Source organism: Pseudomonas sp. Pseusp21 (genome assembly GCF_059492145.1).
The window spans coordinates 5134568-5192238 of record NZ_CP168520.1 but is presented as its reverse complement, the minus strand read 5'-3'; the positions used below and the strand labels follow the sequence as shown (position 1 = coordinate 5192238).

The following is a 57671-nucleotide window of genomic DNA, read 5'->3' as shown; positions in this document are numbered from 1 at the left end:
GGCGCCTGGCCCGGGAGATGGGCGGCTGGCAGGTGATCTGCTGGGCGCTGGTGCTGTCCACGCCGTTGCTGATCGGCCCGGTGCTCTATCTGGCTTTCCAGCATCAGGGCGCGGTGTCGGCGAAAACCTGGTGGGCCTTCGGCTACGTCGCGCTGTTTTCGCAGTTCCTGGGTTTCTTCGCCTGGTACGCCGGGCTGGCCATGGGGGGCATTGCCCGGGTCAGTCAGATCCAGTTGTTGCAGATCTTCTTCACCATCGCGTTTTCCGCGCTGTTCTTTGGGGAACACGTGGAGCCGATCACCTGGTTGTTCGCCTGCGGGGTGATCGCGACGGTGATGCTCGGGCGCAAGACCGCGGTGCGCCCGGCTCAACCGGGCACATTACCGGCCGGGGTTCAGCTCAAGCCTTGAGCTTCAGCAGGCCGTCAGCGAGCAGCAGGGTTTCGAGGCAGTGCTCGCTGATCTGGTAGAACGCCTTCAACTCCTGAATCTTCACCAGCAACTGAGTCGGGTCCACCGGCTCGGCGCGCTTCACGGCGAGGATCATCTTGTTCTTGTTGGTGTGGTCCAGGGAGATGAACTCGAACACCTTGGTCTCGTAACCGCAGGCTTCGAGGAACAGCGCGCGCAAGCTGTCGGTAACCATTTCCGCCTGCTGGCCCAGGTGCAAGCCGTATTGCAGCATCGGCTTGAGCAGCGCCGGGCTCTGGATCTGCAAGCGGATCTGTTTGTGGCAGCACGGCGAACACATGATGATCGATGCGCCGGAGCGGATGCCGGTGTGGATCGCGTAGTCGGTGGCGATGTCGCAGGCATGCAGGGCGATCATCACGTCCAGCTCGCTCGGCGCCACGCTGCGCACATCACCGCATTTGAACACCAGCCCCGGGTGTTCGAGTTTCTGCGCGGCGCTGTTGCACAGGTTGACCATTTCTTCACGCAACTCGACGCCGGTGACTTCGCCTTCGGCCTTCAGGGTGTTGCGCAAATAGTCATGAATGGCGAACGTCAGATACCCCTTGCCCGAACCGAAATCCGCCACCCGCACCGGTTTGTCCAGGGCCAGCGGCGACGAGGTCAGCGCGTGGCTGAAGACTTCGATGAACTTGTTGATCTGCTTCCACTTGCGCGACATCGCCGGGATCAGCTCATGCTGGGCGTTGGTCACGCCCAGATCCTTGAGGAACGGTCGGTTCAGATCGAGGAAGCGGTTTTTCTCGCGGTTGTGTTCGGCGGAAGGCACTTCACGCAATTGCTGAGGTTTGCTCATGAACAGCGAGCTCTTGCCCTTTTTGCTGTATTCGAGCTGGGCTTCGTCAGTCAGCGCCAGCAAATGCGCATTTTTGAACGCCGCCGGCAGCAGCCCGGCAATCGTCGCCACGGCTTCATCGAGCGGCAGGTTCTTGGTGATGTCGCGGGTCTTGTAGCGGTAAACGAACGACAGGCACGGCTGCGCCTTGACCGTCACCGGTTTGATGATGATCCGCTGCAGATCCGCTTCTTCGCCGACATACTTGGCCAGCACCAGTTTGATGAAACCATTCAGTTCGAGGCTGGTTTGCAGTAGCTCGATGAACCGGGTGTGGTGATCGGGCGCCGGTTTGGCGGATGCGGAGGGAGCGGTAACGGACATGGGAAAAAGCGGCCTCGGACGGGCAAATCGGGAATGGGCGCTAGTTTAGGGGGGATGGCGTTCGAGGGCACGGCTAATTTCCCGAACGGCTTATCCCAACACCACCAACCGATTCGGCAACTCATTCCTGACCTGCGTCACCGGCACATGCACCTTCAGCAACTCGCCGCACGCCTCGATACAAGTGACGAAGCCCTGCAACGTCTGCCCCTGCCTTACCTGCTCGGTAAACGCCGCGACAATCGAGTCCCAGCTCTTGTTATCCAGCTTTTTGGAAATCCCTTCATCCACCAGAATTTCCACGTACCGCTCCGCCTCGCAGACAAAAATCAGCATGCCGGTGCTGCCCACCGTGTGATGCAGGTTCTGTTCGAGAAACTGCCGACGTGCCAGGTTCGAGGCGCGCCAGTGCCGGACATGGCGCGGGATCAGATGGGTAGTGACCTTGGGCAGGCGAAACACCAGGCACAGCACGACAAAACTGACCCACTGCACCAGCAACAGGCTGTGCATCGTCAGCCAGCCGGTCAGGTAATGCACGATCCCCGGCACCACCAGCGCCAGCAGGCTCGCCCAAAGCAACGGGATATACGCGTAGTCGTCGGCGCGGGCCGCGAGCACCGTCACCAGTTCGGCGTCGGTCTCGCGCTCGACCCGGGCGATAGCCTCGGCGACCTTGCGTTGTTCGTGTTCAGTCAGTAATGCCATGTCGTGAAGTGCCTGCTCATTATTGTTATCACCAGCCGCCGGAGGAACCGCCCCCGCCGAAACTGCCACCGCCGCCGCTGAAGCCCCCGCCTCCACCGCCGCCGCCAAAACCACCGCCACCGAAGCCGCCCCCTCCTCCGGAGCCGCCCCGGCCGGCGGGAAGGATACCGAGCATCTGGCAGACAAAAACAGTCAGGATGAACAACATCACCAGAAATACGAACAACGCCGGGTGGCGCGAGACGAAATCATCGGCGGGATCGCCAGCCGATTCATACACCGTGGACGGTTCGTCCAGCGGATTGCCGCCCAGCACTACCAGCATCGCCGCCACGCCGTCGCTGATGCCCTTGCTGAAATTGCCGGCCTTGAACGACGGCGTGATTACCTGATGGATGATCACCGAGCTCTGGGCGTCGGTCAGCCGGTCCTCCAGCCCGTAGCCGACTTCGATGCGCAATTTGCGCTCGTCCCGGGCGATGATCAACAGGGCGCCGTTGTTCTTGTCCTTCTGGCCGATGCCCCAATGCCGGCCGAGTTCGACGCCATAGTCCTCAATGGTGGCGCCTTGCAGATTCGGTAACGTCACCACCACCAACTGTTCGCCGGTCGCCTGCTCGTGGGCCTGCAACTGCTGGCTCAGTTGCGTGCGCACCGACGGCTCGATCATCTGCGCCTCGTCCACCACCCGCCCGGTCAGCGCCGGAAAGGTCAACTCGGCCCGGGCGCTGACGGCAAACAGCCACAGCATCAGCACCAGGCCCATCTTCAACACACGCATGGGCATCCCCGGCTCAGAACTTCACTTCCGGGGCCTTGTCCGCGCCGGGGCTGGTGGCTTCGAAGGTCTCGCGTATCGGCAAATTGCTGTACATCACGCTGTGCCACAGACGACCGGGAAAGGTGCGGATCTCGGTGTTGTATTTCTGCACCGCCAGAATGAAATCCCGTCGGGCTACGGCGATGCGGTTTTCCGTACCCTCGAGTTGCGATTGCAGGGCGAGGAAGTTCTGGTTGGCTTTCAGGTCCGGATAGCGTTCGGACACCACCATCAACCGGCTCAAGGCACCGGTCAGTTGATCCTGGGCCTGCTGGAACTGCTTGAGTTTTTCCGGATTGTCGAGAGTGCTGGCATCGACCTGGATCGACGTCGCCTTGGCCCGCGCCTCGATAACTGCCGTCAGGGTTGCTTCCTCGTGTTTGGCATAGCCCTTCACGGTTTCTACCAGATTGGGGATCAGGTCGGCGCGCCGCTGGTACTGGTTCTGCACCTGGCCCCAGGCGGCCTTGGCCTGTTCGTCGAGGGTCGGAATGTTGTTGATGCCGCAAGCGGTCAACAACGTGGCCAGCACCAGCAAGGTGGCGACCTGCAAACGCGAGCGGTAGACAGGACTGACATTCATCGGACGGGTGCTCCCTTGCACATTTCATGAATAATGAATCGCGAAACATTCTCAGCCGACGGTTGGGGCATAATCGCCCCCGCCACTGGATTGCAGCGGGCCGATGGGCTAAAAAGAGGCCCTGCGCGATCACGTCGCCGAAACGTTCGACGTACATTCGGCTGTCGTTTTCTGAATCAGCACCCGAACAACAATAGTCGCTCCCTACATTTTGGCTGGCCGGTGTTGTAACGCCGTTTAGGCCCTTGAGAAAACTATTCATGAAGAAGCTGTGTTTGCTGGGCCTGTTCGTCAGCCTGGCCAGTCATCAAGTACTGGCCGCCACGACCCCGGTCCCCCTGGAAAACAAGGATGCGTTCATCAGTAATCTGATGAAACAGATGACCCTCGACGAGAAAATCGGCCAGTTGCGCCTGATCAGCATCGGCCCGGAAATGCCCCGCGAGCTGATCCGCAAAGAGATCGCCGCCGGCAACATCGGCGGCACCTTCAACTCGATCACCCGCCCGGAAAACCGTCCGATGCAGGATGCTGCCATGCGCAGCCGGCTGAAGATTCCGATGTTTTTCGCGTACGACGTGATCCACGGTCACCGTACGATTTTCCCGATTCCGCTGGCCCTGGCGTCGAGCTGGGACATGGACGCCATCGGCCAGTCCGGGCGCGTTGCCGCCAAGGAAGCCGCCGCCGACAGCCTCGACATCACCTTCGCGCCAATGGTCGACATCTCCCGCGACCCGCGCTGGGGCCGCAGCTCCGAAGGTTTCGGTGAAGACACCTACCTGACCTCACGCATCGCCAAAGTCATGGTCAAGGCCTATCAGGGCGAGACCCCGAGCGCGGCCGACAGCATCATGGCCAGCGTCAAGCACTTCGCCCTGTACGGCGCGGTCGAGGGCGGTCGCGACTACAACACCGTCGACATGAGCCCGGTGAAGATGTACCAGGACTATCTGCCACCGTACCGCGCAGCCATCGACGCTGGCGCCGGCGGCGTGATGGTGGCGTTGAACTCGATCAACGGCATCCCGGCCACCGCCAACACCTGGCTGATGAACGACTTGCTGCGCAAGGACTGGGGCTTCAAGGGCCTGGCGGTCAGCGACCACGGCGCGATCTTCGAACTGATCAAGCACGGCGTAGCCCGCGACGGTCGTGAAGCGGCGAAGCTGGCGATCAAGGCCGGCATCGACATGAGCATGAACGACACCTTATACGGCAAAGAGCTGCCGGGGCTGCTCAAGTCCGGCGAGATCGAACAGCAAGACATCGACAACGCCGTGCGTGAAGTCCTCGCCGCCAAGTACGACATGGGCCTGTTCAAGGACCCGTACCTGCGCATCGGCAAGGCTGAAGACGATCCGGCCGACACCTACGCCGAAAGTCGCCTGCACCGCGCCGACGCCCGTGAAGTGGCGCGTCGCAGCCTGGTGCTGCTGAAAAACCAGAACGAAACCCTGCCGCTGAAGAAAACCGCCAAAGTTGCGCTGGTCGGCCCGCTGGCCAAGGCTCCGATCGACATGATGGGCAGTTGGGCGGCCGCCGGTCGTCCGGCGCAATCGGTGACCCTGTTCGACGGCATGAGCAATGTGATCGGCGACAAGGCGAACCTGATCTACGCCCGTGGCGCCAACATCACCAGCGACAAGAAGGTTCTCGACTACCTGAACTTCCTCAACTTCGACGCCCCGGAAGTGGTCGATGACCCGCGTCCGGCCAACGTGTTGATCGACGAAGCGGTGAAAGCCGCCAAGGATGCTGACGTGGTGGTTGCGGCCGTGGGCGAGTCCCGTGGCATGTCCCACGAATCGTCGAGCCGCACCGACCTGAACATCCCGGAAAACCAGCGCGAGCTGATCCGTGCCCTGAAAGCCACCGGCAAGCCGTTGGTGCTGGTGCTGATGAACGGCCGTCCGCTGACCATCCTCGAGGAGAAGGAACAGGCCGACGCGATTCTGGAAACCTGGTTCAGCGGCACCGAGGGCGGCAACGCCATCGCCGACGTGCTGTTCGGCGACTACAACCCGTCGGGCAAACTGCCGGTGACCTTCCCGCGTTCCGTGGGCCAGATCCCGACCTACTACAACCACCTGAGCATTGGCCGGCCGTTCACGCCGGGCAAACCGGGCAACTACACCTCGCAGTATTTCGATGACACCACCGGGCCCCTGTTCCCGTTCGGTTATGGCCTGAGCTACACCAACTTCAGCCTCAGCGACATGGCGCTGTCCTCGACCACCCTGAACGCCACCGGCAAGCTCGACGCCAGTGTCATGGTCAAGAACACCGGCAAACGTGACGGCGAAACCGTGGTGCAGCTGTATATCCAGGACGTCACCGGGTCGATGATCCGTCCGGTCAAGGAACTGAAGAACTTCCAGAAAATCATGCTCAAGGCCGGCGAGCAGAAAGTCGTGCACTTCACCATCACCGAAGATGACCTGAAGTTCTACAACGCCCAGCTCAAGTACGCGGCCGAGCCTGGCAAGTTCAACGTGCAGATCGGCCTGGATTCCCAGGACGTGACGCAGCAGAGCTTTGAACTGCTGTAATTAGCCAAGCGCTGCAAAACCTGTAACCGATCGTTCCCACGCTCCGCGTGGGAATGCCTCAATGGACGCTCTGCGTCCGCTTTGGGACGCGGAGCGTCCCGGGCTGCATTCCCACGCGGACGGTTCGACGCCTCGACGTGGGAACGATCAATCGGGGACAGCGACTAGCCGCGTCTGTCGAGCAAGTTGACCACCACCCGATCTACCCAACCCCACACCCGCTGCTTCACCCGCCGCCACAGTGGCCGTTTCCGCCATTCCTCCAGGCTCACCTGCTGACTCAGGCCGAAGTCCTTCTCGAAACTCGCCGCCACCGCTGCCGTCAGTGACGGGTCCAGCGCTTCCAGATTCGCCTCAAGATTGAAGCGCAGATTCCAGTGATCGAAATTGCACGAGCCGATGCTGACCCAGTCGTCCACCAGCACCATTTTCAGGTGCAGGAAACACGGCTGGTACTCGTAGATTTTCACCCCGGCCTTGAGCAGGCGCGGGTAGTAACGGTGCCCCGCATAACGCACCGACGGATGATCGGTACGCGGCCCGGTCAGCAGCAGACGTACATCGAGGCCACGGGCGGCAGCCTTACGCAGGGAGCGGCGGATTTTCCAGGTCGGCAGAAAGTACGGTGTGGCCAGCCAGATCCGCTGCTGGCCGCTGTTCAGCGCGCGGAACAGCGATTGCAGAATGTCGCGATGCTGGCGGGCGTCGGCGTAGGCCACGCGGCCCATGCCCTCGCCCGTGTCCGGCACGCGGGGCAACCGTGGCAGGCCGAAATGCGCGTTGGGCCGCCAGGCCCGGCGATGGCGGTTGGCGATCCATTGACGGTCGAACAGCAGTTGCCAGTCGAGCACCAGCGGGCCGGTGATCTGCACCATGACCTCGTGCCATTCGCTGGTGTCGTGGCCCGGCGTCCAGAACTCGTCGGTGACCCCGGTGCCACCGACCACCGCCAGACGCTGGTCGACCAACAACAGCTTGCGGTGATCGCGATAGAAATTGCCGACCCAGCGCCGCCAGTTCAGCCGATTGTAAAAACGCAGCTCGACCCCGGCCCCGGTCAGCCGCCGGCGCAGCGTGAGAGTGAACGCGAGGCTGCCGTAATCATCGAACAGGCAACGCACCCGCACGCCCCGCTCCGCCGCCAGTACCAGCGCCTGCACGATGGTTTCGGCACAGGCGCCGGCTTCCACCAGATACAGCTCCAGCTCGATCTGCTCGCGGGCACGGGCAATTTCGTCGAGCATGCGCGGGAAGAATTGCGGGCCGTCGATCAACAGCTCGAAGCGGTTGCCATCACGCCACGGAAACACCGCGCCGCGCATGTCAGCGCGCCGTGAAGATCAGCACCGCACCCACCGGCACCGACAGACTGATGGCCGACAGGCCGGCCAGGTTGCGCAGGCTTTCCAGGCCCGGCAGCAGATCGAAATCCTCGGCGCTGATCACCAGCGGCTCCAGGGTCACCACTTGAAAGCGTCGGTCATCGAGGCGCGTGGCGAGCAGTTCGGCGGGGTATTCATGCTGTTTGCCGTGCAGATTGACGGTCAGCGGCAGGCGCAATTCAAGCTGCGCGCCGGGGGCCAGATCGTTGATCGGGCGCAGGTCGATCTGGGTGGTGATGGTCGCTTCGGGGAATTGTTCGATCTGGAACAACTCCTTGCGCATGCGCTCGTCGCGCAGCGGGATGCCGCTGTTGATCGAGTCCAGCTCGACCTCGACCACGGCGCGCCCGTCGGGATCGACCTTGCCGTGCAGCACCAGAAAGCGCTGCACTTCAGAAATATTGGCGTTTTTCGTGCTGACGAACGACAGCCGCGACGACTCGCCGTCCAGATACCAATTGGCCTGGGCCGGCAGCACAGCGGCGCCCAGCAGCAGGCCGGCGAAGGCGTTGCACAGAGAACGGTTGAACATTGAAAACTCGTGGGGCCGATAAACGTGCACGAACCTTAACTGGCCTTGGCGTTATTGCAAACTGTCAGTCTGTGCAAACACTCAGGCCAATGCCTGCTGCACCTCGCCGATAGTCGACGCGAGGCTGTTGAGGTGCAGGCTCAGCACCCGTTCCACCGGCGCCTGATCCATTGGCCAGTGCAGCGCCATACTGCCGACCAGCCGCCCTTGCGCACGAATCGGCAACGCCACCGCGCGAATCAGGAACGGCAGGCGCACCGGGTATTCCCAATAACCTTCAGTGCGCTGGCCGAAACCCTGATGCAAGGCTTGTTCGGTGGCCTGCAATACACCGTCATCCGCCAATTGTTCGCGCTCGGCCAGACGTTTCACGTCCTGGCTGTCGAGTTCGCCGAGGCACGCGCGGCCCATGGCCGAATGAAACAGGCTGGCGTGATGGCCGACGATCTGGCAGTTCGTTGGATAGCGCTTGCGCAACACCTGCGGGATCGCACTTTCCATCACTTCAACCCGTTCGCCGTCGAAGCACGACAGATCCGCCACCAGCCCGGTGCGCTCGCTGAGCTCCAGCAGCATCGGCGCGGCGCTTTCCACCAGGTGGCGTTTGAAACGTTGCTGACGATCACCGAACAGCCGTTTGGCGCACAACCGGTAGCGGCGGTCGCTGAGGCCGCGATAGATCCAGCCCTGCTCCTGCAAGGTCGCGAGCATCCGCGACACCGTGGCCTTGGGCAGGGTTGTCAGGTAGTGCAACTCTTCCAGCCCCAACGCCTGATGCTCGCCAAGCAACTCGACGATGGCCAGCGCCCGTTCGACCGAGCGCACGCTACCGGTGTCTGCCTTGCTGCCCATGTGTTCGACCTCCATGGATACGGATGAAAGATCACTTCGTGCAGCAAGATGCGGGCCGCTCAGGCGGATTGCAGGCATGCCGGCGGTCGCCGTTCGACCCAACGGGTCAGTTGTTCATGAGCGTAGGCCAGTTGCAGCACCGCCCGATCCGCCTGGGCCGGGCCGATGATTTGCAGGCCCATCGGCAACCCGGCCGGGTTGAAACCGACCGGCACGCTGATGCTCGGCAGCCCCGCCAGCGTCGGGCCGATCACCACCTCCATCCAGCGGTGATAGGTGTCCATGGTCTGCCCGCCGACGACTCGCGGCCACGCTTGCTGTGCATCAAAAGGGAACACTTGGGCGGTGGGCAGCAGCAGGAAATCGTAACGCTCGAACAACTCGCTCAACGCGCGATACCACTCGCTGCGCGCGACCGACGCCTGATAGACCTCGGCAGCGGTCAGACGCAGACCGCCCTCGATTTCCCATTGCGCTTCGGGTTTGAGCAATGACCGTTTTTGCGGATCGGCATACGCCGCGCCGAGGCTGCCCTGCACCAGAAAATGCCGGTGGGTGAGCCAGGTCTGCCACAGGCGCTCCATGGAAAAGTCCGGCTGGCAGGCCTCGACCTGACAGCCCAGCGCACTGAAATCCGCCAGCGCCGACTCGCACAGGCTCAACACGCCATCGTCCATCGGCAGATAGCCGTTGTAATCGCCGAGCCAGCCGAGGCGCAGGCCGTTGCAGTCCTGTTGCAGATCCAGGCTGAAGTCCCGTGGTTCATCGGCCAGCGATAGCGGCACGCGCGGATCGTAGCCGGCCTGGGTCGAGAGCAATCGCGCGACGTCGGTGACCGTGCGCCCCATCGGCCCTTCGGTGGCCAGTTGCTGGACGAACACTTCCGGCATCGGCCCATGGGGCACACGCCCTTGGGACGGGCGGAAGCCGAACACGTTGTTGAACGCCGCCGGGTTACGCAGCGAGCCCATCATGTCACTGCCGTCGGCCACCGGCAGCAGGCGCAGGGCCAGTGCCACCGCTGCCCCGCCGCTGCTGCCGCCGGCGATCAGGCCCGGATCGTAGGCGTTGGTGGTGGTGCCGAACACGCTGTTGTAGGTCTGCGAACCGAGGCCGAACTCCGGAACGTTACTCTTGCCGATGATGATCGCGCCGCAGTCGCGAACCCGCGCCACACTGATCGCATCGTGCTGCGGCACTTGCTCGGCGAACAGCGGCGAGCCGAGAGTAGTGCGCAACCCGGCAGTGGCCGCCAGGTCCTTGATCGCCTGGGGCATGCCGTGCATCCAGCCTCGGGACTCGCCGCGATCCAGTTGCCGGTCACACTCATCGGCCTCGCTTAACAACACGTCCTGAGGGCGCAGCGAGACCAGCGCGTTGACCGCCGGATTGAAACGGTCGATGTGCGTCAGATACGCCTGCATCACCTCGCGGCACGACACCTTGCGGGCATGGATCGCCCGGGACAGCGCATCGGCGTCGAGGGCGACAATCGGATCAATGGCCAACGGACTCACGGCTTCACTCCCAGGTTGAGCGCAACGGATTTCTTCGCGCGTGGAGCCTCCTGCAAACAGTAAGTCCCGAGCAGGGTCAGCAGGCAAGCGAACAAGACATAGAACGACGGCGCCACCGGGGTGTTCAGAACTTTACTCAGCCAGGTGACGATCAGCGGCGCAAAACCACCGAACACCATCACCGCCACGTTGTAGGCCACCGACACGCCGGTGGAGCGCACCTCAATCGGAAACTGCTCGGCCAGCGCCGTCGGAGCCGGGCCGAAGAACCCGCCAATCGCCGCGCACAGCAGCAGTTGCATCACCAGCAAGCGCTCGATCGAAGGCGCCGCCGCCACCCACACATACAGCGGATAGACCATGACGAAAAACGCCAAAGTGAAAGCCATCAGCACCGGCCGCCGACCGAGGCGATCCGACAGCGCGCCGGACAATGGAATCACCACGGTCATCAACCCCACCGCCAGCATCTGCACCAGCAACACCTGATCCAACGGCAGGCCGAGGTTCTTGTGGGCGAAGGTCGGCATGTTCACCAGCACTACGTAAAACGATACCGTCGCCCCGCACGCCAGGCCCATCGACACCAGCAGGCTGCGGCGATGTTCGCGCAACACCTGCCACAGACCTGGCGCTGCGCCTTTGGCTTTCTTGCGTGCTTCGAGAAACTCTTCCGGTTCTTCCATGTGCTTGCGAATCCACAAGCCCACCGGGCCGATCAACAGGCCGAGCACGAACGGAATCCGCCAGCCCCAACTGTCCAGCGCTTCTGGGGAAAACAGGTGCGTGACCAGCGCCACCATCGCCGCGCCGCTGAACACCGCCAGGCATTGCCCGACCAGTTGCCACGAGCCGTACAAACCCTTGCGATGGGCCGGTGCGCTCTCCACCAGAAACGCCGTGGCGCTCGCATATTCACCGCCCGTGGCAAAGCCCTGAAGCATTCGCGCCACCACGATCAGCAGCGGCGCGCCCATGCCAATGGCGGCGTAGTTCGGCGCGAACGCGATCAGGGCGATGGACACGGTCATCAGGCGGATGATCATCTGCATCGCGGCTTTGCGCCCTTTGCGGTCGGAGTAGATGCCGAGCAGGATGCCGCCCACCGGGCGCATGAAAAAGCCGACGCCGAAGGTCGCCAGCGCCATCAGCAGCGAGGCGTAGTCGTCGGACGGGAAAAACTGCCGGGCGATGATGCTCGCCAGAAAGCCATAAACGATGAAGTCGTACCATTCCAGGGCGTTGCCGATGACGGCGGCGACCACTTGCCGGGTGCGCGAAACGCCTGCGTTCGAAGTCTGCATGGGGATTCTCCAGAAGCTGTGGGTTGACCACGCAGGCACATGCGCACCTGCGTTCCAGCGGCAGCAAAAAGTGAAGAAATCAGGCCGGCTTGAGCCAGCTCTCGGTGAGCGCGCCCCAATACGCCGCGCCGGTCAGCAGAATGTCATCGTTAAAATCGTACGCCGGGTTATGCACCATCGGCCGCGCCACGCCGTTGCCGATGAACAGGTACGCGCCGGGGCAGCGCTGGAGCATCCAGGCGAAGTCTTCGCTGCCCATCAGTTTCGGAGTGTTGCCATCGACGGCATCGGCGCCCACCAGTTCGACGCCGACCTGACGAGCGAACTCGGTTTCGGCGGCGTGGTTGACCAGCACCGGGTAGGCCGGACGGTGTTCGATGGTCGAGGTGCAGCCGAAGCTTTCGGCCTGGGACTCGATGATCGAGCGCACGCGGTCCAGTGTCTGAACGCGGACTTCGGCGTTCAGTGCACGCAGGCTCAGGCGCAGGATCGCCTGTTGCGGAATCACGTTCGCCGCTTCGCCGGCCTGCAATGCGCCGACCGTTACCACCGCCGCCTGCTGCGCATCGATATTGCGCGCGACCACGGTTTGCAAAGCCATCACCACACTGGCTGCGGCCACCAACGGATCCACCGCCAGATGCGGCATCGAACCGTGGCCGCCGACGCCTTCGATGGTCACGGTGAGCAAGTCCTGCGAAGCCATCATCGGCCCTTCGCGAAAGCCCAGATGCCCCGCCGGCAGGCCCGGCATGTTGTGCATGCCGAACAGCGCATCGCACGGGAAGCGTTCGAGCAGGCCATCGGCGAGCATCGCTTCGGCCCCGCCCTGGCCTTCTTCGGCGGGCTGGAAAATCAGCGTCAGGGTGCCGTCGAACTGGCGGGTCGCCGCCAGATAACGCGCCGCACCGAGCAACATCGCGGTGTGCCCGTCGTGGCCGCAGGCGTGCATGCAGCCTTGATGCCGGCTGCTGTAGGCGACGCCGGTGTTCTCGATGATCGGCAGCGCATCCATGTCGGCCCGCAGCCCGAGCTTGCGTGTGCTGCTGCCGTTGCGCAGCACGCCGACCACGCCGGTCTTGCCGACCCCGGTGTGAACTTCATAGCCCCACTCTTCGAGCGAACGGGCGACCAGCGCCGAGGTGCGGCTTTCTTCGAAACCGAGTTCAGGGTGGGCGTGAATGTCCTGGCGGGTGGCGTGCAGGTCGCTGGCCACATCGTTGAGCCAGGCAAGAATGTGCTGATGTCGGGGCATGACGGTTCTCCTCGCGCGGGTGTTCCCGGTCTTTTTGTTCGGTGTTGTTTCACGACACGTGAACGGCAGGTCGTGCTCACCGCCAGATAAACGCGAGACACGCGAGAGGACAATCGAATGTGGTTCCACAGGGTGGAACGGGATCAGGGTTGCAGGCGACAGCCCTGGCGTTCGCCTTGCCATTGGGCGCTGTTGCTGCGTCCCAGGCCGCTGGCGGTGACGATCTTTTGTGTGCGGTCATCGGTCAGTTCACTGGGCAGCCACTGCTTCACGTAGCCCCGGCAATATTCGGCGTCGTTGTTCATCACGTAGCGGCACGAACAATATTCCTTGGCGGTGTAGGCGCTGATGATGTCCGGGAAGGCCCACAGGTTTTCGCGCTCGTGCCAGCCCCAGCCCAGCAGCACGATTAACAGAACCAGCAGAACACGTCTGAACAGTTTCATGGCCGCACCGCCCCGAGCACGCGCTTGAGCAATTCGTTGTGGCGATAGCTGCCGTCGCGGTCATCGGCGTAGCGCACGATCACCAGTTTTTCGCTCGGAATCACGTACAGCGCCTGGCCCCAGTGGCCGAGGGCGGCGAAGGTGTCGGGCGGTGCGTCGGGCCATGGCGTCGGCGCGCCGTCTGCCGGGCGATTGAGCCACCACTGGCCGCCGGGCACGGCTTCATCCTGATGGGCCTTGTAGCCGGCGAAGGGTTGGCGGTTGAAGGCGACCCAGTCTTTGGGCAGCAACTGCCGGTCGTTCCAGCGTCCGTCCCGTTCCATCAGCAGGCCGATTCGCGCCAGATCCCGGGCGGTCATATAAGCGTAGGAAGAGGCGACGAAGGTGCCGGTGGCGTCGGTTTCCCACGTGGCATGGCGGATGCCCAAGGGATCGAAAAGCGCTGTCCACGGATAGTCGGGATAACGCTGTGGGCCGACGATGGTTTTCAGCGCCGCCGCCAACAGATTGCTGTCGCCGCTGGAATAGCGGAACACCTGCCCCGCTGGCGCGTAGCGGTCGTGATCGGCGGTGAAGGCAGCCATGTCGCGGTGGCCACGGGTGTAGAGCATGGCCACCACCGAGGATTTCAGTGGGGCGTACTCGTAGTCTTCCTGCCATTCGATGCCCGAGGCCCAGTGCAGCAGATCCTTGATCGTGATGGCCGGGTGTTTTTCCAGCGTCGGGTAGAACTTCGCGACGGGATCATCGAGCTTGAACAGGCCTTCGCCGTACGCCACGCCGAGCACCGTGGCCATCAGGCTTTTGCTGATCGACCAGGTCAGGTGCGGGGTGTCGGCGGTGGTCGCGGCGGCGTAGCGTTCGTAGATGAGCTGACCGTCGCGGATCACCAGCAAGGCGTCGGTGCGGATGCCTTGGCGGGTGTTGTCATCGCGGGTCGGGAAGGCATAGGCCTCCAGTGCATCGACGGCTGGACCGGTGAGTTTCGCGCCGGTCGGCCATTGCTTGCCCGGCCATTGTTCGGCCTGAACCGTGAAGCTGATCAGCAGCAGAAACAGGGACAGGCCTTTGAACATGGTGAGGGCTCTGGGGATGAACCTGAGAAGACTAGCCGGCGTTCATGACAGATGTGTTTTGGTTTGCCGCCAACGCCTTGGCCAGACGCTTGGCCCGCGCGCCTGCCGCCAGTTGCATGACTGATTGATCGCGCTGCCACATCGCCGCCCATTCGGGATTGCCGTCGCGCAGTGCCTGATCAACCTCCGGTTTGAGCCCGTCGAACTGCGCAAACAATCCGCCGAGCAACACATGCCCCGCCGGATTGTTCGGCGGCTGCCGACTGACTTCCGCACATCCGGCCAACAGCGCCAGCAAGCGCAATTGCAGCGGCTGCGGCCAGCCGCTGTCCTGACCGACGCCGCACAACCACGCGGTCATTGCACTCAACACGTAAACGTCTTCAAGGGTGCGGAACGGTTTGACGTAAGCATCCCAACCGTCCCCGGCGAGCAACTCGCACAACGCATCGTCGAGATGCAGACGACCATGGCTGATGTCCGGCATCAACGGCAGCGCCGGGAGTTTTTCCACCCGCACGCCGGGTTCGCCGGGGTACACCACCGCCAGGCTCAGGCGCGGTGATTCGCCGGGTTGTTCACTGCGCGCGGCGATCAGCAGCCAGTCGGCCGCATCGCCGGCGGTGACGAAATCCTTTTGCCCGGTGAGGCGCAGATCCGTGAGCCGGGTCTGCATGTCCGCCGGGCGCAGGCTGCGCTGCTCGGTCGCGCACATCGCACCGAGGCTCGGCGGCGCGCTCGGCCAGAGCATGCGCAGCGCCGCCTGATAACCCACCAGAAACGCCAGCCCCGGCGTCGCCATCCGCCGCCCTCCCGCCACCGCCAGTTCGAACGGCGTCACGCTGCCCAGTTGCTGCAGCAACGTGGCGAAGTCCTCCGCCAGATCGGCAACGGCGGGCAGGCGTTCGCGGCATTCCAGCAGGGTCGACCAGGTCATCAGAGGCTCCTCGTGGGCTGTCATATAAGCATCACCAAACATTCATGGCGATGACACCGGGGCTACATAGCCTGACTTTGCACAACACGGCTGCATAAAGAAAGTCGATCGGCTGCAACCCATGACGGGTTCAAGGCCCGTACGGAGATTCACATGACTCAGATCGCCCGCATCAGCGACACCGGCAATGAACGCCGCCTGCAAGCCGAACGCCTGATCGGCGCCGAGGCCTTGCAGCAAGCCCAGGCCTTGCGCTTCAACGTGTTCAGCGGCGAGTTCAACGCCAAGCTGAACGGCGCGGAGCTGGGTCTGGACATGGATGACTATGATGTTCACTGCAGCCACATCGGCGTGCGTGACCTGAACACCGGCCGCCTGGTGGCGACCACCCGTTTGCTCGATCACACCGCCGCCAGCAGCCTGGGCAAGTTCTACAGCGAAGAAGAATTCAGCCTGCACGGCCTCGCCGGTCTGCAAGGCCCGATCCTGGAAATCGGCCGCACCTGCGTCGACCCGGCCTACCGCAACGGCGGCACCATCGCCGTGCTGTGGGGCGAACTGGCCGAAGTCCTGAATCAGGGCGGCTACAGCTACCTGATGGGTTGCGCGAGCATCCCGATGCAGGACGGCGGTGTACAGGCCCACGCGATCATGCAGCGCCTGCGCGAACGCTATCTGTGCACCGAACACCTGCGCGCCGAACCGAAGAATCCACTGCCGAGCCTCGACATTCCGTCGAACGTGATCGCCGAAATGCCGCCGCTGCTCAAGGCCTACATGCGCCTGGGCGCGAAGATCTGCGGCGAGCCGTGCTGGGACGAAGATTTCCAGGTCGCCGACGTGTTCATCCTGCTCAAGCGCGACGAACTCTGCCCGCGCTACGCCAAGCACTTCAAGGCGGCCGTGTAATGAGCCGGCTGCGGGTGTACGCGCGGATCGCGCGAGTGCTGCTGGTGGTGACGCTGGGCCTGAGCATGGCCGGTGTCTTCGGGGTGTTCGAGCGTTTGGGTCTGGCCCATTCGATGGAGCGTCGGCAGCGCTGGTCGCGGTTTTTCATGGCGCGTCTGAGCAATGCCCTGCCCTTTCGCGTGACCGTGCATGGCGAGCTGCCGAAGCAGCCGATGCTGTGGGTCAGCAACCATGTGTCGTGGACCGACATTCCGCTGCTCGGCATGCTTACGCCGCTGTCGTTTCTGTCCAAGGCCGAAGTACGCACCTGGCCGGTGGCCGGTTGGCTCGCGGCGAAGGCCGGCAGCCTGTTCATCCGTCGCGGATCGGGCGACAGCCAGTTGATCCGCAAGCAGATGACCCGTCACCTGCAAACCGATCATCCGCTGCTGATGTTCCCGGAAGGCACCACCACCGATGGCCGTTCGCTGCGCACCTTTCATGGTCGCCTGTTGTCGGCGGCGATTGATTCCGAGGTGATGCTGCAACCAGTGGCGATCCGTTACCTGCGCGACGGCAAGATCGATTCGCTGGCGCCGTTCATTGGTGACGATGATCTGCTGTCGCACCTGATGCGCCTGTTCAGCAACGACTGCGGCGATGTCGAGATTCATCTGCTCAAGCCGATTGCCTGCCACGGTCGGGAGCGCGCGGCATTGGCGTACGAGGCCCAGCAAGCGGTGCAGAAAGCCTTGTTCGGTGATGTGCTCAAACCGGTCGAAGCACAACATGCCCGGGATCTGATAGCGGCCTGATCGGCAACGTCTATCTACAGCTGCCGGCCGGCAAAGTCCTGCAGCTGTGGGTAGAACAAACGAAAGTCCTCGCTCAACGGCTCATACAACCGCCGCAACTCCTCCATCGCCCCCGCCAGCTCTTCGGGTCGGGTCAGGCGCCGGGAGATTCCACGCAACACCTGCTCCAGCACTTCGAACTCCTGATACGAGCCCAACCAGTCATTGGCGACCATGTGCGGGGCGATCTTCGCCAGGCGCTCGGGCAATTGCCGCTCGCTGGACAGCACGCGGTAAACGTCGGTGGTGAATTGGCCCAACGGACGGTCGGCGTACTGCGTCCAGTCGCGGGCCAGGCAATGATCGAAAAACACGTCGAGGACGATGCCCGCGTAACGGCGGCGAGTCGTGGAAAACCGCGCCAGTGAAGCGTCCACCAATGGATGGCGATCAGTGAACACGTCGATCTGTCGATGCAGGGCAATCGCCGCTTCGATCTCCGGCTCGAACTGCCCTTGCAGCCGCCCTTTGACGAAATCGCCATACAGACTGCCGAGCAGTTGACCGGGGCGCTGGCCACCGAGGTGTAAATGTGCGAGATAGTTCATGGGCGCAGCTTAGCACCGCGCCCGCAATTGTTTACACCTCACATATCGTTATAACCCGATATACCGATTTATGCGGTCATCAGATCAAATTCATATTGGTGTATCGCGAAGTACCGATATAAAGTTCGCCTCATCGCGATATAGCGCTACACACATCACGAGCACCCAGCCATGAACATTGACCTCGACGAAATAATAAAAGCCCTGGCACACCCAGTACGGCGAGACATCCTCAACTGGCTGAAAGACCCGAAAGCCCAGTTTCCGGAACAGATCCACAACCACGAGTACGGCATCTGCGCCGGGCAGATCGATCAACGCTGCGGCCTGTCGCAATCGACCGTTTCCGCCCACCTGGCCACCCTGCAACGGGCCGGGCTGATCAGCAGCCAGAAAGCCGGCCAGTGGCACTTTTTCAAACGCAACGAGGACGTGATCCAGGCGTTCCTCAGCACCCTCAGCAAAGAGCTCTGACCCTTAACGTCAGCCAGCCAAAAGGATTAAACGATGCCCCTCTCGCTACTCATACTCGCCTTGAGCGCCTTCGCCATCGGCACCACCGAGTTCGTCATCATGGGCCTGCTGCCCAATGTGGCGGCTGACCTCGGCGTGTCGATTCCCGGTGCCGGCTGGCTGGTGACCGGCTACGCCCTGGGCGTGGCGATTGGTGCACCGTTCATGGCAATGGCCACTGCAAAACTGCCGCGCAAGGCTGCACTGGTAACGCTGATGGGCATCTTCATTATCGGCAACCTGCTCTGCGCCATCGCCACTGATTACAACGTGCTGATGTTCGCCCGAGTGGTTACCGCCCTCTGCCACGGTGCGTTCTTCGGCATCGGCTCGGTGGTGGCGGCCAACCTGGTGGCACCGAACAAGCGCGCCTCGGCCGTGGCCCTGATGTTCACCGGCCTGACCCTGGCCAACGTGCTGGGTGTACCGCTGGGCACCGCCCTCGGTCAGGAAGCCGGCTGGCGCTCAACCTTCTGGGCAGTGACCGTGATCGGGGTGATCGCGCTGATCGGCCTGATCCGCTTCCTGCCGGCCAAGCGTGACGAAGAAAAACTCGACATGCGTGCCGAACTGGCCGCCCTCAAGGGCGCCGGCATCTGGCTGTCGCTGAGCATGACCGCGCTGTTCGCCGCCTCGGTATTCACCCTGTTCACTTACGTCGCTCCATTGCTGGGCGATGTCACCGGCGTCTCGCCCCGTGGCGTGACCTGGACCCTGATGCTCATCGGCCTGGGCCTGACCGTCGGCAACATCATCGGCGGCAAACTGGCCGACAAGGGCCTCGCCGCGACGCTGATCGGCGTGTTCATCGCCATGGCCGTGACCTCCACCGTCCTGACCTGGACCAGCATCGCCCTGATCCCCACCGAAATCACCCTGTTCCTCTGGGCTACCGCGTGTTTCGCCGCCGTGCCGGCTCTGCAAGTGAACGTCGTGACCTACGGCCAGGCCGCACCGAACCTGGTGTCGACCCTGAACATCGGCGCCTTCAACGTCGGCAACGCCCTCGGTGCCTGGGTCGGCGGCAGCGTCATCGCCCACGGCTACGGCCTGACCAGCGTGCCTCTCGCCGCTGCAGCGCTTGCGGTTCTCGCGCTGCTGGTGACCCTGATCACATTCCGCCAGAACGGCAATCCCGAGCTGGCCACCGCTAACTGATTCACTCACTTACCTCACGAGGGTTGTATCTCATGGCAACAATTTTCGATCCGATCAAACTGGGCGACCTCGAGCTGTCCAACCGCATCATCATGGCGCCGCTGACCCGCTGCCGCGCCGACGAAGGCCGCGTACCGAACGCGCTGATGGCCGAGTATTACGTACAACGCGCCTCGGCCGGCCTGATCCTCAGCGAAGCCACTTCGGTGACCCCGATGGGCGTCGGCTACCCGGACACCCCGGGCATCTGGTCCAACGACCAAGTGCGCGGCTGGACCAACGTGACCAAGGCCGTTCACGCCGCCGGCGGCAAGATCGTCCTGCAACTGTGGCACGTCGGCCGGATCTCCCACCCGTCGTACCTGAACGGCGAAACGCCGGTTGCACCGAGCGCCATCCAGCCTAAAGGCCACGTCAGCCTGGTTCGCCCGCTGGCCGACTATCCAACCCCGCGCGCACTGGAAAACGCTGAAATCGCCGACATCGTCGACGCCTACCGCGTCGGTGCAGAAAACGCCAAGGCCGCCGGTTTCGACGGCGTGGAAATCCACGGCGCCAACGGCTACCTGCTCGACCAGTTCCTGCAAAGCAGCACCAACCAGCGCACCGACCACTACGGCGGCTCCCTGGAAAACCGTGCACGCCTGCTGCTGGAAGTGACCGACGCGGCCATCGAAGTCTGGGGCGCCGGCCGTGTCGGCGTGCACCTGGCTCCGCGCGCCGACTCCCATGACATGGGCGACGACAACCTGGCGGAAACCTTCACCTACGTCGCTCGCGAACTGGGCAAGCGTGGCATCGCGTTCATCTGCTCCCGCGAGAAAGAAGGCGCCGACAGCCTCGGCCCACAACTGAAGGAAGCCTTCGGCGGCGCCTACATTGCCAACGAGCGCTTCACCAAGGACAGCGCCAACGCGTGGCTGGCCGAGGGCAAGGCTGACGCCGTGGCATTCGGCATCCCGTTTATTGCCAACCCGGATCTGCCGGCCCGTCTGAAGGCCGATGCTCCGCTGAACGAACCGCGTCCAGAACTGTTCTACGGCAAGGGCCCGGTCGGCTACATCGACTACCCAACGTTGTAATCACTACGCCTTGCAATGTAAAAGCCCCGGACTCGCAAGAGCCGGGGCTTTTTGTTTATCAGGGGGGCGACTACTTGCGAAATAAACCATTACATAGATCGCATGCACTTCGACCTTGGCACTGTTATTTTCGCACCCTCCAACTAAACAAAAAGAGAAACCGTCATGAATGACACAACAAACGACACCATTTCAAAAGACGAAAACAATCATGAAGAAACTCAAATCAAAACATTTGAAAACACTACTCTAACCTCCATTCTGTCAAGCTCAACTTACTTGATCAGCCCAGTCGCCGCCAGTATATTAGGCACTGTGCTTTCCAACATCACCGACGACGAACACACCAAGACTACTACTCACTTAGAACTTGAAAACGAATTTCAAACCGTTATCAAAAAAGCTCAACAACAGGAAGAAAAAACCTGGAATACGATTAAACACGAAGGCAACAACAGTATTCTAATCAATATTTACAATGGAACTTCGGAAACATTTTCACTCACTCAATGCAGCTGGGATACCAGTGGACTCCAAGGAGAGGATCTGGTCATCCACCCTTGGCAATACATGCAGTTCATACTACGCAGTAAGCCTCCAGCGCTTTCTGGTGGGGCGAAACGGCGAAGATCAACTCCCGTCGGACATGCGTTTACTTACTCCGGTGAAAAGCAAGCCTTTCATTTCACAACCTCAGTAAAGTTAACGGCTCCCTATGAACCGTTCGCCTTTGACACGAAAATAATCCCCAACCGCGAACATAACGTTCGTTCTATTGGTAAAGAACCACTCACCGTCAAATCTCATATAACCCGGCACCAGTCCGCTCGTCCTTATAGCTATGCCATAGTGATCAACTTAGGTTAAGCACGACCGCCCGTATAACCAATTATTGGGCTGTTGTGAACCGAGATTACTTAGTTCGCAACCATTCAAGTAAAAAGATCCCTTTGATCGTAAAGCGGTATGCACTCAAGGATGCTCCACGGTCGGCCACATCGACTACCGATAGCATTCGTCAATTACAGAAATACGAAAAAAGCCCTGGGCTCTTAATAGTCGGGGCTTTTTGTTTATCGTAGGTCTGACGCAGCTCCAATAGGGGGTCACGTCAGGATTGATTGTCTGGCACTTACCCTCTCTCACATTCCAGACACAAAATTCCTACAAAATACTGAGCTAGCAATCTGTCAATCAAGTGAACGTGCGTATATAAAAACAGCCCATTACCGCACCGTGCGTGAAGCACCGTTCATTTTCAACATCACGGTTGACACCCACGGACCAATAACGAATTTTGTTTCATTTGCGCAGGCTGGGGCTCCAGCGCAGCATGTCCAGCCCGGTATCGACCCAACGCTCCGCCTCGGCGTACAGATCGAAGCTGTCCGGCGCCAGGAGCCATCCATAAAGGAGGCCGTCGATATAGGCGTGAATGCTGATGGCTGCCCGGGCGGTGTCGAGGTCCGCCGGCAACTGTCCACGATTGACCGCATTACTCAATGTCAGCGCGATCCGCACATTGCAATCGAGGCTGGCGGTCCGGCGCTGCTGACGCAGATCGCACATTTCATCGGTGAACTCGCACTTATGAAACAGAATTTCGTTGATACGCCGGGTCTTCGGATCCAGTGCAACTTTATGAAACAAATGAATCAGCAATTGGCGCATGCAGCCCAGTGGATCAGGTTCGTCCTCGCTTTCGCTGGCCTTGGCCAGTTCGTCCAGCGGCTCATGCAGAGTATCGAGCATGGCTTGCAACAGATCGGCCTTGTTGCTGAAGTGCCAGTAGATGGCACCTCGCGTCACCCCCGCCAGGGTTGCGATATCCGACAACGTCGTGCGCGCCACGCCCCGCTCATAGAAGGCTTTCTCGGCCGCTTCGAGAATCTGGCTGCGCGTTTCCTGAGCTTCCTCTTTGGTACGACGGACCATGGCAGTAAAACCTCAAACAGGATGTTTCAGGGATGGCTGAATATCCGCTGAATAAAAAAGGGTCGATCTCTCGCGGATCGGCTCCCCGGCCTACAATTTCAGACCTTGCGACGACTTTTGTAACAGGATGGATACGACGCCAAGGTGTTTACAAACAACCATGAACGTAAGTATATTCATTAGCAAGCTACTTATCCACCCGGTAACCCTTTTTTACCCTTCCACACTTCTTGTGCGCTTTTCGCGCGCCTGACCCGAGGATCTTCATGCAATTCAAGCCAGCTGTTACCGCTCTGGTCACTGCCGTCGCCCTGGCATCGCTGCTCAGCGGATGTAAAAAGGAAGAGGCGGCTCCCGCCGCACCACCTCCTCAGGTCGGCGTCGTCACCCTGCAACCACAAGCCTTTACCCTGACTTCCGAACTGCCGGGCCGCACCAGCGCGTTCCGAATCGCCGAAGTTCGTCCACAGGTAAACGGCATCATTCTCAAGCGTCTGTTCAAGGAAGGCGGCGATGTCAAAGCCGGCCAACAGCTGTATCAGATCGATCCGTCGGTCTATGAAGCGACCCTGAAAAGCGCCGAAGCCAACCTGCGTTCGACCAAGTCGATCTCCGACCGCTACAAGCAACTGGTCGACGAGCAGGCCGTCAGCCGTCAGGAATACGACACCGCCGTAGCCAACCGCCTGCAATCGGAAGCGTCGTTGCAAAGCGCGCAGATCAACGTGCGTTACACCAAGGTCTACGCACCGATCTCCGGTCGCATCGGCCGTTCTTCGGTGACCGAAGGCGCGCTGGTCAGCAGCGGCCAGACCGATGCGATGGCCGTGATCCAGCAACTGGACCCGATCTACGTCGACGTCACCCAGTCCTCGGTGGAACTACTGGAACTGCGCCGCGAACTGGAAAGCGGTCGTCTGCAGAAGGCCGGCGACAACGCCGCTGCGGTCAAGCTGACCCTCGAAGACGGCAGCCAGTACAAACTCGACGGTAAGCTTGAATTCTCCGAAGTGTCGGTCGACCAGACCACCGGTTCCGTGACCCTGCGCGCCGTGTTCCCGAACCCCGACCACACTTTGCTGCCGGGCATGTTCGTCCACGCGCAGTTGCAGGCCGGTGTGAACAGCGCCGCGATCCTCGCGCCGCAGCAAGGCGTGACCCGCGACCTCAAGGGCACCCCGACTGCGCTGGTCGTCGGTCCGGACAACAAGGTCGAGCTGCGTCAGCTCAAGGCCAGCCGCACCGTCGGCAGCCAGTGGCTGATCGAAGACGGCCTGAAGGCCGGAGATCGTCTGATCACCGAAGGGCTGCAATTCGTCAAACCGGGTGTTGAGGTCAAACCGACCGAAGCGACCAACGTCGGCAAAAAGAACCCGGCCCCCGCTCAGGCAGCTGACAAAGCCGCCGGCGGCAAAGGGGAGTAATCCATGTCAAAATTTTTCATCGACCGTCCGATTTTCGCCTGGGTAATTGCCCTGGTGATCATGCTGGTCGGGGCACTTTCGATCCTGAAGCTGCCGATCAACCAGTACCCGAGCATTGCGCCACCGGCCATTGCGATCTCCGTGACCTACCCGGGTGCTTCGGCACAGACGGTTCAGGACACCGTGGTGCAAGTGATCGAGCAGCAGCTCAACGGTATCGACAACCTGCGTTATGTGTCCTCGGAAAGTAACTCCGACGGCAGCATGACCATCACCGCGACCTTCGAGCAAGGCACCAACTCCGACACCGCGCAGGTCCAGGTCCAGAACAAGCTGAACCTGGCCACCCCGCTGCTGCCGCAAGAAGTGCAGCAACAGGGTATCCGCGTGACCAAGGCAGTGAAGAACTTCCTGCTGGTGATCGGCGTGGTGTCGCGTGACGGCAGCATGACCAAGGACGACCTGTCCAACTACATCGTGTCGAACATGCAGGACCCGATCTCGCGGACCGCCGGTGTCGGTGACTTCCAGGTCTTCGGTGCCCAGTACGCAATGCGCATCTGGCTCGACCCGGCCAAGTTGAACAACTTCAACCTGACCCCGGTCGACGTGAAAACCGCGATTGCGGCGCAGAACGTCCAGGTGTCGTCCGGTCAGCTCGGTGGCTTGCCTGCCGTGCAGGGCCAGCAGCTGAACGCCACGATCATCGGCAAGACCCGTCTGCAGACCGCCGAGCAGTTCAAAGAGATTCTGCTCAAGGTCAACAAGGATGGCTCTCAGGTCCGTCTGAAAGACGTCGCCGACGTCGGCCTGGGTGGCGAGAACTATGCGATCAGCGCCCAGTTCAACGGCAGCCCGGCGTCCGGTCTGGCGGTGAAACTGGCCAACGGCGCCAACGCTCTCGACACCGCCAAGGCACTGCGCAAGACGATTGACGACCTCAAGCCGTTCTTCCCGCAAGGCATGGAAGTGGTGTTCCCGTACGACACCACCCCGGTGGTGACCGAGTCGATCAAAGGCGTGGTTCACACCCTGGTCGAAGCGATTGCGCTGGTGTTCCTGGTGATGTTCCTGTTCCTGCAGAACTTCCGCGCCACCGTCATCACCACGATGACCGTGCCGGTGGTATTGCTCGGTACGTTCGGCATCCTCGCAGCGGCCGGTTTCAGCATCAACACCCTGACCATGTTCGGCATGGTGCTGGCCATCGGCTTGCTGGTGGACGACGCCATTGTCGTGGTGGAAAACGTCGAGCGGGTGATGAGCGAAGAAGGCTTGTCACCGAAGGAAGCGACCAAAAAATCCATGGGCCAGATCCAGGGCGCCCTGGTCGGTATCGCCCTGGTGCTGTCGGCGGTGTTGCTGCCGATGGCATTCTTCAGCGGCTCCACCGGTGTGATCTACAAGCAGTTCTCGATCACCATCGTGTCGGCCATGGCGCTGTCGGTACTGGTCGCGCTGATCTTCACCCCGGCGCTGTGCGCCACCATGCTCAAGGCGATTCCGCACGGTGAGCACGGCACGCCGAAAAAAGGTTTCTTCGGCTGGTTCAACCGCAACTTCGACCGTGGCGTCAACAGCTACGAGCGCGGTGTTGGCAACATGTTGTCGCGCAAGGCGCCGTATCTGCTGGCGTACCTGCTGATCGTGGTCGGCATGATCTGGCTGTTCACCCGCATCCCGACCGCGTTCCTGCCGGAAGAAGACCAAGGCGTTCTGTTCGCCCAGGTGCAGACACCAGCCGGTTCCAGTGCCCAGCGTACTCAGGTGGTGGTGGATGAAATGCGTGAATTCCTGCTGCGTCCGACCAAGGACGGCGGTGAAGGCGACGCAGTAGCCTCGGTGTTCACCGTGACCGGCTTCAACTTCGCCGGCCGTGGCCAGAGCTCGGGTATGGCGTTCATCATGCTCAAGCCGTGGGACGAACGTAACGCCGACAACAGCGTGTTCAAACTCGCCGCCCGCGCCCAGCAGCACTTCTTCAGCTTCCGCGATGCGATGGTGTTCGCCTTCGCCCCGCCGGCAGTACTGGAGCTGGGTAACGCCACCGGTTTCGACGTGTTCCTGCAGGACCGCGCCGGTATCGGTCACGAGAAGTTGATGGCTGCACGCAACCAGTTCCTCGGCATGGCCGCGCAGAGCAAGGTGCTCACGCAGGTCCGTCCGAACGGTCTGAACGATGAACCGCAGTTCCAGCTGGAAATCGATGACGAGAAGGCCAGTGCCCTGGGCATCACCATCTCCGACATCAACAACACCCTGTCGATTGCGCTGGGCAGTAGCTACGTCAACGACTTCATCGACCGCGGTCGGGTGAAGAAGGTGTACGTGCAGGGCCGGCCAGACTCGCGAATGAGCCCGGAAGACCTGAAGAAGTGGTACGTACGCAACGCCGCCGGCACCATGGTTCCGTTCTCCGCGTTCGCCAAGGGCGAGTGGATCTACGGTTCGCCGAAGCTGGCGCGTTACAACGGCGTTGAAGCGGTCGAGATCCTCGGTGCCCCGGCGCCGGGTTACTCCACCGGTGAAGCGATGGCCGAAGTCGAGGCGATTGCCAAGAAACTGCCGGCCGGTGTGGGTATCTCGTGGACCGGTCTGTCGTACGAAGAACGACTGTCCGGTTCGCAGGCTCCGGCGCTGTACGCCCTGTCGCTGCTGATGGTGTTCCTGTGTCTGGCGGCGCTGTATGAAAGCTGGTCGATTCCGATCGCGGTCATGCTCGTGGTTCCGCTGGGGATCATCGGTGCGCTGATGGCCACCAGCCTGCGCGGTCTGTCGAACGACGTGTACTTCCAGGTGGGTCTGTTGACGACCATCGGTCTGGCGGCTAAAAACGCCATTCTGATCGTCGAGTTCGCCAAGGAATTGCACGAGCAGGGACGCAGTCTGCGCGATGCGGCGATTGAAGCCTGCCGCATGCGTCTGCGACCGATCATCATGACGTCGCTGGCCTTCGTCCTCGGTGTTGTACCGTTGGCTATCTCCACCGGCGCAGGCTCGGGCAGTCAACACGCGATCGGTACCGGCGTGATTGGCGGTATGCTCACCGCGACGATCCTGGCGATATTCTGGGTTCCACTGTTCTTCGTCACTGTGTCGTCCATGGGTCAGCGCAAAAACGCTGGCAAGGATGACGCCATAGAAACTCCTAAAGAGGCTGGCCAATGAGCAAGTCGCTACTCTCCATCGCAGTCGCCGCCTTCGTGCTGAGCGGTTGCTCGCTGATACCGGATTATCAGCAGCCGCAAGCACCGGTGGCGGGCCAATACCCGCAGGGCCCGGCGTACTCGCCGGCCCAGGCACCGGCGCAGGCCGCTGCCGAACAGGGCTGGAAGCAGTTTTTCCATGACCCGGCCCTGCAGCAGCTGATCCAGGTCGCCCTGGAAAACAACCGCGACCTGCGCGTCGCGGCGCTGAACATCGACGCCTACGCGGCTCAATACCGCATCCAGCGCGCCGACCTGTTCCCGGCCGTGTCGGCCAATGCCAGTGGCAGCCGTCAGCGGGTTCCGGCCCGTGCGTCGCAGACCGGCGAGTCGAGCATCACCAGCTCCTACTCCGCGACCGTCGGCATCAGCGCCTACGAACTCGACCTGTTCGGTCGGGTTCGCAGCTTGAGCGAACAAGCGCTGCAACAATACTTCGCCACCGAAGAAGCGCGCCGCAGCACCCAGATCAGCCTGGTGGCCAGCGTGGCCAACGCCTACCTGACCTGGCAGGCCGACAAGGAACTGCTGAAGCTGACGCAGGACACCCTCGGTGCCTTCGAGGAAAGCTACAAGCTGACCAGTCGCAGCAACGAAGTCGGTGTGGCCTCGGCGCTGGACCTGGCGCAGTCACGCACCTCGGTGGAAAACGCCCGGGCACAACTGGCGCGTTACACCCGCCAGGTCGCCCAGGACGAAAACAGCCTGACCCTGCTGCTCGGCACCGGCATACCGGCCAACCTGCAAGCGGCCAAGCCGCTGTCGGATGACCTGCTGGCCGACGTACCGGCCGGTCTGCCGTCGGATCTGCTGCAACGTCGTCCGGACATCCTGCAGGCCGAGTACAACCTGAAGGCCGCCAACGCCAACATCGGCGCGGCCCGTGCAGCGTTCTTCCCGAGCATCAGCCTGACCGCCAACGCGGGCAGCCTGAGCCCGGACCTGTCCGGCCTGTTCAAGGGTGGTTCGGGCACGTGGCTGTTCCAGCCGCAGATCAACCTGCCGATCTTCAACGCCGGCAGCCTGCGCGCCAGCCTCGACTACGCCAAGATCCAGAAGGACATTGGCGTGGCGAACTACGAGAAGTCCATTCAAACGGCCTTCCAGGAAGTCGCCGACGGCCTGGCCGCGCGCCAGACCTACACCGAGCAGTTGCAGGCCCAGCGGGACTTCGTTCAGGCGAACCAGGATTACTACCGCCTCGCCGAGCGTCGCTATCGTATTGGCGTCGACAGCAACCTGACCTTCCTCGATGCCCAGCGTCAGCTGTTCAGCGCGCAACAATCGCTGATCACCGACCGCCTCGCGCAGCTGACCAGTGCGGTCAACCTGTACAAGGCCTTGGGCGGTGGCTGGAATGCGCAGACCGCGCAGAACGAGCCGCTCAAAGAAGAAGCGCCGAAGATGAAGTTGTTCTGATCATCTGCTGAATACAAAAAGCCCACCGTTTGGTGGGCTTTTTGTTGCCCGCAAATCTTGCGTTCGATAATCGCCCAAATTTCACTTTCGCCGATTGAATCGCCTCGCCCGCGCCCCGCACCATTCAAGCCACAAAACCAATAACAACAGGTTCGACACCATGCTCCCGCGCCCTGCTCCTCCCGGCTGATCGCCGCCGCTTCGCCTCTGAATCCATCGAATGTCTGCGCCTTGAAAAACGGCCGCAGCGCCCCCGTTTGCCCCAAAAAAACAAGAGAGACCCGAGCCCATGACAACCTCCCCTGCGCCCTACGCACTTCCCGGTCTGATCGCCCTCGCCCTGGCCGGCATCGCGCTGCCCGCTGCGGCTGAAGAAGCCGGTTTTATCGACGGGGCCAAGGTCAACCTGAACCTGCGCAACTTCTACATCAACCGCAACTTCACCAACCCGACCAAGGCTCAGGGCAAGGCTGAAGAGTGGACGCAGAACTTCATCCTCGACGCCAAATCCGGTTTCACCCAGGGCACCGTCGGGTTCGGTCTGGATGTGCTGGGGTTGTACTCGGTGAAGCTCGATGGCGGCAAAGGCACCGGCGGCACGCAACTGTTGCCGCTGGATCATGACGGACGCCCGGCGGACAACTTCGGCCGCACCAACGTCGCGTTCAAAGCCAAACTGTCGCAAACCGAAGTGAAGGTCGGCGAGTGGATGCCGGTGCTGCCGATCCTGCGTTCGGACGACGGCCGCTCGCTGCCGCAGACCTTTCGCGGCGGCCAGATCACCTCGAAGGAAATCGACGGCCTGACCCTCTACGGCGGCCAGTTCCGCGCCAACAGCCCGCGCGACGACAGCAGCATGAGCGACATGTCGATGACCGGCAAAGCCGCGTTCACCTCCGATCGCTTCAACTTTCAGGGCGGCGAATACGTGTTCAACGACAAGCGCACCCAGATCGGCCTGTGGAACGCCGAGCTCAAGGACATCTACAGCCAGCAATACGTCAACCTGATCCACAGCCAGCCGCTCGGCGACTGGACGTTGGGCGCCAACCTCGGTTTCTTCTACGGCAAGGACGACGGCAGCGCCCGCGCCGGCGAACTCGACAACAAGACCTGGTCGGGGATGTTCTCCGCAAAATACGGTGGCCACACCTTCTACGTCGGCCTGCAGAAACTCACCGGCGACAGCGCCTGGATGCGCGTCAACGGCACCAGCGGCGGCACCCTGGCCAACGACAGCTACAACGCCAGCTACGACAACGCGCAGGAACGCTCCTGGCAGGTCCGCCACGACTACAACTTCGTTGCCCTGGGCATCCCCGGCCTGACCCTGATGAACCGTTACATCAGCGGCGACAACGTGCACACCGGCACCATCACCGACGGCAAGGAATGGGGCCGCGAATCGGAACTGGGCTACACCGTGCAGAGCGGCGCGCTGAAGAACCTGAACGTCAGATGGCGCAACTCGACCATGCGCCGCGACTTCAGCAACAACGAGTTCGACGAGAACCGCCTGATTATCAGTTATCCGATCAGTTTGCTGTGACTGTGAAAACGGCGCTCCCAGCGAGCGCCGTCTTTGACCGCTGGTCATTTGAGTCTGGCAAGCCACCAAGACCCGGTTACATTTAAGCGGTACTTTTTATTCTCCAGCCTGCAGTAGGAGTCATTTACCTTCCGTTATCTCCGGATGCCGTACGCGAAGCACACCTTGACCATGGAGGTCAGGTATGAAAAAGCGAATAGTGATCGTCGGTGGCGGTGTAGGCGGAACCATGCTGGCCAATCAACTGGTCGGCAAGCTGTATCCCGAACTCCTGCGCGACGAAGTCTCGATCATCCTCCTGTCGGAATCCCCCGATCATTACTACAAACCTGCGTTCATGTACGTGGCGTTCAACCAGTTCTTCAAAGAAGAACTCAAACGCCCGGAACGCTCGTTGTTGCGCCCTGAAATCGACTTTCAGGTTGAAAAGGTCATACGGTTCGACTTCAACAACCAGCGCCTCAAAACCCATAGCGGCAAGTTTTTTGTCTACGACTTTCTGGTCATCGCCACCGGTTGTGTACCCGCTCCGGAACGCATCGAAGGGTTGAAAGAGGCCGGCGACCATTTCTATCAATACGAACCGGCGCGCCAACTGGCGCAACGTCTGAGCACGATTGAAAAAGGTCGGATTTTCATTACCGTGTCTTTTCCGCAGACTCCCAATGTGCCGCACCAATGCGGTATTGCTCCGGTAGAAACGACACTCATGCTGCATGATTTTCTGTGCCGTCGTGGTGTTCGCAAGAACGTGGAGATCATCTACACCTACCCGACTACCGCCCAGCTGTTGCGCAACTGTCTGTTCCTGCAACGCCCGACCGGAGAGATCCTGCCGGGCATTTTCGACAAAGCGGGCATCCAGTATCGGCGCGGTTTCACTCTGAGCCAGGTCGATCCCGACGCAAAAATCGCCTACTCCCATGAAGGCGCGGACGAACAGTTCGACATCCTGATGGCAACCCCGCCGATCCGCGCCGTGGATGCGGTGCTGGAGTCCGGAATTTCCAAGGCACCCAACAACGAAGGCTGGTTGCCGACCAACCACGAAACGCTGCAGGTCTATGGCCATGAGGGGGTCTATGTGATCGGCGACACCGTTGACCTGCCAGTGAGCAAGGCCGGAGGCGCCTGCCATAACCAGGCACCGGTGATCGCCAACAACATCGCCGCCGAAATCCGTCTGGGGCACCCCATCAGTGCCTATGACGGTCGCGTTCAGGCCGTTGCGCAAATGGGCCTGAATGCCGGAATGCCGCTTTGGTACGACTACAGCCGTGACGTACTGCCGACGCCACCGACCAAACTCGGGGGTCTGCTGCGCAACAGCTTCAATCGCGGTCTGTACTGGGCGGTGGCCCGTGGAATGCTTTGACCCTGCACAGGGAGGAGTGATTGCTGATGAAAGAGTCTGAAGCCCTGTCGGCCACACCCGGCTACACCGCCCTGATGGCCAAACTACAGCCATTGATTGATGGCGGACGGCTGGAGAACATTATCGATCTGCTTTCCCTGCTGTCGGATCTGGTCGACCTGTTGGACGAAGCCATGGTGGAGAAGCTGTCCTTGCTGGTCGAACAGGCGGCAGCCTGCAGTTGGGAGATGGCCAATGCTCTGCGTCTGGCGAAGGCTGAAGTCGCTGCGCACCACCAGGCACCAAGCGCCGTTGCACTGCTCAAACTGTTGAACGACAGCGATACACGCAAAGGAGTAGCCGTTGTCCTGAAAGCGCTCAACGTCATCGGAAGACAACTTTAACTCGCCAGAGAGGATCACCTCATGAGCGTAAAACTCGAAACGCCGGGCAAGCCCTGCTCTGACTGGGATGCCCGGGCGTACCAGCAGTTTTCCCGTCTCAGACAACAACCGGTCGATGAATTGCTCGGCCGTGTCGACCTGAACAATCCTCAGCGCATTTATGACCTCGGTTGCGGCACCGGGATTGCCACCAAGGTTCTGGCCGATCGCTGGCCGCAGGCAGATATCAAAGGCATCGACAGTTCGAAAGACATGCTTGAGGTCGCCCGTTGCCTGCCGATCAAGGCGCGCTGGCAACACGCCGAACTGCAGCACTGGAAACCCCGCAAGCCGGCCGACCTGTTGTTCGCCGCGGCCGTGCTGCATTTCATCGATGACCATCAAACGCTGTTGCCGGGACTGCTTCGCCACCTCAACCCTGGCGGGTGCCTCGCCGCGCACATGCCGGACTGGCGTGATGCGCTGTGGTATCAGCTGATGCTCGACACCCTCGACGACGCCGGACCCTGCGGTCGCCCCATCGGCACTGCACAATTGCGCCAGCGCATGGCCGCGCGGCCGTTGTTGTCGCTGGAGGCTTACTACCGGCTGCTGGCCCCGCTGACCCAGTCACTGGATATCTGGGAAACAGAGCAATTGCAGGTGGTCGACGGTAAATCGCCGGTTTATGACTGGGTGAAGGTGTCGGCGCTGCGGCCGGTGATGCAGGGACTGACGTCAGAGGAACAGGCGCGCTTCATTTATCACTACCTGATGCGGGTGCACGCGCATTATCCGCAGGAGAAAAACGGACATACGTTGTTTGCGTTCAAGCGGATTTTCATTGTCGCCAAGGTTTGAATCGGCGCGGCAAATACCGCCATCGCTAGCAGGCTAGCTCCCACAATGGACCGCATTTCACTGTGGGAGCTAGCCTGCCAGCGATGGCGTCCGCTCAGTCGCCGTTAATCCCGGGATTCGGTACCCAGCTCATCCCACACCGATTCGGCCAGATGGAACGTCGCATTCGCCGCCGGAATCCCGCAGTAGATCGCGCTCTGCATGATCACTTCCTTGATCTCGCCGCGACTCACGCCATTGTTGGCCGCCGCCCGCAGGTGCAACTTGAGTTCACCTTCGCGGTTCATGCCGATCAGCATGGCGATGGTGATCAGGCTGCGGGTGTGGCGTGGCAGGCCCGGGCGGGTCCAGATGTCGCCCCAGGCGTGACGGGTGATCATCTCCTGGAACTCCGAGTTGAACTCGGTCAGCGTGGTCAGGCTGCGATCGACATGAGCGTCGCCAAGCACCGCGCGGCGCACTTGCATGCCGTCGTCGTAACGTTGTTTCTCGTCCACGAAAATCCTCCTTCAGTCAGCCAGCAGGAATGTCAGCACACGGTCGCTGAACGCGTCGCCGGCCTGAACGTTGGAAAGGTGCGCCGCATAAAACTCGGCGTACTCGGCATCGCGCACATGCTCCTGGATGAAGTGCCCGCCGGACGGTGGCGTCACCGCATCTTCGGTACCGGCGATTACCAGCAGCGGCACCGTGATCGACGCCAACTGCTCACGGAAATCCGCATCGCGTACCGCTGCGCAGTTGGCGGCGTAACCTTCAGGGTTGGTCGCGGCCAGCATGTCGGTGATCTGCTTCGCGGCTGCCGGATTGGCGGCGGAAAAGTCCGGGGTAAACCAGCGGGCAATGGATGCATCGCGCAACGCGACCATCGCCGCCGGACCGTCGCGCAGCACGGTTTCGATGCGCGGATTCCACACCGACGGATCGCCGATTTTTGCCGCGGTGTTGCAAACGATCAGTTTGTTCAACCGCTGGCCGGCGTTGATCCCCAGCCACTGGCCGATCAGGCCGCCCATCGACAGACCGCAGAAATGCGCGCGTTCAATGTGCAGCGCATCCAGCAACGCCAGCACGTCGCGGCCCAGTTGCTCGATGCTGTAAGGGCCCGGCGTCACCAGCGACTGGCCGTGCCCGCGAGTATCGAAACGCAGCACGCGAAAATGTTCGGTGAAGGCCGGCATCTGCACGTCCCACATGTGCAGGTCGGTGCCCAGCGAGTTCGACAGCACCAGCACCGGCGCATCGACCGGGCCTTCCAATGTGTAATGCAGTTCGCCATCGGCGAGTTGAACGAAAGCCACAGCCCTCTCCTTTCAGTCAGACAATGCGTTGTGTTCGGCCACTGCCCGCTCGACCCAGACCTGTGCCTGGCCGAGGTAATGGGCGGGATCGAGCAGATGATCCAGTTCGGTTGCACTCAGTTCGGCGGTCACCTGCGGTTCGTCACCGAGGACCGCTCGCAGATGGCGCTGTTCGGCCACCGCTCGTTTGCAGCATTGTTCGAGCAGATGATGCGCGGTGTCGCGGCCGACCCGTTGCGCAAGCACGATGCTCACTGCTTCGGCCAGCACCAGGCCTTGAGTCAGTTCCAGGTTGCGGGCCATGCGCGCGGCATCGACCTCCAGACCGTCGGCCAGCAGCCGCGCCTGTTGCAGTGCGCCCGACACCAGGCAGCAGATTTCCGGCAGGGTTTCCCATTCGGCGTGCCACAGACCAAGGCTGCGCTCGTGTTCCTGGGGCATGGCGCTGAACAGCGTCGAGACCAGCCCCGGAACGCGGGTGGCGGCGCCGATCAACACCGCCGCGCCCACCGGATTGCGTTTGTGCGGCATGGTCGAGGAACCGCCCTTGCCCGGCGCCGACGGTTCGAACACTTCCGCCGCTTCGGTCTGCATCAACAGGCTGATGTCGCGGCCGAATTTGCCGAGGCTGCCGGCGATCAGACCGAGCACCGCGCCGAACTCGACGATGCGATCGCGCTGGGTGTGCCACGGTTGTTCCGGCAGGGTCAGATTCAGTTCTTCGGCCAGCGCCCGGGCGATCGGCAACGCCTGTTCGCCGAGCGCCGCGAGGGTGCCGGACGCGCCGCCGAATTGCAGCACCAGCAGTCGCGGTTTGAGCTCGCGCAGACGCTGACGGCTGCGCGTGATCGCACCGAGCCAACCGGCGATCTTCATGCCGAGCGTCACCGGCGTCGCATGTTGCAGCCAGGTACGTCCGGCCAGCGGCGTCGCGGCGTGGCGCGGCGCCTGAGTGGCGAGGGAGTCAGCCAGTTGCGCCAGCTCCCCTTCAATCAATTCCAGCGCCTGACGCAATTGCAGCACCAGCCCGGAATCCATCACGTCCTGACTGGTGGCACCCAGATGTACATAGCGCTCGGCTTCGGCATCGGTCGCGGCGATCTGTTTGCCCAAGGCCTTGACCAGCGGAATCGCCGAATTGCCGGCCGTGGCAATCGCCTCGCCCAGTGCGGCGAAATCAAACAGCCCGGCGCGGCAGGCATTTTCAATCGGCGCGACAGCACCCGCCGGAATCAACCCGACCCGCGCTTCGGCCCGGGCCAGTGCCGCTTCGAAGTCGAGCATCGCCTGCACCCGGCCCTGATCGCAGAACACGTCGCGCATATCGCGGGCAGTAAAGTAGGCATCGAACAATTGATTGCCCGGTCGCTGAGTCATAAACAGTCCTTGCCGGCGCGGGCCGGTGTGGCCCGCGCGCATCGGTTTAAAGGTCGTGGTGCAAATACTTCGCTTCTTTGGGCAGGCGCAGGCTGAACAGGAACGCCACGGCCATCATGATCGTGACATACCAGTAGAACGCGTTTTCCATTCCGCCAGCCTTGAGGCTCAGGGCCACGTATTCTGCCGAACCGCCGAAAATCGCGTTGGCCACCGCATAGGCCAGGCCGACGCCGAGGGCGCGGACTTCCGGCGGGAACATCTCGGCTTTCACCAGACCGCTGATCGAGGTGTAGAAACTGACGATCGCCAGCGCCACGGTAATCAGCACAAAGGCCAGGAACGGGCTGCCGACACTTTTCAGGCTGAGCAGGATCGGCACTGTGAACAACGTGCCGAGGCCGCCGAACCAGAGCATCGAGTTACGCCGGCCGATCTTGTCGGCGAGCATGCCGAACAGCGGCTGCATGCACATGTACAGGAACAGCGCGCCGGTCATGATGTAGCTGGCGGTCTTGGCGTGCATGCCGGCGGTGTTCACCAGGTACTTCTGCATGTACGTGGTGAAGGTGTAGAAAATCAGCGAGCCGCCGGCGGTGTAGCCGAGCACGGTGATGAACGCAGCCTTGTGATCGCGGAACAGTGCACGGATGCTGCCGGCGTCCTTGTTCTCGCGCATTTCCTTGCTGGTGGTTTCTTTCAGCGAGCGACGCAGGAACAGCGAAATCAGCGCGGCGGCCGCACCGACCACGAACGGAATCCGCCAGCCGTAGGCACGCAATTCTTCTTCAGAGAGGAACTGTTGCAGGATCACCACCAGCAGCACCGCCAGCAGTTGCCCGCCGATCAGGGTCACGTACTGGAACGAGGCGAAGAACCCGCGCTGGCCCTTGAGCGCGACTTCGCTCATGTAGGTCGCGGTGGTGCCGTATTCACCGCCCACCGACAGGCCTTGCAGCAGACGCGCGAACAACAGCAGCAGCGGCGCCCAGACGCCGATGTCCTTGTAGGTCGGCAGGCAGGCGATCAGCAACGAGCCGAAGCACATCATCAGGATCGAGATCAGCATCGAGTTCTTGCGCCCGTGCTTGTCCGCGACCCGGCCGAAAATCCAGCCGCCGATCGGTCGCATCAGGAACCCGGCGGCGAACACGCCTGCCGTGTTGACCAGCTGCACCGTGGGGTTGTCGGAGGGGAAAAACGCCGGGGCGAAATAGATCGCGCAGAAGGCGTAGACGTAGAAGTCGAACCATTCGACGAGGTTGCCGGACGACGCGCCGACAATGGCAAAGATGCGCTTGCTGCGCTCTTCACCGGTGTAATGGGAGGTGAGGGTTGTCATTGTTTTTCACTCGATAGGGACAGTGAGAGTCTAGACACACTTTGCAACAGCCCCGTTCCACATTGGATCACCAGCCAGACCCGATCTCTGATCGTTCCCACGCTCCGCGTGGGAATGCCGCCATGGACGCTCTGCGTCCAATGTGACGCGGAGCGTCACGGTATGCATTCCCACGCGGAGCGTGGGAACGATCAGTATCCGGTTCAGTAATCGAAGAACACCGTCTCGGCATCAGTGCCCTGCAGGATCACATTCCACTGATAGACACCCGCCGCATCCGGCTTCGCCAGCAACGTATCGCGGCGCTCGGCCGGTACGCATTCGAGCAGCGGATCATTGACGTTCGCCGGATCGCCCTCGAAGTAAATCCGCGTCAGCAAGTGCTTCACCAACCCGCGTGCAAACACCAGCACCACCAGATGCGGCGCCTGGGTCGAGCCCTTGAGGCCTTCAACCGTGCCCGGCTTGATGGTGGTGAAACGAAAGCGCCCTTCCGCATCCACCGGCACCCGGCCGAAGCCTTCGAAATTCGGGTCGAGCGGCTTGGCCTGCTCGTCTTCCGGGTGGTCATATTTGCCGGCGGCGTTGGCCTGCCAGACTTCGAGCATGGCGTCGTTGACGACATCGCCGTTGCCGTCCACCACTTGCCCGGTGATCGCCACGCGCTGGCCGAGGGTCAGTTCGTTGGCGAGGTTTTCACGGTTCAGCCAGGTCAGGCCGATGTGGTAATACGGCCCGACGGTGTGGGACGTGGTCGCAGTCAGGGTCATCTCATTTCTCCATCGGCGTGGCTTCGCGGCCGCGCAGCACGATGTCCCAGCGATAAGCGAGGGCGTAGGACGGAATGGTTTTTTCCAGATCGAAAGCGGCGATCAGGCGTTCCTTGGCCGAGGTGTCCGGCACGCAGTTGTAGATCGGGTCGTAGGCCAGCAGCGGGTCGCCCGGGAAATACATTTGCGTGACCAGGCGCGTCAGGATGCTCGGCCCGAACAGCGAGAAATGCACATGGGCCGGACGCCAGGCATTGTGGTGGTTGCCCCACGGATAGGCGCCGGGCTTGATGGTCTGGAACTGATACCAGCCGTCGGCGTCGGTCACGGTGCGGCCGGTGCCGGTGAAGTTCGGATCCAGCGGTGCGTCGTGCAGGTCACGGGCATGGTTGTAGCGACCGGCGGCGTTGGCCTGCCAGATCTCCACCAGAATCCCCGGCACCGGCAGACCGTCTTCGTCGAGCACACGCCCGTGAATGATGATCCGCTCACCGAGCGGTTCGCCCTGATGCTGGGCGGTCAAATCGTTGTCGGTTTCGGCAACACGCTCGGCGCCGATGGTCGGGCCGGTGATTTCCGACAGCGAATGCGGCAGAAACACCAACGGCTTGGAAGGCGAGCGCAGATTGGTGGATTGATAGGTCGGGTGCAGGTACGGCGGCTGGGTGCCTTCCTGCGGGCGGCGGTAACCAGGCTTGTCAGTCATTTCGCTTTCCTCTGTTCTTTTCATCACGGCTTGCGTCAGACGCGTTCGATGGCCAGGGCCAGACCCTGGCCGACACCGACGCACATGGTCGCCAGACCTTTCTTGCCACCGGTCTTTTCCAGCTGATGCAGCGCAGTCAGCACCAGCCGCGCGCCGCTCATGCCCAACGGGTGGCCCAAGGCAATAGCGCCACCGTTCGGGTTGACCTGCGCCGCGTCGTCCGCCAGCCCCAGTTCGCGCAATACCGCCAGACCCTGGCTGGCGAAGGCTTCGTTGAGTTCGATCACATCGAAATCGCTGACCGCCACGCCGAGGCGTTCGGTGAGTTTGCGCACCGCCGGCACCGGGCCGATGCCCATCACCCGTGGCGCAACACCGGCGCTGGCCATGCCGAGCACTTTGGCGCGAGCGGTCAGGCCGTGTTTTTTCACCGCTTCCGCCGAGGCCAGAATCAGCGCGGCGGCACCATCGTTGACGCCCGAAGCATTGCCGGCGGTGACGGTCTTGTCCGGGCCGTTGACCGGTTTCAGTTTAGTCAGGGCTTCAAGCGTGGTGTCGGCGCGTGGGTGTTCGTCCTGGCTGACCACGGTTTCGCCCTTTTTGTGGGCGATCCGTACTTCGACGATTTCCTCGGCGAAGTAGCCGGCAGCCTGGGCAGCGGCCGTACGTTGCTGACTGCGCAGGGCGAAAGCGTCCTGATCCTCGCGGGAAACTTCGTAGTCGTCGGCGACGTTGTCGGCGGTCTGCGGCATCGCATCAACGCCATACTGGGCCTTCATCAACGGGTTGATGAAACGCCAGCCGATGGTGGTGTCCTCCAGCTTCATGTTGCGCGAGAACGCCGCATCAGCCTTGCCCATCACGAACGGTGCGCGGGACATCGACTCGACGCCACCGGCAATCGCCAGCTCCATTTCACCGCTGGCGATGGCGCGGAACGCGGTGCCGATGGCATCCATGCCCGACGCGCAGAGGCGATTGAGGGTGACGCCCGGCACGGTCTCCGGCAGACCGGCCAGCAGCAGCGCCATGCGCGCGACGTTGCGGTTGTCTTCACCGGCCTGGTTGGCGCAGCCGAGGAATACCTCGTCGATGGCGCTCCAGTCCACCGACGGATTGCGTTCCATCAGGGCCTTGATCGGCACGGCGGCCAGGTCGTCGGCGCGAACCGCCGCCAGACCGCCACCGAAACGGCCGATGGGGGTACGAATCGCATCGCAGATATAAACGTCGCGCATCATGCTTCTCCCGGTGCCTGGCCGTGGGCAGCGGCCGTGCGCGCTTCGAGATCGCGCAGCGCAGTCAGTTCGACTTCTGTCGGTTCAGCGGTGGTTGCCACGCTGTCGGCAAAACGGATCGGCCAACCGGTGGCGGCGACCACTTGCTCGCGAGTCACGCCCGGGTGCAGCGCGGTGACCACGAATTCGTGGGTGCCCTCTTCCGGCTCCATGATGCACAGGTCGGTGATGATCCCGACCGGGCCGGCGCCCGGCAGGCCCAGACGTTTGCGCGAATCGCCGCCCTCGCCATGGCCGACCGAGGTAATGAAATCGAGTTTGTCGACAAACGAACGCGCCGACTGCTTGAGGATGATCAGCACACTTTTGGCAGAGCCGGCGATCTCCGGTGCGCCACCGGCACCCGGCAGACGAACTTTCGGCTGGTGATAATCGCCGACCACGGTGGTGTTGATGTTGCCGAAACGGTCGACTTGCGCTGCGCCGAGGAAACCGACGTCGATGCGCCCGCCCTGCAGCCAGTAGCGAAAAATCTCACCGGTCGGCACGACAGTGTCAGCGGTTTCTGCCAGTTCGCCGTCACCGATCGACAGTGGCAATACGCTGGGTTTGGCGCCAATCGGACCGGATTCGTAGATCAACACCACGTCCGGCGACGAGGTCAGGCGCGCCAGGTTGGCGGCTTTCGACGGCAGGCCGATGCCGACGAAGCACACCGAGCCGTTCTTCAGGCGACGGGCTGCGGCGACAGTCATCATTTCATTGGTGGTGTAAGTCATTACTTGGCCTCCGAAGCAGCGGCCAACTTGGCCTGGAACTCGCTGAAGTCAGCGCAGCCATGGATGTATTCGTTGATCCACGCGGTAAACGTCTCACGGTCGCGGGCGATCGGATCCCACGCCTGATAGAAGCGGTTGTCACGTTCGGTGTAACCGTGGGCGTAGGACGGATGCGCGCCACCGGGTACATGGCAGACCGCGCTCAAGGCCCAGGTCGGCAGCACGCAGGCGTTCATCGGGGCGTTGAGGTTGTCGACGATTTCTTCGACCGTGACGATGCAACGCTTGGCGGCCAGTGCGGCTTCTTTCTGCACACCGAGAATGCCCCACAGCAGCACGTTGCCCTGACGGTCGGCTTTCTGGGCGTGGATCACGGTCACGTCCGGACGCACCGACGGCACCGCCGCCAGCACTTCGCCGGTGAACGGGCAAGTCACGGATTTGATCAGCGGGTTGACCTTCGGCAGGTCGGAACCGGCGTAGGCCCGCAACACCGCGAACGGCAGGCCGGAGGCGCCGGCGACGTAGGCATTGGCCAGGTCGGCGTGGCTGTGTTCTTCGATTTCCAGCGCGTGCGGCCATTGCTTCTCGACCGCGTCGCGCAGACGGTGCAGCGAACCCACGCCAGGGTTGCCGCCCCAAGAGAAGATCAGCTTGCGTGCACAGCCGGCGCCGATCAGTTGGTCGTAGATCAGGTCAGGCGTCATCCGCACCAGGGTCAGATCTTTCTTGCCCTGACGAATGATTTCATGACCCGCCGCCGTAGGGATCAGGTGAGTGAAGCCTTCGAGCGCGACGGTATCGCCGTCGTTGACGAATTGCTTCACCGCGTCGTGCAGCGAAAGGATCTCAGCCATGGAGCGGGCTCCCGTTTTTGTAATGAATCGCCAGTGAATAAAAAGGCGCGAGGTTCTGCGCCGGAGTCACTGAAGATTAAGCCGCTGATTTTCACCAAACAATCCGATAATCGACTGAGTGTTCGTTTATCGAACAGATTGTTATCTGCCTATCATTCCGTCACTGATCGTTCCCACGCTCTGCGTGGGAATGCAGCCCGGGACGCTCCGCGTCCCTTCCGAAACCGAACGCGGAGCATTCTCTGCGGCCAGTTCGACGCGGGAACGATCCTGCAATGAAACTCAGGTCGCGTCCGCGTGACTGACCAGACCCTTGATCACCACCGCTGCCGTGGCCAGGCCCGCCGGAACCACCAGCGCCGTCAGCACTTGCTCGAAATTCCAGCCCAGGCCCAGCAGGGTCGCGCCCATCCACGCTCCGAGAATCGCGCCAAACCGGCCGATCCCGAGCATCCAAGACACCCCCGTCGCCCGGCCCTGCGTCGGATAAAACCGCGCTGCCAGCGACGGCATCGCCGATTGCGCACCGTTGACGCACATGCCCGCCACCAGCACCAGCGTCGCCAGCAGCGTGATGTTGCCCAGACTCTGCCCGACCGCGTAGGCAAACACCCCGGCCAGCAGGTAGAAAATGCCGATCACCTTGTGCGGATTGAAGCGGTCCATCGCCCAGCCTACGCCCACCGCGCTCAACACTCCGCCGAACTGGAACAGCGCGCCGATAAACGCCGCCTGTTCCATGCTCGCGCCGCTGTCACGCATCAGGGTCGGCAGCCAACTGGTCAGCAGGTACACGATCACCAGACCCATGAAGTAGGTCAGCCACAGCAGCAACGTGCCGACGCTGTAGGTGCCGGAAAAAATCACCGCAAACACGTTGCGCGCTTTCACGGTTTTCTGTTCCGGCACGCTGAAACTCGCGGCCTGAGCGACGATGGCAGGATCAATGGGTGCGAGAGTCTTGCGCACCTTGTCGGTGCCGCGATTGCGCACCACCAGATAACGCGCCGACTCCGGCAGCCAGAGAAGCAACACCACGGTGAGGATCAGCGGCAGGATCCCGCCGATCAGCAACAGACTGTGCCAGCCGAATGCCGGGATCAACTTGGCCGAAATAAACCCGCCACCGGCCATGCCCAGGTTGAAGCCGCAGAACATGCTGGTCACCAACAGGGACTTCTTGCGCTCCGGGGTATATTCCGACAGCAGCGTGGTGGCGTTCGGCATCCCGGCGCCCAGTCCCAGACCAGTGAGGAAACGCAGCACCAGCAACTGATCGACATTGGTGGCGTAGGCCGACGCCAGGCTGAAAGCACCGAACAGAAAAACCGCGCCGACCAGTACGACTTTTCGCCCGAAGCGGTCAGCCAATGGCCCGGAGCCCAGCGCACCGAAGACCATTCCGATCAGCGCGGCACTCATCACCGGGCCGAGGCTGGCGCGGTCGATGCCCCAGTCTTGGGACAGGGCCGGCGCGATAAACCCCATGGCCGCAGTATCGAGGCCATCGAGGAACACAATCAGGAAACACAGGATCACCACTCGCCACTGATAGCGCGAGATCGGTTGGGCGTTGATGAAGGACTGCACGTCGAGGCAGTGACCTACAGCGGACTGAGGCTGGTTCATTATTTTTATTCCACGCAAGAAAACGCAGTCGAACGGCGGCCGGCCAGAGAGCGGCACGGTCACAACTATATAAGGAAGAAATCAGGCGTTGCGCTAATACCGGCAACAGGAACGGGGGCGGCGACAGTCGGGGAACGTGCGCATGGGAGGTTGCCTCTTGTCATTATTATGGGAGTCGACGATCCGGCGGGCTCATTCACATTCGCGCCGGATGACGCTGCCGCGACATTAATGATCCGGGGGTTTTAGCGTCAATTCGATAAACGCAACTCTGTGCGTTTATCGAACAGCTTCATCAGGCAAACAATTGCGCACTGAGGTCGCGACTGGCGCTCAACAGGCCCGGCAGAAAGCGCTGCTCGAGCTCGGTACGGCTGACACGACCGGCGTGGGTGCTGACATTGAGCGCGGCCACCACCTGGCCGGAAGCGTCATACACCGGCACGGCAATCGAACGCAGACCTTGTTCCAGTTCCTGATCGACGATGCACCAGCCCTGCTGCCGGACTTCCTGCAGACATTCGAGCAAGGCGTCGGGGGTGTGAATCGTGCGGCTGGTTTTGGCCACCAGTTCGGCGTGGTCGAGATATTCGCGCAGCGAGGTGTCGTCCAGCGCCGCCAGCAGGATTCGCCCCATAGACGTGCAGTACGCCGGCAAGCGCCCGCCCACCGACAGGTCCACCGAAATCAGACGCTGGGTGGTGGCCGAACGGGCAATGTAGAGAATGTCGTCGCCTTCCAGCGTGGCCATGTTGCAGGCCTCGTGCAGTTGCTCGCTCATGCGGTCGAGATACGGCTGGGCCGAGACCGCCAGCGGCGTCGACGACAGATAGGCGTGACCGAGGGTCAGCACTTTCGGCAGAAGCGAATAAGTGCGCCCATCGGTGGTGGCGTAGCCGAGCTTGATCAGTGTGTGCAGGCAACGGCGCACGGCGGCGCGGGGAATTTCCGTGCGATGGCTGATCTGGGCGATGGTCAGGTGGCGCTTGCGCTCCTGAAACGCCTGCACCACCGCCAGGCCACGGGCCAGGGAGGTCATGAAATCCGGATCACCGGTCAGGGCCTGGATACGCTTGGCCGGCGAAGCGACGATCGGCGGCGCTACCGAGGTGAAGGAATTGCGCATTTGATCGTTCATGTCAGGTCCTTTTTTTCTTGTTCGGATCAACGGCTATACAAGCGGCTCGTCGGCAGATACACAAGCGACAGACCGCCAACACCGGGCGATTATCGAACCGTCGACCGATAATCGCAATCGCCCTCACCTCCTCGTTTGGGTTGTGCGCAACAGATTTGAACTTGGAACGCCGGTGCGGTTTAAGCGCCTTAGTTGTCCGACTAAATGGCGCCAGAAATCAAACACTGCGCAACGGCGATGCAACTATTGATGAAAGTTGCACGTCACAAAACAATCACACATCCAGAACCGTTTTTAACTTGGCAAAGATAGGCAATCCCGATTCGCCCGCTATAATGCACCTCAGTGGCACCGCGCTCTTATTTGCCGACGGTGCCACCCGCTGGCGCGATGTCCATCGCTGCCGGCCCCGGCCAGCGCCTGACGCTCATTACTCATGCACCGCCAGCGCGCTCGCTGAAACAGGAAACTGATGCTGCGTCAGTTTTAATCTGGTGCCGTAGCCGCCTGCAACATGGAAGTCCTGACCGTCTTCCCGACAACACCGCTGCCTGTCCGGGCAAGCGCTTGTTGATGAACCGGTTAAATGATTCGTTGCAGTGCGTTTCACCAGACATTTATCTCAACTCATACAGGTAGCACTGTGACGAAAGACGAACTGCGCGCGGAACTTGAGCGCCAGGAACAACGTTACAAGGAAGTTTACGGCGGGGAAGTCACCACCTACGCTGCCCAGCCCGAACCAGAACGCAAAGCCTGGCGTAAACGCCCTACCGTTCAGGATCAGGTCTTTCAGCAAGAACTGAAAAAAATGGAAGAGGAACTCAAAGCCGAAGAGCCTTGAAGCCGTCCTTTGCACCTTCCGAAGGTAAGCGTACTCACCGGGCTACAAGCACGGTGGACTGACGATGCCTTGCGCGCCCGCTACCCGCGGGCAGCGGCCAACTCCCCTGTATTGCACAGGTCTGGAGCATGTCAGACGCATTTCTCAGATATTTCACACAAGTTTCAGTCCCCTCCCGACAACTGGCGAATCCGCCGGCGTCTCAAATTTTTATCAACCAAATCAACACCTTGCAAAACCCTGCAAAAAGCTTGGGTAATGCCCCCTGACACAAATTAATTCGTTGAAGAATGTTACCGATGAGCAGGTAGGGGATCGATTTCCAGTCTTTTCTGGCATAATCGCGCCCCCTTATGACCGGGTCAGAAAACCTTCATGATCGATTTATTCAGCGGACTGGATGCCTGGGTGCTTGTGAGCCTCCTGCTCGCCCTGACATTTGTCCTCGCCTTCGAGTTCATCAATGGATTTCATGACACCGCTAACGCGGTAGCCACTGTTATCTACACCAAAGCGATGCCGCCTCATCTGGCGGTGTTCTTCTCGGGCGTGTTCAACTTCCTCGGCGTACTGCTGGGCGGCGTTGGCGTGGCGTATGCCATCGTGCACCTGCTGCCGGTAGAACTGCTGATCAACGTGAACACCGGCCATGGTCTGGCAATGGTGTTCTCGCTGCTCGCCGCCGCGATCGCCTGGAACCTGGGCACCTGGTACTTCGGTATCCCGGCCTCCAGTTCGCACACGCTGATCGGTTCGATCCTCGGTGTCGGCCTGGCCAACGCCCTGATCAACGAAATTCCACTGGCTGACGGCGTCAACTGGCAGAAAGCGATCGATATCGGCGCCTCGCTGGTGTTCTCGCCGATGGCCGGCTTCCTGATCGCCGCGCTGGTGCTGATCGGCCTGAAGTGGTGGCGTCCGCTGTCGAAGATGCACAAGACGCCGGAACAGCGCCGCAAGATCGACGACAAGAAGCACCCACCGTTCTGGAACCGCCTGGTCCTGGTGATCTCGGCCATGGCCGTGAGCTTCGTGCACGGTTCCAACGACGGCCAGAAAGGCATCGGCCTGATCATGCTGGTACTGATCGGTATCGTGCCTGCGCAGTTCGTACTCGACCTGAACAGCACCACCTACCAGATCGAACGCACTCGCGATGCGACCCTGCACCTGAGCCAGTTCTACAAGCGCAACGCCGACACCCTGGGTGAATTCCTGGCCCTGGGCAAAAGCGTGGAAGGCGACCTGCCGGAGAAATTCCGTTGCAACCCGCAACAGACCGAACCGACCATCGCCGCCCTGCTCGACACCCTCAAAGGCGTAGCCGACTACCACTCGCTGTCCGCGGAGAGCCGCATCGAAGTGCGTCGTTACCTGCTCTGCCTGGACGACACCGCGAAGAAAGTCAGCAAACTGCCAGGCCTCGCCCCGCGTGAAAAGGCTGACCTGGACAAACTGCGCAAAGACCTGACCACCACCACCGAATACGCCCCGTTCTGGGTAATTCTGGCGGTCGCCCTGGCCTTGGGCCTGGGCACCATGGTCGGCTGGAAACGCGTGGTACTGACCATCGGCGAGAAGATCGGCAAGCAAGGCATGACCTACTCACAAGGCATGTCGGCCCAGATCACCACCGCCAGCCTGATCGGCATGGCCAACATCTTCAGCCTGCCGGTATCCACCACCCACGTCCTCTCCTCGGGCGTGGCCGGCACCATGGTCGCCAACAAAAGCGGCCTGCAAGGCGGCACGGTGAAAACCATCCTGCTGGCCTGGGTTCTGACCCTGCCAGCCACCGTGGCCCTGTCGGCCGGCCTGTTCTGGCTGGCGTCGAAAGCGCTGGGCAGCTGATAGACCGCTGAAATGAAAAAGGCGTGATTCGAGAGGATCACGCCTTTTTTGTTGCTTCCAGAAATGGGACGCAGAGCGCCCCGGGCTGCATTCCCACGCGGAGCGTGGGAACGATCAAGCTGTTAGCTCCCGCTTCCCACCACTCAACACGATGAGCGTTAGCTCGAGTACCGCTCTTGACGTGCCGGCCCCATCGGAAGGCTGAGTGGAGGGATTTATCCGGGGGTGGGAGCGCAGCGACCGTTTGGCGGAGCCAAACACATCGAGAGGAGGTGCAGCGAAGCAAACCGTAGGCGATGCCCCCGGATGAATCCCGGAACGAAGGAACACCGAGCCAAAGCGAGGTGCCGAACGCCGGGGCCCAGCCTTTTGGTTCCTTTTTGGCGTCTGAAAAAGGGACTCGCCGTAAGGGCGAAACCGCCAGCCGCAACCCCCGAAGAAACGGATATTCACCCAAAACCCCAAGAGCATGGTCGGCCCAAAGGCCGCCAAGACACAAAAAAAAAGGGCAACCGAAGTTGCCCAAAATGCCTTGCGTGCTCATCAAATCCAGAAGAATCAAGGCTTCTTGCGCTTGTTCGCATCCTTCCAGATAAAAAATCCAAACCCTGCAAAAAACAGAACCATCAGCCCCACAGTCAGGACCCCGGCAAACACCACGTTATCGAAAAACATGACTGGCCTCCTGGCCCCTGCTTTGCTGCGATGGAACTAAGTTAACCAATCAGGCAGGCGCAGGAATTGACCGGGATCAATGCCGGTCACAGAGAGGAGGAAAGGAAGGGAAATAACTGACCTGCATCAACGGATGCAGGGGAGATCAACGCTTTTTCGGTTTGTTTTTCGGCTTTTTCTTCGGTTTACCCAACGGCATGGCCTGCTCGAAAGCCTGGCGCACTTCATTCAGGCGCTTCTCGTTGAGGTCATGAACCCGCTTGGCGCGTTCGGTGTTGAGGTCGATCAGCTTGTCGTCTTGGCTCATGGCGTTCGGTGCATCGCTTGGACTGAATCACAACTGCCGCTTCAACGGCAGGACTGCGCCAATAATGCGGCCTGGCGCGAACGCTGACCAGCCACTCGCCTGAACCCTCTACAACATTTCATGTACCGCCCACCGGATTTGCTTGCACAATCGGCGCCTCGCCCTGAATCCGAAGGATCTGCGCCGTGCCCCTGCATCAGGACCTGCCACCGCTGATGGCCTTGCGTGCCTTTGAGGCCGTGGCCCGTCATTTGAGTTTCATCAAGGCTGCCGATGAGCTGTCGGTGACCCAAAGCGCGATCAGCCATCAGGTGCACAAACTCGAAGAATTCCTCGATCAGCGACTGTTCGTGCGCCGCACCCGGGCGATCGATCTGACGGCCGCCGGCGAACATTACTATCGGCAGATCGAGCCGGCCCTCGCCGCGATTGCCGCCGCCACCCACGACCTGCGCGGCGAGCGCCCCACCACCTTGCGCATCGGCCTGCTCGCCTCCTTCGCCACCTTGTGGCTGGCGCCACGTCTGGCGGACTTCAACGCGAAATACCCGAACATCCATGTCGAACTGCTGCCCGCCGTGCAACTGGCCGACGTCGATGCCGGCGAGGTGGATCTGGCGATCCGCTACGGCAAGGGCGGTTGGCCGAAAGTCCAGGCCCGGCGGTTCATGGCTGAAACCCTGACGCCAGTCTGCAGCCCGGCCTTCAAGGCCAAAGGCGTGACCAACGGCCCCTTGCTGATGGCCAAGTCGCACCAGCCGTTCGAATGGATCGACTGGCAGCAACACAGCGGCATCGATCTGGCTCATGTGCCCAGCGTCATGCTCCACGACTACAACATCGTCGTCGAAGCGGCCGTCGCCGGTCAGGGCATTGCCATGGGTCGCCAGCGAATGATCGAACGGCGGATCAAGGAAGGCGCGCTGGTACCGGCTTTCGACACCCCGCCGATGCTCGGCGAGATCGGTTATTGGCTGGTCACGCCGCAACGCCCGCCCACGCCGGCGGCGCAGAGTTTCTGCGAATGGCTGGAGGAAACCGCGAACGCATGAGTTTTTTGGATGCGTCGGATTAAATCTATCCGTTTGTCGCCCTTCGCTCGCCCCAACATGCTGAAGCCCTCACTCAGGAGGACTTCCCATGACCGATTCCCTCAGCCAACGCGTGCAACAACTCGGCCTGCGCCTGCCCGAGCCGAGCCAGCCAATCGCCAATTACGTCAACCACGTGGTCAGCCAGAACCAGTTGTTCATCTCCGGGCAGATTCCATTGCTCGACGGCAAACCTGCGTTCATCGGACGACTGGGCGAAGCGATCTCCGACGAAGAAGGCGCCAACGCCGCTGAACTGGCTGCCTTGGGCCTGCTCGCCCAGTTGAGCCATGCGCTGGGCGATGACCTGTCGAAGCTAGTGCGCATCCTGCGCCTCGGGGTTTTCGTGGCCGCCACGCCGGACTTCAAGGCTCAGGGCATCGTCGCCAACGGCGCCTCGAATCTGCTGGTCAACGCCCTCGGCGACAAGGGCCGACACGTGCGTACCGCGGTCGGCGTGGCGAGCCTGCCGGCCGGCGTCGCGGTGGAAATCGACGCAATCTTCGAGCTCAAGCCGTGAACATCGACGACATCTTGCGTCTGCGCGCCGCCACGCCCGGCTGCGCCCAGGTGATCCACTTCAACCACGCCGGCGCCTCGCTGCCAAGCCACGCCACCCTCGATGCAGTGATCGAACAGCTGCAACGCGAAGCACTCGGCGGGCCGATGGAGTCGGCAGACAACCGGGTCCAGGAACGCGCGCGCAATGCGGCCGCCGTCCTGCTCAACGCCCAGCCCGAAGACATCGCCTTCGCCAGCAGCGGCTCGGCAGCCTGGAGTCAGGCGTTCAACGCGCTGGGGCCGTGGCAGCCCGGCGAACGGATTCTGGTGGGTCGCCATGAATGGGCCGGCAACCTGGCGTGCATGGCCGAAGCGGTGAAGGCCGGCGCGCGGCTCGAAGTGATTCCTTGCGATGCCAAAGGTGCGGTCGATCCGCAAGCCCTGGCGCAGATGATCGACGGCCAGGTACGTCTGATCGCCCTGACCTGGCTGCCGGCCAACGGCGGTCTGATCAACCCCGCCGCGCAGATCGGCAATGTCGCGCGGCGCCACGGCATCCCTTATTTCATCGACGCCGGCCAGGCACTGGGACAGTTGCCCTGCGATGTTCAGGCCTTGCAGTGCGACGTGCTCAAGGGTGCCGGACGCAAGTTTCTGCGCGGGCCGCGCGGCACGGCGTTGATGTACATCCGGCCGCAATTCCTGCAACGGCTGCTCCCCGTGCAACGCGATGTACTGTCGGCGCCGTGGGACGGCAAGCGCTTTACCCTGCGTGACGACGCCCGCCGCTTTGAAACCAGCGAGGTATCGCTGGCCCTGCTGGCCGGTCTGGCCAATGCGCTGGAGGAGTACAACCGCCTCGGCGCGATCCCCGTCCGCCAGCGCATCGAACAACTGAGCAGCGGATTGCGCCAACGCCTGAAGGCGATTCCCGGTCTGACACTGCGGAATCTCGGCGCGGCCAATCAACAATCCGGGCTGATCGCCTTCACGCTTGAGGGCTGGGACAGCGTGGCGCTGAAGCAGACGTTGGCCGGACGGCGAATCAACATCGGCGCCAATGGCGTGGCCTACACGCCGCTGGACATGCAGGCGCGCGGGCTGACAAATATTGCGCGGGTGGCGGTGAGCTACTTGAACACACAAGAAGAAATCGACGTGTTGCTGGAAAACCTGACAGAGCTGGCCGCCCGGCCTCAGATTTCGATGTCGACCCAAAGCCCCTGACGCGGCTGATCTTCCATCAACGGCGCCACCGGCACAGTGTTGTCGGCATTGAGTTCGGTGCCGGGAACGGCGAGGTGCGCTTCGGGGTCGTCGTCGGCTTCGCGGCGGCGGCGATCGCGTTCCTGCTGGCGGCGCTGCTCTTCGCGCAGCAGATAGCCGTCCTCTTCCGGGTCGCGCTTTTGCAGGTCGATGGTGCTTTCGTTGGAGCTTTCCTGCACCGGCACCACAGGGGGAATGTCCGGTCGCTGGCGGATCGGATCCTGCTGGGAGGTGATCGGCACGGCGCTCAGGGGGAGCATCGGTGGCAGCATATGAAGGGTCTCCTGTCAGCAAGCTATCGGCTGGGGCGAGGTTGCCTTGAACCATCTGTCGCAAACTTGTGACCGGGTTGGCACTCACAGGTGCCCCGGCCCTGCGTAAAACTGACAGATGACCACATTTGCCTTACTTGCAGCGTGCAGCCAAAAGCTCGTTACCGCTCCTTATCCTTTGGCCTCGGGCCCTCATTCCGTTAAGATAGCCCGCTTTTTCAAGGTGGGAGTCAGGCAGCATGGCGCAGCAGTATCAACCGGGGCAACGCTGGATCAGTGACAGCGAAGCAGAGCTTGGTTTAGGCACCGTTCTGGCACAGGACGGCCGCTTGTTGACCGTGCTTTACCCGGCCACTGGCGAGACTCGCCAGTACGCGCTACGGAATGCGCCCCTCACCCGCGTGCGGTTCTCGCCGGGCGATTCGATCACTCACTTCGAAGGCTGGAAGATGACCGTCCAGCAAGTCGACGACGTCGACGGCCTGATGGTCTACCACGGCCTCAACGCACAGAACGAAGCGGTCACCCTGCCGGAAACCCAGCTGTCGAACTTCATTCAGTTCCGCCTGGCCAGCGACCGTCTGTTCGCCGGGCAGATCGATCCGCTGGCGTGGTTCTCCCTGCGTTATCACACTCTGGAACACACCAGCCGCCAGTTGCAGTCTTCGCTCTGGGGCCTGGGCGGCGTGCGTGCGCAACCGATCGCCCACCAGCTGCACATTGCCCGTGAAGTCGCCGACCGCATCGCGCCGCGCGTACTGCTGGCGGACGAAGTGGGTCTGGGCAAGACCATCGAAGCCGGTCTGGTGATCCATCGCCAGTTGCTGTCGGGCCGCGCCAACCGCGTGCTGATCCTGGTGCCGGAAAACCTCCAGCACCAATGGCTGGTGGAAATGCGCCGCCGCTTCAACCTGCAGGTCGCGCTGTTCGACGAAGAACGCTTCATCGAAAGCGATGCCACCAACCCGTTCGAAGACACCCAGTTGGCCCTGGTGGCACTGGAGTGGCTGGTCGACGATGAAAAGGCGCAGGACGCCCTGTTCGCTGCCGGCTGGGACCTGATGGTGGTCGACGAAGCCCACCACCTGGTGTGGCACGAAGAGAAAGTCAGCCCGGAATACTCGCTGGTTGAACAGCTGGCCGAAGTCATTCCCGGCGTGCTGCTGCTCACCGCTACCCCGGAACAACTCGGTCAGGACAGCCACTTCGCCCGTCTGCGCCTGCTCGACCCGAACCGTTTCCATGACCTGGCCGCCTTCCGCGCCGAGAGCGAAAACTATCGCCCGGTGGCCGAAGCCGTTCAGGAGCTGCTGGACAAGGGTCGCCTGTCGCCGGCCGCGCACAAGACCATCCACGGTTTCCTCGGCAACGAAGGCGAAGCCCTGCTCACCGCCGTCAACGATGGCGACACCGAAGCCAGCGCCCGCCTCGTGCGTGAACTGCTCGACCGCCACGGCACCGGCCGCGTGCTGTTCCGTAACACCCGCGCCGCCGTGCAGGGTTTCCCGGAGCGCAAACTGCACCCGTACCCGCTGCCATGCCCGGACGAATACCTCGAACTGCCCCTGGGCGAACACGCCGAGCTGTACCCGGAAGTCAGCTTCCAGGCCCAGCCGGACGCCAGCGAAGAAGAACGCTGGTGGAAATTCGACCCGCGCGTCGAGTGGCTGATCGACCAGCTGAAAATGCTCAAGCGCACCAAAGTGCTGGTGATCTGCGCCCACGCCGAAACCGCGATGGACCTGGAAGACGCCCTGCGCGTGCGCTCCGGCATCCCGGCCACGGTGTTCCACGAAGGCATGAACATCCTCGAGCGTGACCGTGCCGCCGCCTACTTCGCCGACGAAGAGTTCGGCGCACAGGTGCTGATCTGCTCGGAAATCGGCAGCGAAGGTCGCAACTTCCAGTTCGCCCACCACCTGGTGCTGTTCGATCTGCCGTCGCACCCGGACCTGCTGGAACAGCGGATCGGTCGTCTCGACCGGATCGGCCAGAAGCACATCATCGAACTGCACGTGCCGTACCTGGAAACCAGCCCGCAAGAGCGCCTGTTCCAGTGGTATCACGAAGCACTGAACGCATTCCTCAACACCTGCCCGACCGGCAACGCCTTGCAGCATCAGTTCGGCTCGCGCCTGCTGCCGCTGCTCGAAGAGGCCGACGACGGCGAGTGGCAAGCGCTGATCGACGAGGCGCGCACCGAGCGCGAGCGCCTGGAAGCCGAGCTGCACACCGGTCGCGACCGCCTGCTGGAACTCAACTCCGGCGGCGCCGGCGAAGGTGAAGCGCTGGTCGAGGCCATCCTCGAACAGGACGACCAGTTCGCCCTGCCGATCTACATGGAAACCCTGTTCGACGCGTTCGGCATCGACAGCGAAGACCATTCGGAAAACGCCCTGATCCTCAAGCCGAGCGAGAAGATGCTCGACGCCAGTTTCCCGCTGGGCGACGACGAAGGCGTGACCATCACCTACGACCGCAACCAGGCGCTGTCACGCGAAGACATGCAGTTCATCACCTGGGAACACCCGATGGTGCAGGGCGGCATGGATCTGGTGCTGTCCGGTTCGATGGGCAACACCGCCGTTGCGCTGATCAAGAACAAGGCGCTCAAGCCAGGCACCGTGCTGCTGGAACTGCTCTACGTCAGCGAAGTGGTTGCCCCACGCTCGCTGCAACTGGGCCGTTACCTGCCGCCGGCCGCCCTGCGCTGCCTGCTCGACGCCAACGGCAACGACCTGTCATCGCGCGTGGCGTTCGAGACCTTGAACGATCAACTGGAAAGCGTGCCGCGCGCCAGCGCCAACAAGTTCATCCAGGCCCAGCGCGATCAGCTGACGCCACGGATCAACGCCGGTGAAGACAAGGTCACCCCGCGCCACGCCGAGCGCGTCGCCGAGGCCCGCCGCCGTCTGGCAGCCGACACCGACGAAGAACTGGCACGCCTGACCGCATTGCAAGCGGTCAACCCGACCGTGCGCGACAGCGAACTGGATGCCCTGCGCAAGCAGCGTGAACAAGGTCTGGCGATGCTCGACAAGGCCGCGCTGCGACTGGAAGCGATCCGGGTGCTGGTGGCGGGCTAAACTGCCCTGCTCCATCGCCAAAAACGAAAAGGCCCGCAGCGATGCGGGCCTTTTTTTGTCTGCCCCCCTCACTGATCGTTCCCACGCTCCGCGTGGGAATGTCTCAAGGGACGCTCCGCGTTCCAGTTCTCGAATCGGACGCAGAGCGTCCCGGGCTGCATTCCCACGCTGAGCGTGGGAACGATCAGGCGATGCAGGTCATCAAGCGGTAACGGCCTGACTCTGCGGCTCAACCACCGCCACCATCCCGTCCTTCATCCGCTTCGCATCCCGCACAAAGCAGCGCGAGGCGAGGAACAGGAACACCATGGTCAGGAACAGCGCCACCGGAATCAGGTACATCGCATCATGCAGGCCGACGGCCTTGAAGGCTTCGGTCATCTGCTCGGCGCCCGCCGAGGCCATCGCCGACTTGGCGAAGTGATCCGACAAACCACCGACCACCACCGGGCCCAAGCCGCCACCGAGCAAATACAACCCGGCAAAGAACAGCGCCATCGCCGTGGCCCGCAGTCGCGGTTCAACCACGTCCTGAATCGCCGTGTACACACAGGTGTAGAAGTTGTAGGCGAACAGCCAGCCAACGCTGAACACAGCGACAAACACCCCGATCTCGATGCGCCCGGCATGCAGCGCCCACGCCGTGCACAGGGTCGAGATGATCAGGCTGAACGCGGCAAACAGCAGTCGCCCGTTAGCCACCCGCTGGTGAATCTTGTCGGCGATCCAGCCACCGAGGGTCAGGCCGATCAATCCGGTCACACCGACGATCACCCCGGTCGCCACCGCCGCGTCCTGCAACGGCATCAGGAAATAACGCTGGAGCATCGGCACCAGGAACGAGTTGCAGGCGTAGGTCGCGAAGTTGAAGCACAGCCCGGCCATCACCAGCCACAGGAAGGTCGGCACGGCGAGGACGCGGCGGATCGGTTTGTCGACTTTCTCCTGGGACACCTGCACGGTTTCCGCCGCGCCGCGCTTGGGTTCCTTGATGAAGAACATGAACACCGCCAGTACCAGCCCCGGCACGGCGGCGATGAAGAACGGCGCGCGCCAGCTGTCGAACGCCTTGACCATCCAGCCGATGGTGAAGAAGGCCAGCAGCAGCCCCAGCGGCAGGCCGAGCATGAAAATGCCCATGGCCCGGGCCCGGCGATGGGCCGGGAACAGATCGCCGATCAGCGAGTTGGCGGCGGGCGCGTAACTGGCTTCACCAATGCCGATGCCCATGCGCACCAGCAGGAAGCTCCAGAAACTGCCGACCAGACCGTTGACCGCCGTCAGCGCGCTCCAGGTCGCCAGGCCCCAGCCCATCAGTTTGCTGCGCGAACCGGTGTCGGCCAGGCGGCCCAGTGGTAATCCGGCAATCGCGTAAACCAGAGTGAACGCGGTGCCGACGATCCCCAGCTGAAAATCGCTGAGGTGCCATTCCATGCGGATCGGCTCGATGATGATCGCCGGGATGGTGCGATCGAAGAAGTTGAACAGGTTGGCAAGGAACAGCAGGAACAGAATGCGCCAGGCATTCGCCGCTTGGGTCGAGTTCTGCATGGGTCCGTCTCTTTATTGTTATGAGGGCTTCACTGCCAACGCATCGAGCCCGGAACCTGCAATCTAGTCACGCTCGTCGGGGCTGTCTGTGATCATTCGCCAGCCTGATGACGGGCCATGGCCGTGTAACGAAACGTAAGCCCTTGAAATGCTTCGAATCCCCCGAAAAACGGGGGTTTTGCAGAAAAATCCGGCAATGAAAAAATACTTTCACGCCCCCCTTCCCAACGCCGTGGCGAAGCCTAGAATGGCCGCCGGATCCGTCCGGATCCTGCCGATCAACCCCTTTGATATCCCGCCCATGTCCGAAGTCAGTCCGTGTCTGAATTGCGGTGCCTGCTGTTCCCATTTTCGTGTGTCATTTTTCTGGGGTGAATGCGCATCCTCCGGCGGGACCGTGCCCGATGAACTGGTCACCCAGATCACGCCCAGCCGGGTCGCGATGATCGGCACCGACCGCAAGGCGCCGCGCTGCACCGCGCTGGAAGGCGAAGTCGGAACAGCCGTGAGTTGCACGATCTACGACAAGCGTTCCAGCCCCTGCCGGGAGTTCGAAGCGTCGTGGGAAAACGGCGAACAGAATACCGACTGCGACAAGGCACGTGCCCGGTTCGGCCTGCCGCCGCTGCAACCGCACTGGAACGAAGTCGCCTGAGTCCAGGCCTTTCAACGCTTAGTGCCAAACGCTATGACGCTAATGCCGAAATCATTAGCGCCAATGTGCCACTACCGCTTGCACGGCAAAAACCGCCTCTATACTGCAAACATTCGCCTGCGTTGATGACGCAGTAAGGACGTATTCAGAGACGGGGCATGCTATGGAGTGGCTTGGTTTGCAATTTGTTGCCGAGCAGCCGGAGAGCGGGCAGGTCATCCTCAATTGCACACACAATCCCCTGTTGGTGCTGGTGGCCTACCTGGTCGCCTGCGCCGCGAGTTTTGCCACCCTCGACATGGCCGAACGGGTCGCCCACGCTGAAGAACCCGGTTCGCAGCGACTGTGGCGCTGGATCGGCGCGACCTGCCTGGCCGGCGGGATCTGGGCCATGCACTTCATCAGCATGCTGGCGTTCCAGGCGCCGATCGACATTCAGTACGATCTGCCCGTGACCCTGTTTTCCCTGGTGATCGCGTTACTGGCGTCCTGGCTGGCCATGCACACCCTCAGCCATCCGCAGCCGAGTCTGCTGCAGTACCTCAAGACCGCCATCGTCATCGGCCTCGGCATCGCCGGCATGCACTACGTCGGCATGGCCGCCATCGAATCCGCCGCCACGGCCTACTACGAGCCCACCCTGTTCCTGTCGTCGATCGTGATCGCCATCGGCGCCAGCTTCGCGGCGTTGTGGGTCGCCGGCAACTTGCGCGAAGGCAGTGGCCTGCACATCCAGATGCTCAAATACCTGGCCGCGCTGATTCTCGGCGCCGGCATCCTCAGCATGCATTTCACCGGCATGGCAGCGCTGCAACTGGTGCTGCCCGAGGGGCAATTGCCGACCCTGGCGTCGCAATCCAGTCACTTGCAGTTGGGCCTCACCGTCGCCCTGATCACGTTGCTGATCCTGGGCAGCGCGATCAGCGCCGCGCTGGCCGACAAGAAGCTGCAGAACAAGGAACACGATCTGCGCCGGGTCAACGCTCTGCTCAGCCAGCTCGATCAGGCGCGCATGTCGCTGCAGCACGTGGCCAACTATGACGCCCTGACCAACCTGATCAACCGGCGCGGCTTCAATCAGATCTTCGCTGAAAAACTCAGCCAGAAAACCAGCGAAGGCGGCATGCTCGCGGTGATGTTCCTCGACATCGACCACTTCAAACGCATCAACGACAGCCTCGGCCATGACGCCGGCGACGAACTGCTGAAGGTCATCGCCCAGCACATCAAGGGCTCGGTGCGCAGCCATGAAGACGTGGTGGCGCGATTCGGCGGCGACGAGTTCTGCATCCTCATCGGCCTGCGCGACCGCGAAGAAGCGCGCAATCTGGCCCAGCGCATCATGCTCAAGATGAAAGAACCGATCGAACTGGCCGGACGACGCATGGTGATGACCACCAGCATCGGCATCAGCCTGTTTCCCGAGGACGGCTCGACCTGCGATGAACTGCTCAAGCATGCGGATCTGGCGCTGTACCAGTCCAAAGGCGCCGGGCGCAACGGCGTGCACTTTTTCGATTCCAACCTGAAAAACCGCGCCAGCCTCGAACTGCAACTGGAGGAAGAACTGCGCCACGCGCTGCGTCAGGAGAACGGTCTGTTGCTGTATTACCAGCCGATCTTCGAACTCAAGACCGGCAAGGTCACCAAGCTCGAAGCGCTGAT

General features: G+C 61.8%; 53 protein-coding genes (2 of these 53 running past the window's edge). 23 read left to right on the top strand and 30 right to left on the bottom strand.

The genetic code is table 11. The annotated features are described in order from the left end of the window. On the top strand, positions 1-410 hold the 3' end of the coding sequence (locus tag ACEN93_RS23565) for a DMT family transporter (RefSeq protein ID WP_495610562.1). The gene continues 505 nt to the left of window position 1, outside the view; the window shows 410 of its 915 coding nt (coding positions 506-915); its start codon lies beyond the left edge, outside the window; it ends in the stop codon at positions 408-410. Here ACEN93_RS23565 and ACEN93_RS23560 read toward each other — a convergent pair. From ACEN93_RS23560 to ACEN93_RS23545, 4 genes are all read right to left on the bottom strand, one after another. Next, positions 400-1632, bottom strand: coding sequence for a class I SAM-dependent methyltransferase (locus ACEN93_RS23560; protein WP_490843641.1), 1233 nt, complete (start codon positions 1630-1632; stop codon positions 400-402). The genes ACEN93_RS23565 and ACEN93_RS23560 overlap by 11 nt on opposite strands. Before the next feature lie 90 nt (positions 1633-1722). After that, on the bottom strand, positions 1723-2340 hold the full coding sequence (locus tag ACEN93_RS23555; protein WP_495610561.1) for a TPM domain-containing protein: 618 nt from the start codon (positions 2338-2340) through the stop codon (positions 1723-1725). A 28-nt stretch (positions 2341-2368) separates the two neighbouring features. After that, entirely contained in the window at positions 2369-3121 is a 753-nt protein-coding gene (locus ACEN93_RS23550) for a TPM domain-containing protein (RefSeq protein WP_495610560.1), read from the bottom strand. A gap of 13 nt (positions 3122-3134) precedes the next feature. Next, complete coding sequence (locus ACEN93_RS23545; RefSeq protein WP_039771481.1) at positions 3135-3743, bottom strand: LemA family protein; 609 nt, start codon at positions 3741-3743, stop codon at positions 3135-3137. A gap of 260 nt (positions 3744-4003) precedes the next feature. On the opposite strand from ACEN93_RS23545, the gene bglX reads away from it, so the two are divergent. Further along, on the top strand, positions 4004-6295 hold the full coding sequence (gene bglX, locus ACEN93_RS23540) for a beta-glucosidase BglX (protein WP_163974142.1): 2292 nt from the start codon (positions 4004-4006) through the stop codon (positions 6293-6295). A gap of 164 nt (positions 6296-6459) precedes the next feature. Here the strand turns inward: bglX and ACEN93_RS23535 are convergent, their stop codons facing one another. The 9 genes from ACEN93_RS23535 to ACEN93_RS23495 form a co-directional block, all read right to left on the bottom strand. Continuing rightward, the gene (locus tag ACEN93_RS23535) at positions 6460-7617 is read right to left on the bottom strand and encodes a phospholipase D-like domain-containing protein (RefSeq protein WP_134334230.1); all 1158 of its coding nucleotides are present in this window, start codon (positions 7615-7617) and stop codon (positions 6460-6462) included. Position 7618: 1 nt separating this feature from the next. Next, positions 7619-8209: a YceI family protein gene (locus tag ACEN93_RS23530; RefSeq protein ID WP_495610559.1), complete on the bottom strand. Its 591-nt coding sequence runs from the start codon at positions 8207-8209 to the stop codon at positions 7619-7621. 81 nt (positions 8210-8290) lie between these two features. Beyond that, positions 8291-9061 carry an IclR family transcriptional regulator gene (locus ACEN93_RS23525; protein WP_085683240.1) on the bottom strand — a complete coding sequence of 257 codons (771 nt, stop codon included), beginning with the start codon at positions 9059-9061 and terminating at the stop codon, positions 8291-8293. Between the two features lie 59 nt (positions 9062-9120). Then, positions 9121-10578: an amidase gene (locus ACEN93_RS23520; protein WP_074691051.1), complete on the bottom strand. Its 1458-nt coding sequence runs from the start codon at positions 10576-10578 to the stop codon at positions 9121-9123. Further along, positions 10575-11882 carry a citrate-proton symporter gene (locus tag ACEN93_RS23515; protein WP_495610558.1) on the bottom strand — a complete coding sequence of 436 codons (1308 nt, stop codon included), beginning with the start codon at positions 11880-11882 and terminating at the stop codon, positions 10575-10577. The genes ACEN93_RS23520 and ACEN93_RS23515 overlap by 4 nt, the downstream gene beginning before the upstream one ends. A 79-nt stretch (positions 11883-11961) precedes the next feature. After that, positions 11962-13137, bottom strand: coding sequence for a M20 aminoacylase family protein (locus ACEN93_RS23510; RefSeq protein ID WP_085666800.1), 1176 nt, complete (start codon positions 13135-13137; stop codon positions 11962-11964). A gap of 143 nt (positions 13138-13280) precedes the next feature. Beyond that, positions 13281-13583 (bottom strand): amidase, encoded by a 303-nt coding sequence (locus tag ACEN93_RS23505; RefSeq protein WP_495610557.1) that lies wholly within the window; start codon positions 13581-13583, stop codon positions 13281-13283. Then, on the bottom strand, positions 13580-14659 hold the full coding sequence (locus ACEN93_RS23500) for a serine hydrolase domain-containing protein (RefSeq protein ID WP_495610556.1): 1080 nt from the start codon (positions 14657-14659) through the stop codon (positions 13580-13582). The genes ACEN93_RS23505 and ACEN93_RS23500 overlap by 4 nt, the downstream gene beginning before the upstream one ends. 31 nt (positions 14660-14690) lie before the next feature. After that, positions 14691-15596 (bottom strand): acyl-CoA dehydrogenase middle domain-containing protein, encoded by a 906-nt coding sequence (locus tag ACEN93_RS23495; protein ID WP_495610555.1) that lies wholly within the window; start codon positions 15594-15596, stop codon positions 14691-14693. A 153-nt stretch (positions 15597-15749) separates the two neighbouring features. Here ACEN93_RS23495 and olsB point away from each other — a divergent pair, with 153 nt between their 5' ends. Beyond that, positions 15750-16505, top strand: a complete 756-nt coding sequence (gene olsB, locus ACEN93_RS23490; protein WP_007957877.1) for an L-ornithine N(alpha)-acyltransferase — start codon at positions 15750-15752, stop codon at positions 16503-16505. Next, on the top strand, positions 16505-17299 hold the full coding sequence (locus ACEN93_RS23485) for a lysophospholipid acyltransferase family protein (protein ID WP_495610554.1): 795 nt from the start codon (positions 16505-16507) through the stop codon (positions 17297-17299). The genes olsB and ACEN93_RS23485 overlap by 1 nt, the downstream gene beginning before the upstream one ends. A gap of 14 nt (positions 17300-17313) precedes the next feature. Here the strand turns inward: ACEN93_RS23485 and ACEN93_RS23480 are convergent, their stop codons facing one another. Then, a complete protein-coding gene (locus ACEN93_RS23480) occupies positions 17314-17886 on the bottom strand; it encodes an acyl carrier protein phosphodiesterase (protein ID WP_039771450.1) in 573 nt (190 codons plus the stop codon). Between the two features lie 171 nt (positions 17887-18057). Between ACEN93_RS23480 and ACEN93_RS23475 the strand changes: the two genes are divergently transcribed. From ACEN93_RS23475 to ACEN93_RS23460, 4 genes are all read left to right on the top strand, one after another. Continuing rightward, positions 18058-18360 (top strand): ArsR/SmtB family transcription factor, encoded by a 303-nt coding sequence (locus ACEN93_RS23475; RefSeq protein ID WP_007957866.1) that lies wholly within the window; start codon positions 18058-18060, stop codon positions 18358-18360. 33 nt (positions 18361-18393) lie between these two features. Continuing rightward, positions 18394-19557, top strand: coding sequence for an MFS transporter (locus ACEN93_RS23470; protein ID WP_011332833.1), 1164 nt, complete (start codon positions 18394-18396; stop codon positions 19555-19557). Positions 19558-19589: 32 nt separating this feature from the next. After that, on the top strand, positions 19590-20639 hold the full coding sequence (locus ACEN93_RS23465) for an alkene reductase (RefSeq protein WP_039771448.1): 1050 nt from the start codon (positions 19590-19592) through the stop codon (positions 20637-20639). A 165-nt stretch (positions 20640-20804) separates the two neighbouring features. Continuing rightward, complete coding sequence (locus tag ACEN93_RS23460; RefSeq protein WP_414882291.1) at positions 20805-21506, top strand: hypothetical protein; 702 nt, start codon at positions 20805-20807, stop codon at positions 21504-21506. A 435-nt stretch (positions 21507-21941) separates the two neighbouring features. Here ACEN93_RS23460 and ACEN93_RS23455 read toward each other — a convergent pair whose 3' ends face one another. Continuing rightward, entirely contained in the window at positions 21942-22574 is a 633-nt protein-coding gene (locus tag ACEN93_RS23455) for a TetR family transcriptional regulator (RefSeq protein WP_039771446.1), read from the bottom strand. A 266-nt stretch (positions 22575-22840) separates the two neighbouring features. Here ACEN93_RS23455 and emhA point away from each other — a divergent pair, with 266 nt between their 5' ends. The 7 genes from emhA (at position 22841) to ACEN93_RS23420 (ending at position 32770) form a co-directional block, all read left to right on the top strand. After that, entirely contained in the window at positions 22841-23998 is a 1158-nt protein-coding gene (emhA, locus tag ACEN93_RS23450; protein ID WP_039771445.1) for an efflux RND transporter periplasmic adaptor subunit EmhA, read from the top strand. A 3-nt stretch (positions 23999-24001) separates the two neighbouring features. Next, positions 24002-27166, top strand: coding sequence for an efflux RND transporter permease subunit EmhB (gene emhB / locus ACEN93_RS23445; protein ID WP_039771443.1), 3165 nt, complete (start codon positions 24002-24004; stop codon positions 27164-27166). Continuing rightward, positions 27163-28623 carry an efflux RND transporter outer membrane subunit EmhC gene (gene emhC, locus ACEN93_RS23440; protein WP_103386912.1) on the top strand — a complete coding sequence of 487 codons (1461 nt, stop codon included), beginning with the start codon at positions 27163-27165 and terminating at the stop codon, positions 28621-28623. The genes emhB and emhC overlap by 4 nt, the downstream gene beginning before the upstream one ends. 289 nt (positions 28624-28912) lie before the next feature. After that, the gene (locus ACEN93_RS23435) at positions 28913-30172 is read left to right on the top strand and encodes an OprD family porin (RefSeq protein ID WP_495610553.1); all 1260 of its coding nucleotides are present in this window, start codon (positions 28913-28915) and stop codon (positions 30170-30172) included. 184 nt (positions 30173-30356) lie between these two features. Continuing rightward, positions 30357-31547 carry an NAD(P)/FAD-dependent oxidoreductase gene (locus ACEN93_RS23430; RefSeq protein WP_495610552.1) on the top strand — a complete coding sequence of 397 codons (1191 nt, stop codon included), beginning with the start codon at positions 30357-30359 and terminating at the stop codon, positions 31545-31547. A gap of 26 nt (positions 31548-31573) precedes the next feature. Then, positions 31574-31930 carry a DUF1641 domain-containing protein gene (locus tag ACEN93_RS23425; RefSeq protein ID WP_052266600.1) on the top strand — a complete coding sequence of 119 codons (357 nt, stop codon included), beginning with the start codon at positions 31574-31576 and terminating at the stop codon, positions 31928-31930. 21 nt (positions 31931-31951) lie between these two features. Further along, on the top strand, positions 31952-32770 hold the full coding sequence (locus ACEN93_RS23420; protein ID WP_414882289.1) for a methyltransferase domain-containing protein: 819 nt from the start codon (positions 31952-31954) through the stop codon (positions 32768-32770). 104 nt (positions 32771-32874) lie between these two features. Here the strand turns inward: ACEN93_RS23420 and pcaC are convergent, their stop codons facing one another. The 11 genes from pcaC to pcaR form a co-directional block, all read right to left on the bottom strand. After that, a complete protein-coding gene (pcaC, locus tag ACEN93_RS23415; protein WP_064593983.1) occupies positions 32875-33267 on the bottom strand; it encodes a 4-carboxymuconolactone decarboxylase in 393 nt (130 codons plus the stop codon). A gap of 12 nt (positions 33268-33279) precedes the next feature. After that, a complete protein-coding gene (pcaD, locus tag ACEN93_RS23410; protein ID WP_134334222.1) occupies positions 33280-34071 on the bottom strand; it encodes a 3-oxoadipate enol-lactonase in 792 nt (263 codons plus the stop codon). A gap of 12 nt (positions 34072-34083) precedes the next feature. Beyond that, positions 34084-35448 (bottom strand): 3-carboxy-cis,cis-muconate cycloisomerase, encoded by a 1365-nt coding sequence (locus ACEN93_RS23405; RefSeq protein ID WP_495610551.1) that lies wholly within the window; start codon positions 35446-35448, stop codon positions 34084-34086. A 46-nt stretch (positions 35449-35494) separates the two neighbouring features. Beyond that, on the bottom strand, positions 35495-36790 hold the full coding sequence (locus ACEN93_RS23400) for an MFS family transporter (RefSeq protein ID WP_039771430.1): 1296 nt from the start codon (positions 36788-36790) through the stop codon (positions 35495-35497). A gap of 203 nt (positions 36791-36993) precedes the next feature. Then, positions 36994-37560 (bottom strand): protocatechuate 3,4-dioxygenase subunit alpha, encoded by a 567-nt coding sequence (gene pcaG, locus ACEN93_RS23395; protein WP_039771428.1) that lies wholly within the window; start codon positions 37558-37560, stop codon positions 36994-36996. Between the two features lies 1 nt (position 37561). Next, a complete protein-coding gene (gene pcaH, locus ACEN93_RS23390) occupies positions 37562-38266 on the bottom strand; it encodes a protocatechuate 3,4-dioxygenase subunit beta (RefSeq protein WP_039771426.1) in 705 nt (234 codons plus the stop codon). Between the two features lie 35 nt (positions 38267-38301). Then, positions 38302-39507, bottom strand: a complete 1206-nt coding sequence (gene pcaF, locus ACEN93_RS23385) for a 3-oxoadipyl-CoA thiolase (protein WP_178082877.1) — start codon at positions 39505-39507, stop codon at positions 38302-38304. Then, a complete protein-coding gene (locus ACEN93_RS23380; RefSeq protein WP_039771422.1) occupies positions 39504-40283 on the bottom strand; it encodes a CoA-transferase subunit beta in 780 nt (259 codons plus the stop codon). Before ACEN93_RS23380 ends, pcaF begins: the two co-directional genes overlap by 4 nt. Then, positions 40283-41140, bottom strand: coding sequence for a CoA transferase subunit A (locus ACEN93_RS23375; RefSeq protein ID WP_003222404.1), 858 nt, complete (start codon positions 41138-41140; stop codon positions 40283-40285). The genes ACEN93_RS23380 and ACEN93_RS23375 overlap by 1 nt, the downstream gene beginning before the upstream one ends. A gap of 282 nt (positions 41141-41422) precedes the next feature. Continuing rightward, entirely contained in the window at positions 41423-42769 is a 1347-nt protein-coding gene (gene pcaK, locus ACEN93_RS23370; RefSeq protein ID WP_085666812.1) for a 4-hydroxybenzoate transporter PcaK, read from the bottom strand. Between the two features lie 295 nt (positions 42770-43064). Continuing rightward, positions 43065-43907, bottom strand: a complete 843-nt coding sequence (gene pcaR / locus ACEN93_RS23365) for a pca regulon transcriptional regulator PcaR (RefSeq protein ID WP_007917109.1) — start codon at positions 43905-43907, stop codon at positions 43065-43067. 643 nt (positions 43908-44550) lie between these two features. On the opposite strand from pcaR, the gene ACEN93_RS23360 reads away from it, so the two are divergent. Beyond that, positions 44551-44751: a hypothetical protein gene (locus tag ACEN93_RS23360; protein ID WP_007957826.1), complete on the top strand. Its 201-nt coding sequence runs from the start codon at positions 44551-44553 to the stop codon at positions 44749-44751. A 375-nt stretch (positions 44752-45126) separates the two neighbouring features. Next, complete coding sequence (locus ACEN93_RS23355) at positions 45127-46602, top strand: inorganic phosphate transporter (protein WP_039771417.1); 1476 nt, start codon at positions 45127-45129, stop codon at positions 46600-46602. 558 nt (positions 46603-47160) lie between these two features. Here ACEN93_RS23355 and ccoM read toward each other — a convergent pair. After that, the gene (gene ccoM / locus ACEN93_RS23350; protein WP_007959205.1) at positions 47161-47277 is read right to left on the bottom strand and encodes a cytochrome c oxidase subunit CcoM; all 117 of its coding nucleotides are present in this window, start codon (positions 47275-47277) and stop codon (positions 47161-47163) included. Positions 47278-47422: 145 nt separating this feature from the next. Continuing rightward, positions 47423-47584, bottom strand: a complete 162-nt coding sequence (locus ACEN93_RS23345; RefSeq protein WP_007959203.1) for a hypothetical protein — start codon at positions 47582-47584, stop codon at positions 47423-47425. Between the two features lie 185 nt (positions 47585-47769). On the opposite strand from ACEN93_RS23345, the gene ACEN93_RS23340 reads away from it, so the two are divergent. From ACEN93_RS23340 to ACEN93_RS23330, 3 genes are all read left to right on the top strand, one after another. Further along, complete coding sequence (locus ACEN93_RS23340; protein ID WP_085666813.1) at positions 47770-48636, top strand: LysR substrate-binding domain-containing protein; 867 nt, start codon at positions 47770-47772, stop codon at positions 48634-48636. Between the two features lie 88 nt (positions 48637-48724). After that, positions 48725-49195, top strand: a complete 471-nt coding sequence (locus ACEN93_RS23335; RefSeq protein ID WP_495610550.1) for a RidA family protein — start codon at positions 48725-48727, stop codon at positions 49193-49195. Continuing rightward, a complete protein-coding gene (locus tag ACEN93_RS23330) occupies positions 49192-50403 on the top strand; it encodes an aminotransferase class V-fold PLP-dependent enzyme (RefSeq protein ID WP_495610549.1) in 1212 nt (403 codons plus the stop codon). Before ACEN93_RS23335 ends, ACEN93_RS23330 begins: the two co-directional genes overlap by 4 nt. Here ACEN93_RS23330 and ACEN93_RS23325 read toward each other — a convergent pair. Beyond that, positions 50373-50714 (bottom strand): hypothetical protein, encoded by a 342-nt coding sequence (locus tag ACEN93_RS23325; protein WP_007959194.1) that lies wholly within the window; start codon positions 50712-50714, stop codon positions 50373-50375. The two genes, ACEN93_RS23330 and ACEN93_RS23325, sit on opposite strands and share 31 nt — an antisense overlap. Before the next feature lie 239 nt (positions 50715-50953). Here ACEN93_RS23325 and rapA point away from each other — a divergent pair, with 239 nt between their 5' ends. After that, positions 50954-53800: an RNA polymerase-associated protein RapA gene (gene rapA, locus ACEN93_RS23320; RefSeq protein WP_039771405.1), complete on the top strand. Its 2847-nt coding sequence runs from the start codon at positions 50954-50956 to the stop codon at positions 53798-53800. 201 nt (positions 53801-54001) lie between these two features. On the opposite strand, the gene ACEN93_RS23315 is transcribed toward rapA, so the two are convergent. After that, positions 54002-55351 carry a spinster family MFS transporter gene (locus ACEN93_RS23315; protein ID WP_039771403.1) on the bottom strand — a complete coding sequence of 450 codons (1350 nt, stop codon included), beginning with the start codon at positions 55349-55351 and terminating at the stop codon, positions 54002-54004. Positions 55352-55652: 301 nt separating this feature from the next. Between ACEN93_RS23315 and ACEN93_RS23310 the strand changes: the two genes are divergently transcribed. Together ACEN93_RS23310 and ACEN93_RS23305 are read left to right on the top strand one after the other, a co-directional pair. Next, positions 55653-56006 (top strand): YkgJ family cysteine cluster protein, encoded by a 354-nt coding sequence (locus ACEN93_RS23310; RefSeq protein ID WP_039771496.1) that lies wholly within the window; start codon positions 55653-55655, stop codon positions 56004-56006. Between the two features lie 163 nt (positions 56007-56169). Continuing rightward, on the top strand, positions 56170-57671 hold the 5' portion of the coding sequence (locus ACEN93_RS23305) for a putative bifunctional diguanylate cyclase/phosphodiesterase (RefSeq protein WP_285411891.1). 781 nt of this gene lie beyond the right edge of the window; only the first 1502 of its 2283 coding nucleotides appear in the window; the start codon lies at positions 56170-56172; its stop codon lies beyond the right edge, outside the window.

Coding starts and splice junctions, on each gene's coding strand:
- ACEN93_RS23560 (WP_490843641.1), bottom strand. CDS start 1,632: ATGTCCGTTACCGCTCCCTCCGCATCCGCCAAACCGGCGCCCGATCAC.
- ACEN93_RS23555 (WP_495610561.1), bottom strand. CDS start 2,340: ATGGCATTACTGACTGAACACGAACAACGCAAGGTCGCCGAGGCTATC.
- ACEN93_RS23550 (WP_495610560.1), bottom strand. CDS start 3,121: ATGCGTGTGTTGAAGATGGGCCTGGTGCTGATGCTGTGGCTGTTTGCC.
- ACEN93_RS23545 (WP_039771481.1), bottom strand. CDS start 3,743: ATGAATGTCAGTCCTGTCTACCGCTCGCGTTTGCAGGTCGCCACCTTG.
- bglX (WP_163974142.1), top strand. CDS start 4,004: ATGAAGAAGCTGTGTTTGCTGGGCCTGTTCGTCAGCCTGGCCAGTCAT.
- ACEN93_RS23535 (WP_134334230.1), bottom strand. CDS start 7,617: ATGCGCGGCGCGGTGTTTCCGTGGCGTGATGGCAACCGCTTCGAGCTG.
- ACEN93_RS23530 (WP_495610559.1), bottom strand. CDS start 8,209: ATGTTCAACCGTTCTCTGTGCAACGCCTTCGCCGGCCTGCTGCTGGGC.
- ACEN93_RS23525 (WP_085683240.1), bottom strand. CDS start 9,061: ATGGGCAGCAAGGCAGACACCGGTAGCGTGCGCTCGGTCGAACGGGCG.
- ACEN93_RS23515 (WP_495610558.1), bottom strand. CDS start 11,882: ATGCAGACTTCGAACGCAGGCGTTTCGCGCACCCGGCAAGTGGTCGCC.
- ACEN93_RS23510 (WP_085666800.1), bottom strand. CDS start 13,137: ATGCCCCGACATCAGCACATTCTTGCCTGGCTCAACGATGTGGCCAGC.
- ACEN93_RS23505 (WP_495610557.1), bottom strand. CDS start 13,583: ATGAAACTGTTCAGACGTGTTCTGCTGGTTCTGTTAATCGTGCTGCTG.
- ACEN93_RS23500 (WP_495610556.1), bottom strand. CDS start 14,659: ATGTTCAAAGGCCTGTCCCTGTTTCTGCTGCTGATCAGCTTCACGGTT.
- ACEN93_RS23495 (WP_495610555.1), bottom strand. CDS start 15,596: ATGACCTGGTCGACCCTGCTGGAATGCCGCGAACGCCTGCCCGCCGTT.
- olsB (WP_007957877.1), top strand. CDS start 15,750: ATGACTCAGATCGCCCGCATCAGCGACACCGGCAATGAACGCCGCCTG.
- ACEN93_RS23485 (WP_495610554.1), top strand. CDS start 16,505: ATGAGCCGGCTGCGGGTGTACGCGCGGATCGCGCGAGTGCTGCTGGTG.
- ACEN93_RS23480 (WP_039771450.1), bottom strand. CDS start 17,886: ATGAACTATCTCGCACATTTACACCTCGGTGGCCAGCGCCCCGGTCAA.
- ACEN93_RS23475 (WP_007957866.1), top strand. CDS start 18,058: ATGAACATTGACCTCGACGAAATAATAAAAGCCCTGGCACACCCAGTA.
- ACEN93_RS23470 (WP_011332833.1), top strand. CDS start 18,394: ATGCCCCTCTCGCTACTCATACTCGCCTTGAGCGCCTTCGCCATCGGC.
- ACEN93_RS23465 (WP_039771448.1), top strand. CDS start 19,590: ATGGCAACAATTTTCGATCCGATCAAACTGGGCGACCTCGAGCTGTCC.
- ACEN93_RS23460 (WP_414882291.1), top strand. CDS start 20,805: ATGAATGACACAACAAACGACACCATTTCAAAAGACGAAAACAATCAT.
- ACEN93_RS23455 (WP_039771446.1), bottom strand. CDS start 22,574: ATGGTCCGTCGTACCAAAGAGGAAGCTCAGGAAACGCGCAGCCAGATT.
- emhA (WP_039771445.1), top strand. CDS start 22,841: ATGCAATTCAAGCCAGCTGTTACCGCTCTGGTCACTGCCGTCGCCCTG.
- emhB (WP_039771443.1), top strand. CDS start 24,002: ATGTCAAAATTTTTCATCGACCGTCCGATTTTCGCCTGGGTAATTGCC.
- emhC (WP_103386912.1), top strand. CDS start 27,163: ATGAGCAAGTCGCTACTCTCCATCGCAGTCGCCGCCTTCGTGCTGAGC.
- ACEN93_RS23435 (WP_495610553.1), top strand. CDS start 28,913: ATGACAACCTCCCCTGCGCCCTACGCACTTCCCGGTCTGATCGCCCTC.
- ACEN93_RS23430 (WP_495610552.1), top strand. CDS start 30,357: ATGAAAAAGCGAATAGTGATCGTCGGTGGCGGTGTAGGCGGAACCATG.
- ACEN93_RS23425 (WP_052266600.1), top strand. CDS start 31,574: ATGAAAGAGTCTGAAGCCCTGTCGGCCACACCCGGCTACACCGCCCTG.
- ACEN93_RS23420 (WP_414882289.1), top strand. CDS start 31,952: ATGAGCGTAAAACTCGAAACGCCGGGCAAGCCCTGCTCTGACTGGGAT.
- ACEN93_RS23405 (WP_495610551.1), bottom strand. CDS start 35,448: ATGACTCAGCGACCGGGCAATCAATTGTTCGATGCCTACTTTACTGCC.
- ACEN93_RS23400 (WP_039771430.1), bottom strand. CDS start 36,790: ATGACAACCCTCACCTCCCATTACACCGGTGAAGAGCGCAGCAAGCGC.
- pcaG (WP_039771428.1), bottom strand. CDS start 37,560: ATGACCCTGACTGCGACCACGTCCCACACCGTCGGGCCGTATTACCAC.
- pcaH (WP_039771426.1), bottom strand. CDS start 38,266: ATGACTGACAAGCCTGGTTACCGCCGCCCGCAGGAAGGCACCCAGCCG.
- pcaF (WP_178082877.1), bottom strand. CDS start 39,507: ATGATGCGCGACGTTTATATCTGCGATGCGATTCGTACCCCCATCGGC.
- ACEN93_RS23380 (WP_039771422.1), bottom strand. CDS start 40,283: ATGACTTACACCACCAATGAAATGATGACTGTCGCCGCAGCCCGTCGC.
- ACEN93_RS23375 (WP_003222404.1), bottom strand. CDS start 41,140: ATGGCTGAGATCCTTTCGCTGCACGACGCGGTGAAGCAATTCGTCAAC.
- pcaK (WP_085666812.1), bottom strand. CDS start 42,769: ATGAACCAGCCTCAGTCCGCTGTAGGTCACTGCCTCGACGTGCAGTCC.
- pcaR (WP_007917109.1), bottom strand. CDS start 43,907: ATGAACGATCAAATGCGCAATTCCTTCACCTCGGTAGCGCCGCCGATC.
- ACEN93_RS23355 (WP_039771417.1), top strand. CDS start 45,127: ATGATCGATTTATTCAGCGGACTGGATGCCTGGGTGCTTGTGAGCCTC.
- ccoM (WP_007959205.1), bottom strand. CDS start 47,277: ATGTTTTTCGATAACGTGGTGTTTGCCGGGGTCCTGACTGTGGGGCTG.
- ACEN93_RS23345 (WP_007959203.1), bottom strand. CDS start 47,584: ATGAGCCAAGACGACAAGCTGATCGACCTCAACACCGAACGCGCCAAG.
- ACEN93_RS23335 (WP_495610550.1), top strand. CDS start 48,725: ATGACCGATTCCCTCAGCCAACGCGTGCAACAACTCGGCCTGCGCCTG.
- ACEN93_RS23325 (WP_007959194.1), bottom strand. CDS start 50,714: ATGCTGCCACCGATGCTCCCCCTGAGCGCCGTGCCGATCACCTCCCAG.
- rapA (WP_039771405.1), top strand. CDS start 50,954: ATGGCGCAGCAGTATCAACCGGGGCAACGCTGGATCAGTGACAGCGAA.
- ACEN93_RS23315 (WP_039771403.1), bottom strand. CDS start 55,351: ATGCAGAACTCGACCCAAGCGGCGAATGCCTGGCGCATTCTGTTCCTG.
- ACEN93_RS23310 (WP_039771496.1), top strand. CDS start 55,653: ATGTCCGAAGTCAGTCCGTGTCTGAATTGCGGTGCCTGCTGTTCCCAT.